39 protein-coding genes, 4 tRNA genes, 1 rRNA gene and 1 pseudogene are annotated in these 45,402 nt (G+C 42.9%); 39 read left to right on the top strand and 6 right to left on the bottom strand.

Features of this window, described 5'->3' with window-relative positions; all coding sequences use genetic code 11:
* The 20 genes and pseudogenes from G625_RS21280 to G625_RS0109790 form a co-directional block, all read left to right on the top strand.
* Positions 1-905: pseudogene (locus G625_RS21280) on the top strand (Rpn family recombination-promoting nuclease/putative transposase); the annotation flags it as partial.
* A 371-nt stretch (positions 906-1,276) separates the two neighbouring features.
* Positions 1,277-2,251 (top strand): hypothetical protein, encoded by a 975-nt coding sequence (locus G625_RS19280; RefSeq protein WP_049895836.1) that lies wholly within the window; start codon positions 1,277-1,279, stop codon positions 2,249-2,251.
* 81 nt (positions 2,252-2,332) lie between these two features.
* Complete coding sequence (locus tag G625_RS22420; protein ID WP_156885090.1) at positions 2,333-2,497, top strand: hypothetical protein; 165 nt, start codon at positions 2,333-2,335, stop codon at positions 2,495-2,497.
* Positions 2,498-2,592: 95 nt separating this feature from the next.
* The gene (locus G625_RS19275; protein ID WP_049895835.1) at positions 2,593-3,321 is read left to right on the top strand and encodes an IS1634 family transposase; all 729 of its coding nucleotides are present in this window, start codon (positions 2,593-2,595) and stop codon (positions 3,319-3,321) included.
* 5 nt (positions 3,322-3,326) lie between these two features.
* A complete protein-coding gene (locus G625_RS22415) occupies positions 3,327-3,491 on the top strand; it encodes a hypothetical protein (protein ID WP_156885089.1) in 165 nt (54 codons plus the stop codon).
* A gap of 221 nt (positions 3,492-3,712) precedes the next feature.
* Positions 3,713-4,972 carry an ATP-binding protein gene (locus G625_RS0109860; RefSeq protein WP_029200998.1) on the top strand — a complete coding sequence of 420 codons (1,260 nt, stop codon included), beginning with the start codon at positions 3,713-3,715 and terminating at the stop codon, positions 4,970-4,972.
* Between the two features lie 194 nt (positions 4,973-5,166).
* On the top strand, positions 5,167-5,364 hold the full coding sequence (locus G625_RS0109855; RefSeq protein ID WP_029200997.1) for a hypothetical protein: 198 nt from the start codon (positions 5,167-5,169) through the stop codon (positions 5,362-5,364).
* 197 nt (positions 5,365-5,561) lie between these two features.
* A complete protein-coding gene (locus G625_RS0109850) occupies positions 5,562-5,867 on the top strand; it encodes a type II toxin-antitoxin system RelB/DinJ family antitoxin (protein ID WP_029200996.1) in 306 nt (101 codons plus the stop codon).
* A 120-nt stretch (positions 5,868-5,987) separates the two neighbouring features.
* Positions 5,988-6,698, top strand: a complete 711-nt coding sequence (locus G625_RS0109845; protein ID WP_044932205.1) for a LytR/AlgR family response regulator transcription factor — start codon at positions 5,988-5,990, stop codon at positions 6,696-6,698.
* Positions 6,699-6,785: 87 nt separating this feature from the next.
* Positions 6,786-8,078 carry an ATP-binding protein gene (locus tag G625_RS0109840; RefSeq protein ID WP_029200994.1) on the top strand — a complete coding sequence of 431 codons (1,293 nt, stop codon included), beginning with the start codon at positions 6,786-6,788 and terminating at the stop codon, positions 8,076-8,078.
* Positions 8,079-8,281: 203 nt separating this feature from the next.
* The gene (locus G625_RS0109835) at positions 8,282-10,279 is read left to right on the top strand and encodes a glycoside hydrolase family 2 protein (RefSeq protein WP_029200993.1); all 1,998 of its coding nucleotides are present in this window, start codon (positions 8,282-8,284) and stop codon (positions 10,277-10,279) included.
* A gap of 34 nt (positions 10,280-10,313) precedes the next feature.
* Positions 10,314-11,843 (top strand): MFS transporter, encoded by a 1,530-nt coding sequence (locus G625_RS0109830; protein WP_029200992.1) that lies wholly within the window; start codon positions 10,314-10,316, stop codon positions 11,841-11,843.
* Between the two features lie 14 nt (positions 11,844-11,857).
* Positions 11,858-15,061 carry a glycoside hydrolase family 3 C-terminal domain-containing protein gene (locus G625_RS0109825; RefSeq protein ID WP_029200991.1) on the top strand — a complete coding sequence of 1,068 codons (3,204 nt, stop codon included), beginning with the start codon at positions 11,858-11,860 and terminating at the stop codon, positions 15,059-15,061.
* 2 nt (positions 15,062-15,063) lie between these two features.
* Positions 15,064-15,507: a hypothetical protein gene (locus tag G625_RS0109820; RefSeq protein WP_029200990.1), complete on the top strand. Its 444-nt coding sequence runs from the start codon at positions 15,064-15,066 to the stop codon at positions 15,505-15,507.
* A gap of 305 nt (positions 15,508-15,812) precedes the next feature.
* Positions 15,813-16,700, top strand: coding sequence for a ribokinase (gene rbsK, locus G625_RS0109815; RefSeq protein ID WP_029200989.1), 888 nt, complete (start codon positions 15,813-15,815; stop codon positions 16,698-16,700).
* 1 nt (position 16,701) lies between these two features.
* The gene (gene rbsD, locus G625_RS0109810; protein ID WP_029200988.1) at positions 16,702-17,118 is read left to right on the top strand and encodes a D-ribose pyranase; all 417 of its coding nucleotides are present in this window, start codon (positions 16,702-16,704) and stop codon (positions 17,116-17,118) included.
* A gap of 15 nt (positions 17,119-17,133) precedes the next feature.
* A complete protein-coding gene (locus G625_RS0109805; protein WP_029200987.1) occupies positions 17,134-18,627 on the top strand; it encodes a sugar ABC transporter ATP-binding protein in 1,494 nt (497 codons plus the stop codon).
* Positions 18,617-19,552, top strand: coding sequence for an ABC transporter permease (locus G625_RS0109800; RefSeq protein ID WP_029200986.1), 936 nt, complete (start codon positions 18,617-18,619; stop codon positions 19,550-19,552). Before G625_RS0109805 ends, G625_RS0109800 begins: the two co-directional genes overlap by 11 nt.
* A 49-nt stretch (positions 19,553-19,601) precedes the next feature.
* Positions 19,602-20,603, top strand: a complete 1,002-nt coding sequence (locus G625_RS0109795; RefSeq protein ID WP_029200985.1) for a D-ribose ABC transporter substrate-binding protein — start codon at positions 19,602-19,604, stop codon at positions 20,601-20,603.
* A gap of 88 nt (positions 20,604-20,691) precedes the next feature.
* Positions 20,692-21,669, top strand: a complete 978-nt coding sequence (locus G625_RS0109790; protein ID WP_029200984.1) for a LacI family DNA-binding transcriptional regulator — start codon at positions 20,692-20,694, stop codon at positions 21,667-21,669.
* Positions 21,670-21,878: 209 nt separating this feature from the next.
* Here the strand turns inward: G625_RS0109790 and G625_RS0109785 are convergent, their stop codons facing one another.
* A complete protein-coding gene (locus tag G625_RS0109785) occupies positions 21,879-22,694 on the bottom strand; it encodes a hypothetical protein (protein ID WP_029200983.1) in 816 nt (271 codons plus the stop codon).
* A gap of 237 nt (positions 22,695-22,931) precedes the next feature.
* Here G625_RS0109785 and G625_RS0109780 point away from each other — a divergent pair, with 237 nt between their 5' ends.
* From G625_RS0109780 to G625_RS0109740, 9 genes are all read left to right on the top strand, one after another.
* Entirely contained in the window at positions 22,932-24,326 is a 1,395-nt protein-coding gene (locus G625_RS0109780) for an alanine/glycine:cation symporter family protein (RefSeq protein WP_330365032.1), read from the top strand.
* Positions 24,327-24,520: 194 nt separating this feature from the next.
* Positions 24,521-25,801, top strand: coding sequence for a hypothetical protein (locus tag G625_RS21275; protein WP_029200981.1), 1,281 nt, complete (start codon positions 24,521-24,523; stop codon positions 25,799-25,801).
* Between the two features lie 112 nt (positions 25,802-25,913).
* A complete protein-coding gene (locus G625_RS0109770; RefSeq protein WP_029200980.1) occupies positions 25,914-26,873 on the top strand; it encodes an efflux RND transporter periplasmic adaptor subunit in 960 nt (319 codons plus the stop codon).
* A gap of 19 nt (positions 26,874-26,892) precedes the next feature.
* Complete coding sequence (locus tag G625_RS0109765; RefSeq protein WP_031554128.1) at positions 26,893-27,507, top strand: HD domain-containing protein; 615 nt, start codon at positions 26,893-26,895, stop codon at positions 27,505-27,507.
* Positions 27,508-27,634: 127 nt separating this feature from the next.
* A complete protein-coding gene (gene feoB, locus G625_RS0109760; protein ID WP_029200978.1) occupies positions 27,635-29,998 on the top strand; it encodes a ferrous iron transport protein B in 2,364 nt (787 codons plus the stop codon).
* A 15-nt stretch (positions 29,999-30,013) separates the two neighbouring features.
* Positions 30,014-30,808, top strand: a complete 795-nt coding sequence (locus G625_RS19265) for a DNA/RNA non-specific endonuclease (protein ID WP_049895834.1) — start codon at positions 30,014-30,016, stop codon at positions 30,806-30,808.
* Between the two features lie 227 nt (positions 30,809-31,035).
* A tRNA-Gly gene (locus G625_RS0109750) sits at positions 31,036-31,106 on the top strand.
* Positions 31,107-31,111: 5 nt separating this feature from the next.
* Positions 31,112-31,184, top strand: a tRNA-Phe gene (locus G625_RS0109745).
* Between the two features lie 103 nt (positions 31,185-31,287).
* A tRNA-Gly gene (locus G625_RS0109740) sits at positions 31,288-31,359 on the top strand.
* Between the two features lie 98 nt (positions 31,360-31,457).
* Here G625_RS0109740 and G625_RS21270 read toward each other — a convergent pair.
* The gene (locus tag G625_RS21270; protein WP_242826626.1) at positions 31,458-31,916 is read right to left on the bottom strand and encodes a histidine phosphatase family protein; all 459 of its coding nucleotides are present in this window, start codon (positions 31,914-31,916) and stop codon (positions 31,458-31,460) included.
* On the opposite strand from G625_RS21270, the gene G625_RS22410 reads away from it, so the two are divergent.
* The 4 genes from G625_RS22410 to G625_RS0109715 all read left to right on the top strand — a co-directional run bounded on the left by G625_RS22410 (position 31,915) and on the right by G625_RS0109715 (position 33,562).
* Positions 31,915-32,067: a hypothetical protein gene (locus tag G625_RS22410; protein WP_156885087.1), complete on the top strand. Its 153-nt coding sequence runs from the start codon at positions 31,915-31,917 to the stop codon at positions 32,065-32,067. The two genes, G625_RS21270 and G625_RS22410, sit on opposite strands and share 2 nt — an antisense overlap.
* A 289-nt stretch (positions 32,068-32,356) precedes the next feature.
* Entirely contained in the window at positions 32,357-32,794 is a 438-nt protein-coding gene (locus G625_RS0109725; RefSeq protein ID WP_029200976.1) for a flavodoxin, read from the top strand.
* Positions 32,795-32,847: 53 nt separating this feature from the next.
* A complete protein-coding gene (locus G625_RS0109720; RefSeq protein WP_029200975.1) occupies positions 32,848-33,153 on the top strand; it encodes a hypothetical protein in 306 nt (101 codons plus the stop codon).
* Between the two features lie 16 nt (positions 33,154-33,169).
* Positions 33,170-33,562 (top strand): (deoxy)nucleoside triphosphate pyrophosphohydrolase, encoded by a 393-nt coding sequence (locus tag G625_RS0109715; RefSeq protein ID WP_029200974.1) that lies wholly within the window; start codon positions 33,170-33,172, stop codon positions 33,560-33,562.
* A gap of 166 nt (positions 33,563-33,728) precedes the next feature.
* Here the strand turns inward: G625_RS0109715 and preA are convergent, their stop codons facing one another.
* Positions 33,729-35,243 carry an NAD-dependent dihydropyrimidine dehydrogenase subunit PreA gene (gene preA, locus G625_RS0109710; protein WP_044932202.1) on the bottom strand — a complete coding sequence of 505 codons (1,515 nt, stop codon included), beginning with the start codon at positions 35,241-35,243 and terminating at the stop codon, positions 33,729-33,731.
* A gap of 330 nt (positions 35,244-35,573) precedes the next feature.
* Between preA and G625_RS23170 the strand changes: the two genes are divergently transcribed.
* Entirely contained in the window at positions 35,574-35,699 is a 126-nt protein-coding gene (locus G625_RS23170) for a hypothetical protein (protein ID WP_256377640.1), read from the top strand.
* Positions 35,699-37,093, top strand: coding sequence for a Y-family DNA polymerase (locus tag G625_RS0109700; protein ID WP_029200972.1), 1,395 nt, complete (start codon positions 35,699-35,701; stop codon positions 37,091-37,093). Before G625_RS23170 ends, G625_RS0109700 begins: the two co-directional genes overlap by 1 nt.
* Positions 37,094-37,178: 85 nt before the next feature.
* On the opposite strand, the gene G625_RS0109695 is transcribed toward G625_RS0109700, so the two are convergent.
* Positions 37,179-38,093: a DMT family transporter gene (locus G625_RS0109695; protein WP_029200971.1), complete on the bottom strand. Its 915-nt coding sequence runs from the start codon at positions 38,091-38,093 to the stop codon at positions 37,179-37,181.
* Between the two features lie 451 nt (positions 38,094-38,544).
* Here G625_RS0109695 and G625_RS0109690 point away from each other — a divergent pair, with 451 nt between their 5' ends.
* Both G625_RS0109690 and alr read left to right on the top strand, forming a co-directional pair.
* A complete protein-coding gene (locus G625_RS0109690) occupies positions 38,545-39,402 on the top strand; it encodes a zinc ribbon domain-containing protein (RefSeq protein WP_029200970.1) in 858 nt (285 codons plus the stop codon).
* A gap of 364 nt (positions 39,403-39,766) precedes the next feature.
* Complete coding sequence (gene alr / locus G625_RS0109685; protein WP_029200969.1) at positions 39,767-40,939, top strand: alanine racemase; 1,173 nt, start codon at positions 39,767-39,769, stop codon at positions 40,937-40,939.
* A gap of 355 nt (positions 40,940-41,294) precedes the next feature.
* Here the strand turns inward: alr and G625_RS0109680 are convergent.
* Both G625_RS0109680 and G625_RS0109675 read right to left on the bottom strand, forming a co-directional pair.
* Positions 41,295-41,366 (bottom strand) — tRNA-Gly (locus G625_RS0109680).
* Positions 41,367-41,436: 70 nt separating this feature from the next.
* A complete protein-coding gene (locus G625_RS0109675) occupies positions 41,437-42,894 on the bottom strand; it encodes a nicotinate phosphoribosyltransferase (protein WP_029200968.1) in 1,458 nt (485 codons plus the stop codon).
* Positions 42,895-43,335: 441 nt separating this feature from the next.
* On the opposite strand from G625_RS0109675, the gene G625_RS0109670 reads away from it, so the two are divergent.
* Positions 43,336-44,538: a pyridoxal phosphate-dependent aminotransferase gene (locus tag G625_RS0109670; RefSeq protein WP_029200967.1), complete on the top strand. Its 1,203-nt coding sequence runs from the start codon at positions 43,336-43,338 to the stop codon at positions 44,536-44,538.
* 537 nt (positions 44,539-45,075) lie between these two features.
* Positions 45,076-45,402 (top strand): 16S ribosomal RNA (locus G625_RS0109665); the annotation flags it as partial.

Genomic DNA, 45,402 nt, shown 5'->3' with positions numbered 1-45,402 from the left:
CTGTGTTTAATGGATATTTTTTCAACAACGATAAGGTCATAGATCCGGCAGAACTGGAGCAGGCGGATACAGCGTATACAGAGTCTGTAAGAACGGAGATCAAGATTGACAAGGTAAATAAGTACAGGGATAATGTTAGAAAGACATCAGGAGGTCTTTTTGTAATTTTAGGAATAGAAGACCAGGCCAAGATACATTATTCTATGCCGGTAAGAAAGATGTTGTATGATGCATTGGGGTACAGTGCGGAGATAGCATCGAAGGGAAACGCTCAAGATAAGAAATCATGGACAGTAGATGAACGTCTCTCGGGTGTTTCAAAGGGCACAAAGGTAACGCCTATAATTACGGTCGTGTTTTACACAGGTGAGGAAGTTTGGGATGGACCAAGGTCGGTGCATGATATGATGGATATAGATACGAGAGTAAGGCAGTTTGTGCCGGATTATCCGTTGTATGTGATAGATATGGGACATGACCGGAATCTGTCGTTTTCCAATGGTCCTTTAGAGGAACTGAGGGCAGCATTGTCAGCAATTTATGCCGACACAGCGGATAGAGATGAGAGGGAAATAGAATGTAACATTATGGCCCTTGCTGGTATATTATCTGGAGATAATAAGCTTTATGAAGCGGCACAGGGAGAAGGGAGACAGAAGATGTGTAAGGTTCTTGAAAAACGTGATGAGAAGATTTATATGCAGTTCAAGTCTCAGTTTGAAGAGATGGATGCAGAGTTGGCAGAAAACAGAGCTGAGCTGGCAGAAAACAGAGCTGCGCTGGAAGAGAAGGATGCCGCATTAGAAGAGAAGAATGCCGCATTAGAAGAGAAGAATGCTGCATTAGAAAAGAAGGATGCCGAGATAGCGGCTTTAAAGGCAAAGCTTGCCGAGCTTGGACATTGAGTGATGACACATATGCGCTTTTTTTAAAAATCTTGAACCGTGTATCGGGAATTTTTTAAGCACATTGGAACCGTGTATCGGGAATTATTTATAAACTTCAAAGGATGAACCGTGTACCAATGTGGTACAGTTTAGGTCAAATTAAGATTCATTCAAATTGACATTGAATCACTTTAGACAATATGCAGATTTTTCTAACTATGCTATGATTCACAAGTCAGCTAATCATACCTCTTCATTACTCAACTTTCCGGAGGTGTTATGGGAAACTACATCACCTTCATAATCACAAAAACAAAGTCCCAATTTATCAAAATATCATTAAAAGAATCCGGGTATAGTGTTATACTCAAGTTTAGAAAAGGAACCTAATGGAAAACGCAAAACTAAATATCAACTTTCAGTACAAGGACAGGCTATTCCGCCTGTTATTCGGGCGTGAAGAAAATAAGGCAGATGTGCTTGAACTTTACAATGCTTTAAACGGCTCGGATTACAAGGATGCATCTGAACTGGAGCTGTTCACTATCGAAGATGTCATTTACATTAAAATGAAAAATTACGTGGCCTTCATTCTCGACAGTTACCTGTCCCTGTGGGAACAGCAAAGCACAGACAACCCTAATATGCCTGTGCGGGGATTAATGTATTTCGGCAAGCTTTACAGTAAATACATAAAATCAAGGAAACTGAACTTATATGGTATAAAGCAGATAATGCTTCCGACCCCGAGGTATGTGGTGTTGTATAATGGTACTAAAGATGCCCCACCCATAAAGACATTAAGACTATCTGGTGCTTTTATTAATCCTGACAAGTCCGGAGATTTTGAGTGGACTGCTACTGTATATAATCTGAATGAAAAAAATAATGCTTGGTATAGAGCTGCCTCCCAAGGCTCTCAAAAGCCTTCTGGGATGCAAGCGGTCATTGATGATTCACAGAATAAGGGTAGTCTTATCCGGGACGAAGTGAAGATCATTAACTTGCGGAGCAAATGTAAGGTTCTTGATGAGTATATGACCCTTGTAGAGAGAATAAGGGACTCTCTTTCGGAAGCTAATGATATTGCAAAAGCTGTTGATGCAGCTGTGATTTCTTGCATTAAGGATGGAATTCTGGCGGAATTCCTTACAAAACACAGAGCGGAGGTGTTGGACGTGTGTATAACAGAATTTGATGAAAAAACCTTTGTTGATGGAATTAAAACAGAAGCAGCTGATGAAATGGTTACTGTCTCAAAGCGATTAAAAAATGGCGATACAGCCAAGTCATTAATAAGCAAAGGATTTGATCCTGATATAGTTAAAAAAGCGGAAGATTTACTGGTTGCTTTATGTCAATAAGTTGCTGTTGCCATGCTTTCGTGCATTAAGGGCGGATTTCTGGTAGAATTCCTCTCTTCACACAGAGCGGAGGTGTTGGATGTGTGTATAACAGAATTTGATGAAAAAACCTTTGTTGATGGAATCAGGGAAGAAGGGCGTATCGAAGGTCGAGAAGAGGGTATGGAAAAAATGCAAAGGGACTTAGTGTCAAGGATGCTTAAGAACGGTAAATGTGAATTTCCTGAAGGATTAACTCACGGCTAAAAAAATATCGAAAAAACCACGGATTTACGCCGAAAAACCTGGATTTTGGCAATCTTGCTATAAAGAAGGTAGCTGAGGATTATCACCTCGACGATATGCTGGCCGATATCATAGGGGACGATGCCGGCCTTTTTCTGGATCTTGCCGCGTATAGCATAATAGCTGAGAACAAGAAAAGCGCTGAAAGAGAAAACTTCGAGGATAAAATCGATAAACTGGCGGCATTCCTGAAGAAGCATGAGCATGAGAAGATACCTCTCGGAAAGGAACTTGAGAAATACTTTGATCTCATATACAGCAAGAAGGGTGAACCAGATGAAAAGTTCATGTTCGCCAAAGAGAAATATGAAGAGATAAACAAGGTGATTGACCTTTGTGGATACTTCGTCATTATCACATCCGAGAAAATGACTGCAAAGGAAGCCTTGGAATTGTATAAAGGCAGAGATGTTTCGGAGAAGCTTTTCCGTCAGTATAAGTCCTACATGGGAGATAAGAGCTTCAGGGTACACTCTGCGGAATCTATACATGCAAAGATTTTCATAGAGTTTGTGGCGCTAATCATCAGAAACAAGCTTTATAGGATGCTGAAGGACTACAAGATAGAAACTGAAAGCAAGCAGAATTATTTCTCGGTTCCGGCTGCAATCAGAGAACTCAGCAAGGTGGAAATGATAAGGCAGGCTGATGGTAACTATAGGCTTGACCATGCGGTAACAGCCACATGTAAAACCCTGTTCAAGGCGTTTGGGATCAACGATGCAAAGATCAAATCCGGTGTAAGAGAGATCACCGCATGTTTAAAGTATTCTGAGAAGGCGTAAAGAAAATGAGACGAGGAAGGGAACCGGCGTCATCAATAGACGAACAGGTTGAGAAACAGAAACAGATTGTTCTTAAGGATAAAGAAAAGATTGACAAGGACATAGCAATCCTTGATGATCTCATGAAAAAAAGGAGGAGCTCCGGAACAAGAAGCTCCTCGACGCTATAACTAAGAGTAATAAGAGCTTTGAGGAAATAATGGCCTTCTTAACGGAAAATACGGATGGGGAAAGCGAGGAGAGTTAAAAGGTCAGGAAATTCACAACATGACTAATGCGGAATTGGATTCCGAATTAGTCACATTCAACTTGTTGATATATCCGGAGCATGATATAATTTGACTAATCAGGAATCACATTCCGGATTAGTCAATTTGGAGGGCTAGATTCAATGCAATATATCACAAGAGCTATTGAGGATGTGGTAGCACATTCTGCCAGTACTTTTAAGTGCGTATTGATCACAGGGGCTAGGCAGACAGGCAAATCCACGTTGATTAAGCATTTATATCCTGAAATAAAGCAGATATCGTTTGATGACCCATTCGCGGAAGAACAGGCAAAGAATAATCCGGAGATGTTCATGTCATTAAACACTCCACCTATATTTTTGGACGAGATTCAGTATGTGCCCTCATTGTTTAGATATATTAAGCAATCCAGTGATAATAATGATTCAAAAGGTTTATTTTATCTTTCGGGATCTCAGCCTTTCAAACTTATGGAACTGGTATCTGATTCATTGGCTGGCAGAGTGGCTATTATCGAACTTCCTCCATTATCACTTAGAGAGATAATGGAGAGCAGGTTTACTGAACCATTTCTTCCTACTATGGATTATATTAAGAAGAGAAATACAGATGCTGTAAAGCCTGATAATATCTGGAGTATTATCCATAGAGGCGGATATCCTGAGATGCAGGATCCGGATATGGATTGGGCCATGTTTTTTTCCAGTTATGTCAAGACATATTTAGAGCGGGATGTCAGAGAGCTGGCTGCAGTCCAGGATTTGGACGCATTTCGCAGATTTATGGTAGCTTGTGCGGCCAGAACAGGACAGATGCTTAATTACTCAAATATAGCTGATGAGGTCGGTAAGGATGCGAAAACTATAAAGAATTGGGTCTCTGTTCTGGAAGCTTCGGGAATTGTATATATACTTGAACCATATGCTAACAGCGCATTAAAAAGAGCAATAAAAACTCCTAAACTCTATTTCAGAGATACCGGATTGGCGGCATATCTTACAAGATGGCTCACCCCTGAAACATTAGCGACAGGCGCAATGAGTGGAGAATTTTTTGAAACATTTGTGATTTCAGAGATATTAAAAAGCTATTCTAACAGAGGATTAGATTATCGGTACTTTGTTTCATATTACAGAGGGAAAGATAAGAAGAAAGTCAAAAAGAACGGTGATGAATCATACGAGGAAGCAGAGATTGATTTTATCGTAGAGCAAGATGGTATCCTATATCCTATTGAGATCAAGCAAAGCAGCAATGTTTCTGCTGATATGACATCGGCCTTTCAGGTGTTGGATAAGATTCCTGAAAAGAAAAGAGGAACAGGAGCAGTTGTATGTATGTGCTCTATGCCAGGTGCTTTAAGAGATAATGTACTGCAAATCCCATATTGGTACATATAATATTTCTCCGATTTGAAATATGATTTTTCTCCGATTCGGAACTTGTGGGGGACGGAGTTAATGAACCATAAAATGGTCCATTAACTCCGTCCCCCCGGGTTCATTCCAAAGAGAATAACTTGACCATCAAGTGTCCCTTTGACATGATAAGGGACAGCTTAAGGGACACCTTAAGAGAAAGATGAGGGACAGCTATGGCACTGCCGATCAATGTGGGACTTATGTTTTTCAATGAGAGTCCCGATGATTTCTTCCCTTATGCCCAGATAGAGGTGGTTATCAAGCCAGATACGATTCGAACGATAGTGAAGGAACTGCTTGAAAATGGAGAGGCTGAATACAGTTATCCGGAGAAAACAAACAATCCGAACCAGAAGATCAGGCTGAAATAAATGCTTTGGATGAAAGAAAACGAGGAGAGTTAAAAGGTCAGGAAATTCACATATAGATATAAAAAATTCTCCGGAAGAATTGCTGTGGAAATTAGATCGTGCAAAAAACAATTAGAATCCACATTCAGTGAAGTATAAAGGTATCTCGCATTGTAACGCAAACTGCGTTACAATGAATAAAAGGAGTTGATATACATATGGAGAAAACAGCAACACTTAATTTACGAGTTAATCCTGCAACGAAAAAATCAGCTGAAGATGTGCTTTCACGTCTGGGAATTCCTATGTCTACAGCTATTGATATGTATTTAAGACAGATTACGCTTACAGGTGGAATTCCTTTTAAGGTTTCATTACCTCAGGCACCAGATGTTATTAATGCAGATCTTATGACGACTGCAGAGATTCATGCAAAATTGCAGGAGGGCTTTGAGGATATTGAAGCTGGACGAGTACAGGATGCAAAGGCAGCATTTGCAGCTTTTAGAGAGAACCACAGATGAGAGAATATCCTGTAAAAATTACTGAGAAAGCATTGCGTGATATGGATGGGATATATGAGTATATCGCAGTAAATCTGCAATCACCGGAAAATGCTATGAGACAGTATGGATGGAGTGTTTATGAAACAGTACAGAGTGGAAATCGTAGAAGATGACCTGGAATATTCGCAATTCCTTACCCGGTGCCTGGATAAATATGGTGCGGAAAAAGAAATTGCTTTTTCCATCAAGTCATACAGCAAAGCAGAGAGCTTTCTTGAGGATTACAAGAAGGCCTGTGACATTGTGTTCATGGACGTAGAACTTGGAAAAGGCTTTTTGAATGGAATGGAAGCAGCCAAAAAGCTACGTGTACTGGATCCTACTGTTCTTTTGCTCTTTGTTACCAACATGCCTCAGTACGCTCCTGAAGGCTACAGCGTGGATGCGCTTGATTACTGTCTTAAACCCATAAATTATAATGATCTCAGCGTAAAGCTGGACAAAGCAATGAGGGTGCTGTCTCAGAGAGACGGGATTCCTGTCAGGATCAAGGACAAGAATGGAACGAGGATCGTGTCATCAGGTGATATCATGTACATTGAAGTTATGGGGCACGACCTTATGTTCCACACTGCAGGTGATGTCATAACCTCTTATGGGGGCCTTGGCGAGAGGGAAAAGGAGCTTTCAGGAGTGAATTTCGCCAGATGCAGCGCCTCAGCACTTGTCAATCTCTCATATGTAAGAGGGTTGTATGGCGATGAGATAGAAGTCGGTACCGACAGGATCAAGATAGGAAGGTCAAAAAAGAAAGCTTTTATGGAGCAGCTTAATACCTATCTTGGATGATATCGGTACCGGCATTCGGAGGAAAAGGTGTGAAATGACTTTTCATCATCATTTGTGCGCCGGCCGGTTTTGGGAATGGAGTCTGTCGTGTTAAATGCGGAAATGCTTAGTAAATTCGAATCAATAGGATACATCATAGAAGTTCTGATGGCGGAACTTCTATTTTTGCATGCTTATAAAAAGAGAAATCTCTTTTGGGTCAGGTTTCCCGCAGCTGCCGTTATCGCCGGGATCATAGCTTCAGGTATCACCTACCCTGCAGCAAGTATCGCCATATACAGATTTATGTTTTTCTTTTTCATCATAGCTTTGACTGTAGGGGTGATGCTTTTTTGTTACAAAGGGAATTTATTTTCCATTGTTTCTTCCTGTATAGCGGGAGTTGCAACGCAGCACATAGCCTTCAAACTGATGACGATCATAAGTCTTATCCCTTCTATGAGTGCTCTTTTGGAAATCAGTGTGATCTACAGGATAATAGTGGAGATACTGACCCTGACAGTGGTTTATACCATAGTATATTTAATGGTCGCAAGATCCCAGGTTCCTGACAGGGGGAGCATAAGGCTCAATGTTTTATCCGTCATCGTTGTTCTTATGTGTATCGGAGTTAACAGACTGGTGGCCGATGCAAAGGACTTAAGCAATGAGGTCATCGTGGCCAGCAGCATTTATGCAATCCTGTGCTGCAGTTTTGCTCTTTCCATCCAGTTCTATCTGCATAAATGGCAGCAGGAAAAGGCTGAATCGATGGTCATAAAGGGACTTTTGTCGGCGTCTGAGAAACAGTATGAGCAGTGGAAAGAGATGGTTGAGTTCAACAATATCCAGATGCATGATCTTAAGCACCTGCTTAATCATATAGAGCATTTAGCGGGTAAAGAAAAGACTGATATCCCGGATCTTTCACCTATAAGGGAGTCTATAGAAGGCTTTGCGCCTATCGTAAGAACCGGCAATGATGTGATCGATGTACTTCTTCGCAATATGGGAGCTCTTTGCAGACAGCAGGGTGTCAGGCTTAACTGCGTAAGCTTTACTGATAAGCTTGATAAGTTTGACAGTATGTCCCTTTATTTTCTGTTTGGCAATGCTATAGACAATGCAAGGACCGGAGCTGCCTCTGTGTCAGACAAGGAGAAAAGACTTGTGGATGTCAGTCTGAAACAGTTTGGTGATTCGGTTATCATACACATCTGGAATTATTTTGAAGGGGATATCACTTTTGAAGATAAGCTTCCTGTCAGTAAGGATCTTGAAAACGGACATGGATTTGGGATAAAGAGTATAAAAGTGATAGTCGATAAATTCGGAGGAGCCTTTAAAACACAGGTAGAAGGTGATGTATTTCATCTGAATATTATACTTCCACTCACATAAAACATCTATATAACTTAATATCAGACCTTTGAGAAAGATGCATCTTTGTGCATCTTTTTCTTTTGTACATAAATAAGTTCAGAGACATGTAAATTATGTTGTGAAAAGTGTCGATTATTCCATCTCGGTTGAATGGGATGTTGTGAAATTGTTATGATGTGGACGCTGACAGGAAACTGCAGAAAACGATAAGGAGATAGTTCATGCGAAGATTTTTTTCCCTTAATAAGGACTGGCATTTTCAGATAGAAGGCAAATATGATGAAAAGGTTGACGTTCCTCATACCTGGAATGCAGTTGATGGTCAGGATGGCGGAAATGATTATCTGAGAGCATTGGCGACCTATGAAAAGACCTTTGATGCGCCTGTTTTTGATAAGGACAAAGAGTGCGTTTATATACAGTTTGATGGAGTTAATTCAGAAAGTACTGTTTATCTGAATGGAGAAGAGGTGATCCGCCATGAGGGTGGGTACTCAACATTCAGAAAGGACATAACAGATTATCTGAAAGACAAGGATAACCACCTTAAAGTTTTGGTGGATAACAGGCCAAATACAAGGGTCTATCCGCAGAAAGCAGACTTTACATTTTATGGAGGAATTTACAGGGACGTAAATCTGCTGGTGGTCAGCAGGAGCCATTTTGATCTTGATCATTATGGAACAAGAGGGATCCGGATCAAGGCAAAGCCTGTTGAAGGCTACAAAAAAGCTATAGGTAAGGCTTTTCTGTACGTAAACAGTGGCAGTGCTGATGTGAGCATTGAGGTTCTTGATGCTGATGAAAAAGTGATCCATGAAGCAAAGATCTGCCATGAAGACAGAAGGAGTCAGCAGGAAAAGAGTTCCGGTGATGGCAGTTTTTGTTTAGAACATGAATTTATCATCGGTGATGTTCATCTGTGGGAAGGCATAAAGAACCCCTATCTATATCATCTGAAGGCCACCCTGATTGAAGCCGGAGAAGCGGTAGATGAGATAGAAACAAGATTTGGTGTAAGAGATTTTCATTATCATCCAAAGACAGGTTTCTACCTGAATGGAAAAAGCTATGCGCTTCACGGCGTATCAAGACATCAGGACAGAAAAGGCCTTGGAAATGCCATAACAAATGAAATGCACAAAGAGGATATAGACCTTATCTGCGAGATGGGTGCCAATACCATAAGACTTGCTCACTATCAGCACAGTCAGTATTTCTATGATCTTTGTGATGAGAGAGGAATGATAGTCTGGGCAGAGATCCCTTACATCTCCGAGCACATGCCTGATGGAAGGGATAACACCATCAGCCAGATGAAAGAACTTATCATACAGAACTACAATCATCCATCTATCGTCTGCTGGGGAATATCCAATGAGATCACGATCTCAACAAAAAATAAAAAGGACATGATGGAAAACCACAGAATACTTAATGATCTGTGCCATGAAATGGATGATACGAGATTTACCACACTTGCCTGCTATGCGGCGTGCAGTCCCTTCAATAAGGTGGCACATATCACAGATACAGTCAGCTGGAATCTGTATCTCGGCTGGTATGTTCCGGGACTGTTCTTAAATGATCTATGGATGAGATTCTTCCATCTGGTTTATCCGAACAGATGCCTGGGTTATTCAGAATACGGATGTGAGGGAATGCCCAACCTTCATTCTGAAAATCCTCACAGAGGTGACCACACTGAGGAATACCAGGCTGTCTACCATGAGTACATGCTGAAGTGCTTTGAAAGAAATCCGTTTATGTGGGCGACACATGTCTGGAACATGTTTGATTTTGCGGCAGATGCCAGAAATCAGGGCGGTGAACCCGGAATGAATCATAAGGGTCTTGTTACTTTTGACAGAAAGACAAAAAAAGACAGCTTTTATCTCTACAAAGCATGGTGGAGCGAGGATCCTTTCGTGCATATAGCTTCAAAGAGATTTGTTCAGAGAACAAAGAACAGGATCAGGCTCAAGGTTTATTCAAATCAGAATGAGATAACTCTTTTTGCAGATGGAAAAAAGCTTGAGACAAAGCATGGACAGCATGTGTTTGAGTTTGAAGTAAGTCTCGGTGAGATAGGAAAAGAAACTGATATCACTGCCGTAAGCGGAGCTTTCAAAGACTGCGCAAAATTTGTGAGAGTTGCAGCTCCAAATCCGGAGTATTGCCTTAAGGATCCGGGAGATAAAGGGGCTAACTGGACCTGATTCGGAATACAGATGTGAAAATAGGAGTATGAAAATGGGAAATACTGTTACACAGGAAAGGGGCAATAAAGCAAAGCCCTATCAGCTGGTGCTTTTTCCTCTTAACAATGGAGCTACCAATGTCTACTATGTCCTGGTTTTGTCCTACATTGCGACCTTTGGCTCTAATGTTCTGAACCTTGGGATCTTGTTTGCATCGATCATGGTTACGGGAATGAGAGTGTTTGATGCTTTCACAGACCCGATCATCGGTGCGCTGATGGACAGGACCAACGGCAAATTTGGTAAATTCAGACCATTTATGGTCATCGGAAATATCATAATGGCACTCAGCATCATAACGATGTATATGATAACGCCAAATATTCCTGAGAGTATGATGGCTTTCAGATATATAGCTTTCGTGGGTCTTTATGCCATATGGGTTATCGGATATACATTTCAGACTTCCTGCACCAGAGCAGGACAGACGGTTCTGACTTCCGACCCTTCACAGAGACCGCTTTTTACAATCTTTAATACAGTCGGATCTCTTGCGGGAATGGGAGTTATGCAGTTCCTTGCACCGATCATAAGAGCAAATGTTGCAGACTATTCAAGTGCGAGCTTTTACAGGGTGCTGACACCCATCGGGATCACAGTGTCGATGGTGCTCACAGCACTTGCGATCATCGGGATCTGGGAAAAAGATCAGCCGCAATACTTCGGAATCGGTGGAGCAAAACAGGAGAAGGTCAAACTTTCGGAATACGTCGAGATCCTTAAGAACAATGACCCTATGAAGAGGCTTATGATCGCCGGCGCCGGATGTAAGCTGGCTCTGTCCATAGCAACCAATACCACTGTTTTGTGCATGCTATATGGCTGCATGATGGGAAATTACGATGGTCTCTATCTTCCGATGATGATAGTCGGCTACGTGTTCTCAGTACCGTTCTTCGTTTTGACAGTCAGAACCAGCCAAAAGAAGGGGCAGAAAGCATCGCTTCTAAGGTATGTATCGGTGGCACTTATGTGCTACGTAGGAGTATTGGTCCTCCTCCTTTTTTGGAAAGAGGGTGTGCCATCAAGGAATCTTTCGTTCTTGTCTGATGGCCGCGTTTCAATAAATCTTTATACCGTTTTATTCATCTTGCTTTTTGGTATCGGTTATGGCGCTTATTACTCAACGGCTGATATGCCGATTCCTATGGTGGCAGACTGTTCGGATTATGAAACTTACAGATCGGGAAAGTACATACCCGGAATCATGGGAACGCTTTTTTCACTGGTAGATAAGCTTGTTTCATCACTTTCCGCAACAGTCGTAGGTATAGCTGTAAGTATTATCGGAATACAGAATCTTCCAACTGCAGAGACGCCTTATTCATCAGGCATGAATGCGGTTGTTATCATGCTTTTTTGTATAGTTCCCATGTTGGCCTGGGCTGTAACCCTGATCGCAATGAAGGGGTACGCTCTTACGGGGGAAAAGATGCGGCAGATCCAGGAAGTCAATCTGAAGCGTAAGGAAGCTATCGCAAATGGCATGAGCATGGAAGAGGCAATGAAAACTATAAATTGATAAGGAGAAAGAAATTGAAAAAGACAGGTATTTTCAGAGGACTGGCAGCTCTTATGTCATTTTTACTGTCAATCTCAGTAATAGTTGGTAACACACTGGAATCTTTTTCAACAACTATCGATACGGCTCTTGGTACCCAGAGTGAGATGATGGTTACAGATGACAAAGATGCAGTGTACGACAGGTTCACACCACCTGCTGAACTTTTGAATGAGGATGGAACAGGTAATTCACACGCACTTATCCAGGCTGCGATGGATCTTAACAGAGAGCAGGCAGCAGAAGGAACGGTACTTCTTAAGAATAACGGAGTACTCCCACTTGCATCAGGCGCAAATGTGACATTATTCGGGATCAGATCCCAGGTTCCTATCCTTGGTTCAAGCTTTGGTGTCAAGGCATTTGGCGGATTTATAAATCTTGATGAGGCGCTTCAGAACAATGTAACTGATTTTGCGCATCACATCACAACATCTCTTTCCCAGAACTGGGCAACAGGCCAGATTGAGAGAGGATACACAACAGGGGACTGGAGCGGAGATGAGTTTGAGTTTGATGGAGCAGGATACAAGGTTAATCCTACCATGACTTCCATCTACACAAAGCTCAATGAGACATATCTTCACACAGAAAATGCCGGACCTTCTGAAGAGTATGATCCGGGTGAGCCTTCCGTAAAAGAGATTGAAGGTGTTAATGCAGACTTCAGGAACAGTTTTGCTCAATACGGAGATGCTTCGATCGTTGTTATCGGAAGACCAAGCGCCGAGAGTGAAGACTATCTTCCAGGCGGAATAGTTGCCGGTCTTGGTGCAGAAGAGCCTATTGCTCTTACAACCAACGAGAAGGATGCCATCGCTCTCGCAAAAGAGTGCAGTGATAAGGTCATCATCCTTGTGAACAGTGCATCTGCTGTAGAGATCGGTGAGCTTAAGAACGATCCTGAAATTGATGCGATCCTCTGGATAGGAGCACCGGGAAGCTATGGCCTTCTGGGAGTAGCGGATATCCTCTGCGGAAAGGTATCACCTTCAGGCGGACTTGCAGATATCTTCCCTACCTACAACATGTCTGCTCCTGCAATGCAGAATATGGGTAACTTCTCATATAAGAACGCAGCAGATGTTATCACACGAGAGAACAGCAGCAATTACATCATAGAGGCTGAGGGCATCTATGTCGGATATCGCTACTATGAGACAAGATACTATGATGCAGTTCTCGGACAGGGAAATGCAACAGGAACAGCAGGAACTTATGCTTCTGGATCAGGCTGGGATTATGATGCAGAAGTAGCCTATGGATTTGGATATGGACTTTCATATACTGCCTTTGATATGGAATTTGAGGGAGAGCCTGTATTTAATGTTTCAAAGAAAGATGATGTAACTACTGCAACAGCTACCTTCAATGTGAAAGTCACCAATACAGGAAATGTACCGGGTAAAAAGAGCGTACAGATCTATGGTCAGGCTCCTTATGAGCGGGGCGGAATCGAAAAGAGCGCCATCGTTCTTCTTAACTACGGCAAGACCGGACTTCTTCAGCCGGGAGAGTCTGAGGTTGTATCTGTAGATGTTGATCTTCAGTACATTGCTACATATGACAGCTCTTACGATAACGGAGACGGAACTTACGGATCATATATCGTGGATCCCGGAACATATTACTTCGCATTTGGTAACGGTGCTCACGACGCACTCAACAACATCATAGCTTCACAGGGCGTAGCAGTTGAGAACCTTGTTGGAGAGGCTAATGCAGACTATGCATTCAAAACAGAGATCACTGAGGATACACTTTCAAGAACAGCCTTTGCTTACAGTAAAACGGGCACAAAGATTTCTAATCAGCTTGACTATGCAGACTGGAATCATTTCCAGGAGGGTGAAGTTACTTACTTAAGCCGTGCAGACTGGAATGGAACTTATCCCAAGACATACTCAGATATGACTCTTACAAGTCAGGAGATGATCGATTATCTCAATGGTAAGTACTATACAATTGCGACTGATGATGATACTTCCGGAATCGAATGGGGCAAGAAGAGTGATCTCATGTTTTATGAGATGGCAGGCCTTGACTTTGATGACGAAAAATGGGATGAACTCCTTTCCGAGATGACTCTTGAGGAGGCTCAGTACCTTGCAACCTTTGGCGGCCCAAGTATCCCGGGTGCCGAATCTATCGGAACTGTAGAAACTTATATGACAGAGAATGCTGGTAACGGTATCGCGGTTAACCTTAATGCCTCCAAGGATACAGAAGCCCCATGGAACATCAGTCCGGAAGATCCAAACGGCAACTGGCATCCTGAAGTATTCGGCAGCAGCCCTCTTACAGCAGCTTCCTTTAATCCGGACCTTGCTAAGAAGCTTGGTGAGTTTATAGGTATAGAGTCACTCTTTACAGGTATTCCTATCCTCTGGGGACCGGGACTTAATACACATCGTCATGCTTACAACGGACGTAACGGTGAGTACTATTCAGAAGATCCGATCCTTTCAGGATACACAGCAATGGAATTTGCTATCGGAGCTCTTGAATATGGTCTGATCGCAGCACCTAAGCATTATGCATTTAATGATCAGGAAACAAACAGAGCAGGTGTTGCTCCGTTTATGACAGAGCAGCGTGCAAGAGAAGTAGAACTCAGGGCATACCAGATTGCTTTTGAAGCAACCAAGTATGATACAGAGGATAATGATGCGGGAATGAGAGGTCTTATGATCTCCTTCTCCAAGATTGGTCCGGTTGAGTGTACTGTAAGTACCGGTCTGATGACAGAGATCCTTAAGAATGAATGGGGATTCAAGGGTTATGCAGTGACAGATATCTATGATGACTTTGATCTTTACGGATCAGTTCTTACATCGGGAACAACCTGCTATGACACAAGAGGTATGTCGGGATTCTACGCAGATACAACTCTTACCAGCCCAAGATTTGCTAACCAGGCAGATGGCTCAGCTATCAGCGCAGCAGTATTTGCGGGCGATGCCAATGCTCAGCAGGCTGTTAAAGAGTCTGCACATAACGTACTGTATGCGATTGCATCAAGTAACCTTATGAACAGATATAATGAAACAACTCATGTTGTTAAGTTGAACACATGGTGGAGAACAGCTTATCATTCTGCGATCGCTGTAACAGGTATTTTAACGGCAGTATTTGCAATCCTGTTCGTACTCTCCAAGAGAAAGGAAAAGGAGGCTTGAGTATGTCAGAATTTATGAAAAAACAGAGTGTGGGAGCATACTTCAATGTAATTGCTGCAATTCTCGGAATAGTTGGTATCATTGCTGCCTGCGTATGCAGCAGTATGACTGTGACTTACGCGCTGGGAAACCTGGGAATTATCATCGTGCAGGGTGTTTTGGGAATCGTCCTTGCCTGTGCAGCCGTTGTGCTTCCCAATATTTTCGGAAATCACGATATCTGCAGTACTATCGCGGTTTGTGTTTCCATCGCGATGTTTACAGCAGCTTTCGGACAGGTTCTCTCAGAGAGGATCCTTCTGATCGCAGGACTCTTTAGCTACGACTCGGTAAATACTGTAGGCTGGCAGGTGTTTTATGTGACAGTTGTTTCAATCGCAGCCTTTATCATAGGGGCGCTTTTGATGATCATCGGAGCATTTACACGTTCAGTTAAAGAAAGATAAACGGCAAAAAACATGCGTTTATAGATGAGAGATAAAGAGGCGATAGTTTTGTGAAATATATACAAAACTATCGCCTCTATTATATTAAAAATATAAAATTCAACAAAGACATATTGACATGACAGTCATTGATTGATAGCATATTGCTATAACGTGAAACGCGTTTCAGAAACCCGTTTCAAATAAGTTTTTTAATGAATGAGTTGCCTGACGGAAACACCGAAACACCGGCAGGTATCCCCGGGTCAGGTAAGAAGACCTTCCGGTTGCCTGTTCCCGAAGTGAAGTAGAAAGGAAGTGTTGTTTTGAAAATAGCTGTAGTCGGAAGCATTAACATGGATCAGACAGTTATTGCAGAGCGCATCCCGCTGAAGGGAGAGACTCTCAAGGGTTCGGAGCTTCATTATATTCCGGGCGGAAAGGGTGCCAATCAGGCGGTAGCCATGGCAAGACTTGGCGCAGAGGTTTCCATGTTTGGCTGTGTGGGTAATGACGATAACGGAAGACAACTGATCGAAAACCTCAAGTCTAACGGAGTAAATACAGATAATATAAAAACAGTTGAAGGGGTTCCTACAGGAATAGCTCTTATCACGTTAGGGGACAATGACAACACCATAGTTGTCGTGGCCGGGGCAAACGCCTGTGCAGGCAAGGCCTATATTGATTCCATAAGAGAAGAGCTTGTGAAATTTGATATGGTGGTTCTCCAGCATGAGATCCCGCTTGAAGCTGTTCATTATGTTGTAGATATCTGTTCAAAGGAGAATATTCCTACAGTACTTAATCCTGCTCCTGCAGCAGAGGTTCCCAAGGAAATAGTAGATAAGGTAACCTACCTTACCCCTAACGAGCATGAAGCGGTACTGATCTTTGGAAATGAAAAATCAGAAGAGGAGCTTTTGAGGGAGTATCCTGAGAAGCTTATCATTACAAAGGGAAGCAAGGGCGTTGTGACCTGCCTTAAGTCAGGTGAAATTCTCAGTGTTCCCTGCAGAAAGAGCAAGGTGGTTGATACCACCGGAGCAGGCGATACCTTAAACGGCGCTTTCGCTGTAAGGATTGCAGATAAAGCTTCAATGAAGGAAGCCTTAACCTATGCAAACACCGCAGCAGGTCTCTCCATCGAGAAGATGGGTGCCCAGGGTGGAATGCCTACAGCAAAGGAAGTTGAAGCTGAATTGGAGGTTTAAGATGAAAAAGAATGGAATATTAAACAGCGATATATCCCGGGTTCTTTCATATATGGGACATACAGATCAGATCTGCATCGGAGACTGCGGTCTTCCGATTCCTGACAGCGTAGAGAGGATCGATCTTGCAGTTAAGTTCGGGATGCCGAGATTTATGGAGGTGCTTAATGAAGTTGGTGCTGACATGAAGATCGAAAAGGTGATCCTTGCGGAAGAGATCAAAACCATGAACCCTGAAGTGCACAAGGAAGTGCTTAATTTTTTGGAGAAAAATGAAACGGGTTTCAAAATCGAGATTGAATATGTTCCCCATACAAAATTAAAAGAGCTTACAAATAACAGTAAAGCAGTGATTCGTACCGGAGAAACAACTCCTTACGCAAACATCATCCTTCAGTCAGGCTGTATATTTGGTTGATAACAGGAGCAGATAATGAATATAAAAATGAGTGGCATCAATAAAGCCTTCGGCGGAAATCCGGTCTTAAGGGATGCGGGATTTGAGCTTGGCGATGGAGAAATCCACGCGCTTATGGGTGAAAACGGTGCCGGAAAATCAACATTAATGAAGATTTTAACCGGTGTTTACACTAAGGACGCCGGAGAAATATATGTAGACGGTCAGGAAGTTTGTTACAAAAATCCTCAGGAGGCAGAAAAGGCAGGAATCGTCTTCATACATCAGGAGCTGAATGTTCTCTTCGATATGACGGTTGAGGAAAACATGTTCCTCGGTAAAGAGATCACTAAGAAGTTCGGTGTTTGCGACAAGCAGGCGATGAGGGCGGAAGTAAAGAAGATACTTGATACTCTCGGAGTTAATATCAGCCCCGCAGCAAGTATGGATACTCTTTCCATCGGTCAGCAGCAGATGATTGAAATCGCAAAAGCCCTTATGGTGGATGCACGGGTCATCATCATGGATGAGCCTACGGCAGCACTTACCCAGAAGGAGACAGAGGTTCTTTTCGGGGTTGTGAGAAGCCTTAAGGAAAAAGGCGTATCCATCGTTTATATCTCTCACAGAATGGAAGAGATTTTCGAGCTTTGCGACAGGATCACAATCCTTCGTGACGGTCAGTACATCGGCACCAGAGAAATCAGCAAGACTGATATGACTGAAGTTGTCAAGATGATGATCGGCCGTGAAATCGGTGAGAGATATCCGGAAAGAGATGTGAAGATCGGAGACATTGCCTTCGAGGTTAAAAATCTTAACTGTCCCGGAGTTTTCTCTGATATAAGTTTCCAGGTCAGAGCCGGAGAGGTTCTCGGTGTTGCCGGTCTCATGGGTGCCGGACGAACAGAGATCATGCAGTCCATATTCGGAAATATGCCAAATGTCACCGGACAGATTTTTGTGGAAGGAAAAGAAGTTCACAATAAGAATCCGGAGCAGGCTATGAAGAACGGCATCGGTTTCATCACTGAGGACAGAAAGACAGAAGGTCTGATGCTTGAAGAAAGCATTATGAAAAATATAGCCATAACCAATCTTGGCAGGATTTCAAAAAACGGAGTTCTGAATAAGAAGAGTGAAATGGATATGGTTAAGGCTGGTATTGAAGAGCTTCATATCAAGTGCACAGGACCGGAGCACTACTGCAATAAGCTGAGCGGTGGTAATCAGCAGAAGGTGGTATTTGCAAAATGGATTTTCACAGATCCTAAAGTTCTTATCCTGGACGAGCCTACAAGAGGCGTGGATATAGGTGCAAAAAAGGAAATCTATTCAATAATTAATAACCTTGCCGCACAGGGCGTTGCGATCATTATGGTTTCTTCGGAGCTTCCGGAGGTTCTGGGAATGTCCGACAGGATAATGGTTATTTCAGAAGGAAAAATAGGCGGATTTATCGACAGGCAGGATGCAAACCAGGAAAATGTCATGATTCTCGCTACAGGAGGCCAAAACGATGGAAAGTAATAAATTAATAAATAAAATTCAGGATCTGGGGGCACTGATAGCTCTTATAGGTCTGGTCCTGGTTATCAGTATCATAAGCCCTCAGTTCAGAACTATCGATAACTTCTTATCCCTGGTTCGACAGTCATCCATTAACGGATTTATAGCATTCGGTATGACCTGCGTTATCCTTACCGGCGGTATCGATCTTTCGGTAGGTTCAACACTTGCTCTTTCAACGGCATTCTGTGCTTCCTTCATCAAAGGGGGAATGCCGGTGGGAATTGCCATGATACTTGCACTTCTCATCGGTGTAGGCTGCGGACTTGTCAGCGGAACACTGGTTACAAAGGGAAGATTACAGCCCTTCATAGCTACACTTATCACCATGACAGTGTACAGAGGTATCACCATGATCTTCATGGATGGAAAGCCGATTTCGGGACTTGGAGACAGTTTCCTTTTGAAGTTCGTAGGAAAGGGAAGCCTTTTCGGAATCCCGTTCCCTGTAATCTTATTCGTCCTTGTATTCCTGCTTTTCTTCTTTGTGCTTCAGAAGACAGTATTCGGAAGAAGAGTCTATGCCACAGGCAGTAATGCTGAATCAGCAAAGCTTTCCGGCGTAAACATTAACAAAACCAAGCTTATCACCTATGCAATCTCAGGCGGTATGGCAGCACTTTCAGGTCTCATTCTTTTATCAAGACTTGCATCTGCACAGCCTACACTTGGTAACGGTTACGAGCTTGACGCCATCGCATCGGTTGCCCTTGGCGGAACAAGTATGAACGGTGGACGCGGAAGAATCTGGGGAACCTTCGTAGGTGTACTCATCATTGCGGTACTTAACAATGGTCTCAACATCATGGGAGTTTCTTCATATTATCAGTCAGTTGTAAAGGGAATTGTCATTCTCATTGCGGTTCTTTCAGACAGAAAGCGTTAATGGGAATTGAGAATAAAATAAACATTTAAGCAATAACGGAGGAGAAAAAATGAAGCTTAAAAATTTATTCACAGTTGCAGTAGCGGGTATTATGGCAATGTCAGTTGTAGGCTGCGGTTCAGCAGTATCAGTTGACGGAGAGAAGAAGGCAGAGGCTACAACAGAGGCTGCCAAGGCAGAAGCTGCAACAGAGGCAGCTAAGGCAGAAACAGAGGCAGCAGCTGAGGCAACAGCAGCAGGCTCAGGCACAATCGGTTTATCACTTTCAACTCTTAACAATCCTTTCTTCGTAACCTTACAGGAAGGTGCTCAGGCAAAGGCTGCTGAGCTTGGAATGGAACTTATCGTTGTTGATGCAGGTGATGATTCTGCTAAGCAGGCAAGTGATATCGAGGATCTTATCTCAAAGAATATTTCAGTTCTTATCGTTAACCCTGTTGATTCTGATGCAGTAGCACCTTCAGTTGAAGACGCTATCGCTAAGGATATCAAGGTTGTTGCAGTAGACAGAATGGTAAATGGCGTTGACGTTGATTGTTCTATCGCATCAGATAACGTAGCAGGTGCTCAGATGGCAGCTGACTATATCGTAGAGCTTGTTGGTGAAGGTGCAAAGGTTGCTGAGCTTCAGGGTGTAAACGGTGCTTCTGCTACTATCGACAGAGGTGAGGGTTTCCACAAGGTAGCTGATGAGAAGCTTGACGTTGTAGCAAGCCAGACAGCAAACTTCAACAGAGCTGAGGGTATGTCAGTTATGGAGAATATCCTTCAGGCTAATCCTGATGTTCAGGCTGTATTCGCTCACAATGACGAGATGGCTCTCGGTGCAGTTGAGGCTGTCAGCGGCAAGGATATCGTAATTGCAGGTTTCGATGCCACAGATGATGCTATCGCAGCAGTTAAGGAAGGAACAATGGCTTGCACAGTTGCTCAGAAGCCTGACCTTATGGGTGCAACAGCTGTTGAGACAGCTCAGAAGCTTATGAACGGTGAGACAGTTGAGAAGTCAATGCCTGTAGAAGTTAAGCTTGTTACTAAGGAAAACGCATAAAAGTATGATAGAATCGTGGAGAGAGTAGCACAAAACGATTCGGTGTCAGCTTTTGACACTCACATGAAGACATACGGAGAAGGACAAGATGGCTACGATACGTGAGGTTGCAAAACTGGCAGGAGTTTCTCCTGCCACAGTTTCCAGAGTTATGAATGGAACTGCAAATGTTGATGATGATAAAAAGAACAGAGTATTGGAGGCCATTGAAAAAACAGGTTTTCAGCCAAACCAGCTGGCAAGGGCTCTGTTCAAGAATTCCTCACGGCTTGTGGGACTTATCGTTCCCAATATCGATAACCCGTTCTTCAGTGAACTGTCCCGTAAGATAGAGGAAGAAGCTTTTAAGCGCGGTTATCACATAGTGCTTTGCAGCTCAGGTAATAACAGTGAAAAGGAACTAAGCAATATCAGTATGCTGAGCCGCATGAAAGCGGACGGAATCATCCTTATCACAAACGGTGAGCATACAGGACAGATGATAAAAGATACCGATCTTCCGGTGGTAGTTGTGGACCGGCATATGACGGATGGAGGCGAGATCGCCTATATAGAATCCGATCATTATACCGGTGGAGTTCTGGCCACGGAACACCTATATGAATGCGGCTGCCGGAAGATAATCTGTCTCCGGGGACCGCAGGAATATGCCAGTGGCAGGCTAAGATTTAAAGGTTATCAGGATGTCTGCAGAAAGTATGGGCTGGAGGAGATGTATATCGATACGGCTTATACCTTCGAAGCGGGTTTGAAATCAGCAGAGCTCCTGTTGGAAAAGTATCCTGAGGCAGACGGAATCTTCGCCGCCAACGATATAGTGGCTATATCTACCTATAAAGTTCTGAAGAACCATAAGATCAAGGTTCCGAAGGATGTGAAGCTTGTGGGCTTTGATGATATCAGGTTCAGTTCCCTGATGACACCGGAGCTTACCACCATAAGACAGCCCATATCAAAAATGGGAGAGCTTGCGGTAGAGATCATCTGTAATTACGCAGAAGGAAAGCCCTATGATACTGCATGTATCCTGGGAGTGGAGCTGATTAAAAGGGAAACCACAAAATAGGATATGCAATTAGTTGGAGACTTCATCTGATTTTTTTAAAAGTATAAAAAAGGCATCTAATCTGAACAGTCAGGTTAGATGCCTTTTGGCATTTCGATGGGGTTTCAACTACGTTTTTCATCGGAGACGATTATCGCCGACGAGAACCGGTTCCCGCGGAACTATTGTGTCGAAATATGTAGAAAAAGATTTCTGTATATTTTTGTGTATCAGCCAACACCACCTGAACCTTCGTAATCCCATGTTTTAAGGATTCTTCCGCCGTTGCGTCTTTTGAATACAAGCTTTCCTGAAGATGTCCAGGCAGTGCTTCTCCATTGGAGGGTGATGGTATCTTTGCCGTTATAGGTCATGTCATACCACTTGTCTGATATGGTACTTCTGCCACCCCATTCGTAGCCGTCTGCGGTTGCCATATTTAATGTATCACCATTTGGATTAGCAGAATCATAGAGGTCGTAAGGTGTTCCGGAACTCATGTATAATCCAAAATTCAAGGTTGCAAGATAGTCATCACTGGGGTTGACGTCTACCCATAGATCAACTCTCTTATCACTGTTGTAGCCGGACTGATCGCGGTTATCATAGTATCCATCGATAGAGTAGTATTCGCAGATGTCATCTGAACTGCCTTGTCTGCCTTTGGAAGGATCATATTTCCCGGTTGCATCGACATAATATCCGTCAGGAGTCCAGGTACTTGTAAGCATTATACCATCGGAACCGACATAATAGTCTCCGACCCACTGATCATGCGCCATGGCACCGCTTCCCGTAAAGTAACGCCAGCCACTGCCGGGATCATACCAGTAGTTTTCTTTCATCCAGCCATGCTTATCAAAATAATATTTCTTTCCATCGATTGTGTAAATACCGTCCTTCGGATATGAACCGTTAGTGTATTTATACCACCATCCGTAATCGCCCCATTCCCAAACACCTGAGTGTGCCAATGCAGTAAGGCTGAACATCATCACGAGAAAGCATGTCAGCCCAAGTGTCGTCAATGTCTTTTTTAACTTCATCAGTAACCTCCTTTTGAAAAAAATCACGCAACATATACCTTGTGGGTAGAATTATCTACCAAATATAGATATATAAAAATATATTTCTATTATACCAAAAAACTGATAAAAATGTTGTTAAAAATCAGTAATGACACAAGAAATCCATCGGGGACGGTTTTCGGCGATGGATTTAGTGCTAGGTTTATGCATGAAATTATGGTAAACTTATGACTTAGTACTTTAAAGCAGAGGTGTGTGAAAGTGGAACTTATAAGTAAAATTTCAAGTGAGCTAAATAGTATTGTCTGGGGAGTACCAACCCTTATCCTTTTGGTAGGTACCGGAATATATTTCACGGTCAGACTGGGATTCCTCCAGTTTACAAAATTTGGATATGTAATGAAGAACACTCTCGGCAGACTTTTTGAAAAACGGTCCAGTGAGAGTGGTACACTTACTCCCATCCAGGCCCTGACTACGGCCCTTGCGGGAACGGTGGGTACCGGAAATATCGCAGGTGTTGCCGGCGCCATAGCTATGGGTGGTCCGGGAGCCATCTTCTGGATGTGGGTTGCAGCAATTTTCGGAATGTGTACAAAATATGCCGAAATAGTACTTTCTGTTCATTATCGTGAGAAGAACGAAGCAGGAGACTATGTAGGCGGCCCTATGTATTATATAAAGAACGGTCTCGGAGAAAAGTGGAAGTGGTTAGGCATCCTGTTCTCCGCTTTCGGAGCTATAGCGTCTCTGGGTATAGGTAATATGACCCAGATCAACACCATCGCTACATCCATAGGATCTGTGGTCAAGTCATTCGATTCTGAAATCTCAGGTGATAACCTGCAGAGAATATACATGGTCATCGGAATAATCGGAGCGATCCTTACCGTACTGGTTCTTTTCGGCGGAATGAAGAGAATAGGTAATGTTACCGAAAAGCTGGTTCCTATCATGGCTTTGGTTTACATTATTGTTTCTGTAATCGTTGTTATCACTCATATCGGAAGTCTTGGCGAAGTTTTTTCAAAGATAGTTACAGGAGCATTTGCTCCTGCGGCTATAAGCGGAGGGCTCCTGGGTGTTACTATTCAGCAGGCAGCAAAGGCAGGCTTCGGACGAGGCATCTTCTCCAATGAGGCCGGTCTCGGTACAGCGGCTATAGCACATGCGGCGTCAGATGTTGATCATCCGGTTCATCAGGCTATTTACGGTATTTTTGAAGTATTCATGGACACAATTGTTATCTGTACACTTACAGCGGTTGCCATCCTTATCTCCGGCTGTGCAGACAACTTTTATGGAAAGTCCGCCGGTACAGATCTGACTATCATGGCCTTCAGTACAACATTTGGTGAAAGATGGGCATCTATCATTATCGCTTCATGCATCACCTTATTTGCCTTTTCAACGCTCCTTTCATGGAGCCTTTACGGTTCAAGATGCCTTGAGTTCCTGTTCGGCACAAAGGCTATCATCGTATATCAGGCAATCTATGTTATTTTCATAGTTGTGGGCTCCACAGTTCAGCTCAGCCTTGTATGGGAGATTGCAGATACCACCAACGGACTTATGGCGGTTCCGAACCTTATTGCGATTTTGATAATGTCTCCAAAGGTCATTTCTCTTACTAAAGAGCATTTTAAGTGACCCCGTAACAAAATTTCGATTTTGAAATGATAAATAACATTGCCGGGCAAGGCAGGTGGAAGGAATTCCGCCTGCCTTGCTTGTTTTTATTTATTTATGCTGATTTTTTAGCCGAAGTATCTGATATACGGATTCGAATCCGGTCGTATGCCTGATCATGTATAAGGCATCGAATGCTTTGCGGGGGATGCATTATGAAGATTAAAAAATCAGTATACATAGCTCTTATAATGTCTATATTATTGTTCTGTGCCTGTGGCTCTGACAAAAAAACTAAAACCTCTACAAAAAAGCCGAAGGAAGTCATAACAAAAGTTGAGACCGGTGCTGCTGATGAAGAAGAAAATGAGGCTTTGATAGGGGAAGAGGCGCTTAAAAATGCTCTCAGACAGAGACTGGAAAGGTGTTTAGGCATAGAGGGCTCTTCGGGGGCGTCTCTTAAGACTTTACATCAGTCAGTACAGCTTCTCAGGTTAACAAGAGAGGGTGAATATTCGTTAAACATCATTACTCCTGTTGTCAGGGAGTTTTATGATTCCTTAAGTGACGATGACCGGAGAGATTTTTTGAAGACCTGGGATGGTATCGATTATTACACAGATACAATTCTGAACGATTTTTTTTCCATAAGCGGAATGCTTGAGGATGCCGGCGATCTGGAAATAGGGAAAGAAATATCCTACGATGACACCATGAAGGATAAGTGGGCGATTGTGCGCCAGGGAATAACAGGTGTTTTGCCGGAAGCCGTGCCGGAAACAGAAGAAAGCAGTAAAACGGATGAAAGCACTGCTCCCGATGGCAGTAAGATTTCGCTTGAAACTGATGCCGATGGTAATGTTATATTGCAGGAGACCGATGAAAGTGAAGAGGTAACAACTACCGGGACTGATGCAGGCGAAAAATCTGTAAAGTCTGAAAAACAAAGAGACACAGAAGATGAAGATGAGACGGAGAATGATAACAGAGCCGGAAATAATATCAGGTATACACAGGCAGTCGTTGTTGAAGAGGAGATAGAGACAGAAAAAGAGACAGAAGAAGAAACAGAAGAGAAAACAGAAGAGGAAACAGAGGAAGAAACGGAAGAAGAGATATATGAGGAGGAGACAGAGCCTACAGTCAATTATCCCACACTTGGTGATTATTCAGAAACTACTGAGCCGGAATTTAGTCCAACCACTGGATATACCTCTACCGATACTTATACCAATACATATGCAAACACCGGAACGGATACATTCACAAATGTGGTTATCGTATCTGTGGATGAGAAGCTGGATCCCGCCGAGCTTGGTGGTCTTTCCTCGAAATATGATCTACGGCTGCTCTATGATTATCAGAATTTTGATATGTATGCATTTTCCTGTGACAGTGCCTCCAATCAGGATCAGATGGATTTCCTGATGGCAATGCTTAAATCCGAGAATCACATCACCGCCGTTTCGCAGGACAGCAGGGCCGAACTTCATTGATAAAGGAAATGTCTTCGCATGAAGCATTCATTTTGAATTGGGAGGAGATATATTGTATTCTTATAGATAAGGAAATGACATAAGTTTATTTTTCGCAGGAGGGGTTTTCATTATGTGGAAGAAAGGCAAGGTCATAAAAGGCCTCTGGGTCATTTTGATAGTGATAGGCCTTTGTTCTTACTTTGTGTATAAAAAAGGTGTTAATGCCAAAGATATAGCTATCGCTGTTCACGGCAGGCTTGCTTCAAATATTGAGACAGAGACATTGGCAGAATTTCAGGTGGAATCCTATAAAGGAGTCATAGGGACCATGGACAGCTTCGACTTCATATCCCGCGTTAACGGGAAAGTTTACGGACTCTATGTAAAGTCCGGCGATGCTGTTAAACGAGGGGATCCCTTAATGCTTATCGATAACCGGGAAGAAGCCAAGAAGTTAAAGAAAGCCTGGGATGAAGCCATCGGAAACATTGAGCCTGTAAAAGAAAAAACCCTTGCGGCAGCGGAGGAACTGAAAAGGATAACGCCTTTGTACAATAAGGGCGAAATGACCCCGGAGGACTACAAGACTCAGGCGGAAGCATTGAACCGATGCACGGAGAAGCTTGCCGAAATCATAAAAAAATCCGATATGGCTAAGATAAAGTATGACATAGCTGTGGAAAACAGTTATATCACAGCTCCGGCGGATGGGGTTATCACAGATCTTCGCCTTGAAAAAAAGGAAGACATTTCCAGTGGGACAAGGCTTTGCGGGATAACGGAAACAGAGATAAAATATATAGAGTTCACAGTGAAGGAGGATTTATTTCCTGATATTTTTCTCGGTGAACCGGTGACAGTGACCGCAGATGAAGTTGATCACAGAGGCAGTATAACCGAAATCGATCGTACAGTGGATGCATCGGGACATCACAGGGTAAGGGCGATCATATATGATCCCCGGGAACTCAGCGATGATCAGAGAGCGGAAGTTCGATTCGGTTATAATGAAACAACAGAAGGTACAGATGAAGTCCCACAGGATAGTGTTAAGCTTAATGAAGCTGAAAGCCTGAGTGTGGCCGGGTAACCATTTAGGAGAAACCATTATGGATCATATTTTTTCCGGAAAACGATATCAGGATGCATTACAGTTTGCATCCCATGCCCACAGAAAACAAATGCGCAAAGGTTCGGATGTGCCTTATATCATTCACCCAATCGAGTGTTCTATGATCGTAGCTTCTATCACAGAGGATGAGGATGTTATCATAGCGGCACTGCTTCATGATGTAATAGAGGATACGGATTATGGCTATGAGGATATAAAAATCCGTTACGGGAAAAGAGTTGCGGACCTGGTTCAAAATGAAACTGAGAACAAAAGAAATGATCAGCCCCGTGAGAGTACCTGGGTCATAAGGAAGAAGGAAACCATCGATCACATCGAACAGGCAGAATATGAGACGAAGCTTATTTGTCTCGGAGACAAGCTTTCCAATATACGTGCCTCCGTCAGGGATTATGAAAGTGACCGTGACTCTTTCTGGGATCGTTTCAATCAGTCTGATCCGGTATTTCAGGGGTGGTACTACCAGACCCTGAGGGATATTCTGGCAAAGGACTTTTCAGACAGCGACGCCTGGAAAGAATATGATGAACTCTGCAGTAAGTTGTTTGGAAACCTGGACCTCAGGGAGATAGAAAAGAAGATATCCGATTAACCTGCAAAGGGAAACGCTTAACCGGCGTTTCTCTTTTTTGCTTTTAGAGAATCTCCGTAATATCATCTCGACTTTCATGCCGGTTTAGTGCAATAATATGCTTATCGATTTTCAGGAGGAATTCAGCTTGACTTTAAAAGAATTGGAAAAAGGAAAAACAGCCACTATCGAAAGCATAGGCGGGGAAGGTGCCTTACGTCAGCATTTTCTTGACATGGGACTTATACCCGGAGTGGATGTGACACTTATAAAATTTGCTCCGATGGGAGATCCCATGGAGCTTAGGATAGCCGGCTATGAGCTGACTATCAGACTTGCGGATGCAGAAAAGATCGTTATCAGGGATGTGCGAAGCGGGAGCGGTCAGGAAGCGGATGAGAAGCCGGATTCATTTAAGGATATCCCACACCCGTCTCTTGGTGAGGTAGCCGATAAACATGAATACTATGTTGAACATAAGGGTAAAGAAGCAAGAACCGGAAAGCTGACATTCGCACTTGTGGGTAATCAGAACTGCGGAAAGACGACATTGTTTAACCAGCTCACGGGAGCAAATCAGCACGTGGGCAATTTTCCCGGAGTTACAGTAGACAGAAAGAGCGGCCCCATAAAGGGGTATCCCGACACGGAAGTCGTGGACCTTCCCGGAATCTATTCCCTTTCGCCCTATACAAGTGAGGAAGTGGTCTCCAGGCAGTTTGTTCTGGAGGAAAAGCCTTCAGCCATCATCAATATCGTTGATGCCACAAACATTGAGCGGAACATGTACCTGACCATGCAGCTTATGGAATTGGATATACCTATGGTCATCGCCCTCAATATGATGGATGAAGTGGCGGGAAACGGAGGCACTGTTAATGTCAACCTCCTGGAGCAGCTCATGCAGGTGCCGGTCATCCCCATCTCTGCCGCAAAAAATCAGGGAATCAAAGAACTTATAGAGCATTCTGTACATATAGCAAGATATAATGAAAAACCCGGCAGGAAGGACTTCTGCGGGAAGGATGATCATGGCGGTGCCGTGCATCGTGCCATTCATGCCGTTATGAGCATGATAGAGGATCATTCGGAAAAAGCAGAGATACCGGTCCGTTTTGCTGCAAGCAAGATGATAGAGGGAGACAAGCTGGTTAAGGATGCTCTGGGGCTGCATGAACATGATGCAGCAGCTCTTGAAAATATCGTTTCACAGATGGAAGAGGAACGTGGTCTCGACAGGGCAGCAGCCATTGCAGACATGCGTTTCACCTTCATTCACAGAATCTGCAGGCAGACGGTGGTCAAACCTCATGAAAGTAAGGAACACACCAGAAGCCGGAAGCTGGATGAATTTTTTACCGGAAGGTGGACTGCCATACCGGCATTCATAATTATAATGGGTCTGGTCTTTTTCCTGACTTTTAACGTGATAGGAGCCTTCTTCCAGGGAATTCTGGAGGTGCTTATAGGAAACCTTACAGAGATAGTGGATTCAGCTCTGACTTCTGCCAATGTCTCCGCCCCTATTCACTCACTTGTTATTGACGCTATATTTGAGGGTGTAGGCTCGGTGCTTAGCTTTCTTCCTATCATTGTGGTGCTTTACTTCTTTTTGTCTATGCTTGAAGACAGCGGCTATATGGCGAGAGTCGCGTTCTTTATGGATAAGCTTTTGCGAAAACTGGGACTATCCGGCAGAAGTATCGTCCCGATGCTGATAGGCTTCGGCTGCAGTGTTCCTGCCATCATGGCTGCGAGAACCCTGCCCTCCGACAGAGACCGAAAGATGACGAGACTTCTGATACCTTTTATGAGCTGCAGTGCAAAGATGCCAATCTATGCTTTCTTTGCGGCGGCATTTTTTCCGAAATATGCGGCTGTCGTGACTATAGCTCTTTATCTTATCGGTATAGTCATGTCTATAGTTGTGGCTCTGATCGGAAAGAAAACACTGTTTTCCGGAGAAGCGGTTCCTTTTGTTATGGAGCTTCCCAACTACAGACTTCCGGGACTTAAAAATGTCGTAATGCTTATGTGGGATAAGGCAAAGGATTTCCTTCAGAGAGCCTTTACGGTTATCTTTCTCGGAACCATCGCCGTATGGTTTTTAAAGAATTTTGATCCCGGATTTAACCTTGTAACGGATTCCGAAAAGAGCATACTTGCGGTACTTGCCGGAGGCATCGCGCCATTATTCGCGCCTCTCGGGTTCGGAAACTGGAAGATAGTGACATCCCTAATCTCAGGCTTCCTTGCGAAGGAGAGTGTGGTCTCCATGCTTACTGTGCTTTATGGTGGGACTTCCGGACTAAGGGCGGAATTAAGCGGCCTGACAGCCTTTGTATTTCTTGTTTTTTGTCTTCTTTATACTCCATGTGTTGCGGCTATTGCGTCTGTAAAACAGGAGTCCGGAGGAAGAGCAGCAATTATTACAGTTTTTTTCCAATGCTTCGTTGCATGGATGGTGGCTTTCCTGGTGAGGATTTTGGGACTTGCCTTAGGATTTGTCTAAGTCTGATGTGGTGTTATGGTGTATAACGACAATAGAAAGAATAAATACAGAAACGATAAATACATAAAAAAATCAGGGAAGACAGGTTTTATCACCTGGCTGGTGATAGCCATTGCGGTTATATATACCACATTTTTGCAATCCCATCCGGGAAATGTTAAGCCCGAGACAGTTAAACCTGAGATAGTTAAATCCCAAACTGTCAAGACTGAAACTGTCAATGATATACCTGAATATTCCGGAGAAACCTACGCTGTCATAAATGGTAATGTTCCCTTCTTTACGGCTGAGGATATGACCACAGAGGCTTTTGAAACCTACAGTGATTTTGATTCCCTGGGACGTTGCGGTGTGGCCTATGCCAATGCCTGCCGTGAGCTGATGCCCAGAAAGAAGCGTGGAGACATATCTCATATAAAGCCTACTGGATGGGTACAGAGGAAATATCCTGGGATAGTGGATTCGAATCCTCCGTATCTTTATAACAGAAGTCATTTGATCGCTTATTCACTGACTGCGGAAAATGACAATGAGAGAAATCTCATTACCGGCACAAGATATATGAACTATGACGGTATGCGTCCCTTTGAAGAGATGGTAGTGGAATATATTGACGAGACCGATAACCATGTTCTCTACAGAGTGACTCCCATGTTTACGGGAGACAATCTGCTTGCTGACGGAGTGTTGATGGAGGCATTATCCGTAGAAGACGGCGGGAAGGGCATATGCTTTTGCGTGTACTGCTACAATGTTCAGCCCGGAATAGAGATCAACTACAGAACGGGAGAAAACCGTAAGATAAAGTAGTAATGATATTGAAAATGCAAGGGATGTGTGCGATATGACAGGGCACCAATCCATTGCATTTTCTGCGTTTTGGCTTCGGTTAGTAATTTCTGTTTTTGTTATTTGTGATGAGAGATGATATTTTCGGGAATAAATAAAAATAAAAAGTAACTTTTATGTTGACATTGCCGCATAAGTCTTGTATCATAACACTCGCGTCACTGATAAGGTGTTCGTGAAAAGCAATTGCGGGTGTAGTTCAATGGTAGAATGTCAGCCTTCCAAGCTGAACATGTGGGTTCGATTCCCATCACCCGCTTAGCTGCCCAGATAGCTCAGTTGGTAGAGCAGAGGACTGAAAATCCTCGTGTCACTGGTTCGATTCCGGTTCTGGGCATCCAAGATGATAAAGACAGCGATAACATTCACACTGAAACTGATCATCTTTTGTATAGTGTTTCGTTCTTCACAGAAATGAAAGTTGAACGGACATTAATAATGCGCGAGTAGTAGAGTGGTACTACGTCGCCTTGCCAAGGCGAAGATCGCGGGTTCGATCCCCGTCTCGCGCTCGATTTTTTGATAAGGAATCGTTGAGAAATCAACGATTCCTTTTCTTTCGGTTCGATTAATAGTTCTAAGATAGATGCTAACACGTCGTCCTAAAAAATCAGTCTAAGCGGTCTCCGTTTCCATATACTTCTGCAAAGCGGGCGGAAAAGGATGAGGAGCGACCTCCTGCATAAAGATGTGAAATGTCTCCAAAGGAAGCTTCAGGGACGGAGCTTTCTTTGAAAACATTGGCATCTAACCAATGAACAGCGTCATAAAAAAGTGGTTCCACTGTCCAGTCCTGAGGCAGCCAGTCCCATGAAATCTTCTTTTGGTCTTTTACGTCCGGCCTGTTGATCAATGCTTCATTGAATTCTCTTAACCATGGAAGTGTAACTGCTGCTTTTCCAAATTTTTTCAAAGTAAGGGAAGCCGTATCCTGAGCACGACCCATTGGCGATACATAAAACTCTTTGATGTCTTCTGTTTTATATAGACGTTTTGCAAGAAGCGATGCTTCTGTCCATCCGGTTTCCGTAAGTGAATCATGTTCGTAGTCCGGATCTCCATGGCGAATGATTAAGACAACAGATAAGAAATGCCTCGCTGCAGAGGGGCAGAAATCAATGTGGATTTCAGGAAACGTGGCAAGGTTCAGGGAAGGAGATAACCCTAAATTGCGTCATGACGCAAAAAATGGTAATAGAGAAATGATGAGGGATATGTAATAATGGGAATGAAGTAAAGATCCGTTGCTACAATGAGTCCTTAAGTGAAAAATATCAAAAGATGATTTCTTTAAAGAAGGTTTATATTCCTGTGGTTTCGGATGATTAAAAAGATTTGGTATTACGTTGAAAAAAATAACCCACGGTCCGTGGGTTATTTTTACAATAATCAATCGTGATCAGGAATTTCTACTGTAGGAGCGCACCGGGCGCTGAATGATTGCAGGATGAATCAGAAGGTCTATGAGAGGTTGAGTGAATTATAGTAAAGAATACAAAGGAGACGTTTATGAGTACATTAGTAACATATTTCAGTGCCGAAGGCACAACAGCAAAAGTTGCAAAGGAATACGCAGAAAAGATAGGGGCAGATTTATTTGAAATCGTTCCGGAAGTACCTTATTCTACATTAGATATACGATGGGTAAATCCATTAGCAAGATGCAACCGCGAACAGATTGGTGGTAAAGATGTTCCGGTCAGTGGAAAGATTGATGACTTTGGGAAATATGACACGGTTTATATCGGATTTCCTATCTGGTACGGACAGGCTCCGAGAGTGGTTCATACCTTCTGTAAGGGCTACGACTGGACCGGCAAAGACATTCACATCTTTGCTACATCCGGTGGAAGCGGTATAGGAAAGACTGCAGAGAAGCTCCAGCCATCTGTTGCCGGAGGGAATATCATCGATGCAAAACGTATAAGCAGTGCTTCGGAGATTTGAAGGTTGACCGTATATAGATGGGATTTAGTTCAAAGAGATTGGTAAATTAATACATGGATAATCGTAAAGAATGGGCACTATGTCGGGAAGAATTGGTCAGTGTCATAGTAAGCCTTGGCTTTCCTGCTGAATTTGGCAATCAGATAGCAAAACAGCTTGGCAGTCCCAAAGCCATGCAGAGGATGTGTGGTTATCTGAATAATGTGAAACCGCATAGTGCGGAACTTATAGCTGATGAGATGCTTTCCATATGTACCGAAATCGAAAGATGGAAAGAAAAGAAGGCATGTGAAGAAGCTAACGCAAATTACAATAGGATGCTGTGGGATGGGGTGTTTGACGACGAATCGGAGGATTAAAGGAACTGAAAATCATATGAAAACAGTCAAAGTTGTAGCCGCAGTAATAAGAAATGACAATAAAATATTTGCCACCCAGCGAGGCTACGGGGAGTTCAAGGATGGTTGGGAGTTTCCCGGTGGAAAGATCGAAGTGGGAGAAACACCGGAGGAAGCATTAGCTCGGGAGATCAAGGAGGAGCTGGATACGGATATTTCTGTAGATGAGTATATAGATACTATAGAATTTGACTATCCCACATTTCATCTGTCTATGGATTGCTTTTGGTGCAGCATTAAGGAAGGACATCTCACACTGAAGGAACATGAGGCTGCGAAATGGCTGGACATTAAAACCATAGACAGTGTGGAGTGGCTGCCGGCGGATATTACTTTGATAGATAAGATCAAGGAACGGATTAAGTTGTAGAGGATTATGAATGAGTGATTTTTTACAGATAAAGATTTATTTTTAAGGCTTAGCGGGATGACTTGTTCATGCCGTGAAATGATTAAAAAGCTGCTGACTCAGGCGTCTGTGTCAGCAGCTTTTTTCATAATCATGCTTGTTAATATCCACAAGTCTCAGCATTGTGTTAACTATTAGTGCCTTTTTTCGGTCTGTGAATCCTTTTCCTGCTTGACCCTATGGCTTCTTCCGGGCATACAAGAATACAGAGATGACATCCTACACATCTGCTTCCATCCAGAGAGATCTTTCTGTCATCGCTGATCTTTATAGCCTGATGTCCACCGTCAGCGCACGCAATCACACATCTTCCGCATCCTATACATCTGTCCTTATCAAATCTCGGGAATACTATAGTGTCACGTTCAAGAATATCTGTGGTTTCACTGACAGTATCCAGCGACAGCCCTCTAAGCTCATTGACATTATTAAGAGCATTTTTCGCAAGATAGTAGGTAAGCCCCGATTTAAGGTCATCAATAATACGATATCCATACTGCATTACTGCCGTTGTGACCTGTACACTTCCCGCACCTAAGAGGATAAACTCCAGGGCATCTGACCAGTCTTCGATTCCGCCCATGCCGCTTATATGCATACCTTTAAGCTTCGGATTCTTTCCAAGCTCCGCCATAAAGCGAAGCGCAATTGGCTTTACAGCGTTTCCGCTATAGCCTCCTAAAGCAGATTTTCCATGAACCGAAGGATAGGCAACATAGGTATATAGGTTTACTCCGGTTATACTCTTTATGGTATTTATGGCGGAAAGGCCATCTGCACCGCCACGAAGAGCTGCTTCGGCTGCCGGGCTCATGGTTGCGACATTCGGCGTGAGTTTTGCAAGAATAGGAATAGTGGCACCGCGCCTTGCAGCCTTTGTAAAACGCTCCACCAGTTCCGGAACCTGTCCTATATCTGAACCAAGGCCTTCTTCGGACATATTAGGGCATGAGAAATTAAGCTCTATGGCGTCAGCACCGTTTTCTTCACAGAGTCGGGAAAGGTTTTCCCATTCCTCATCATTTCTGCCCATTATAGAAGCGAGAATGAATTTTGAGGGATACTTTTTCTTCAGGTGTGTGAATATCTCCATGTTTTCTTCCACACTATGGTCAGAAAGCTGCTCTATATTTTTAAAACCTATTATGTCCCCACCGGACCCTTTTATGGCAGAAAACCTGGGTGATGCTTCATGAATGTCGAAGTTACATATGGTTTTAAAGGATGCTCCTGCCCATCCGGCTTCAAAGGCTCTTGAGCACATATCATATGAGCTTGCAACAACGGATGAAGACAGAAGGAAAGGGTTTTCAAGCGGTATACCGCAGATATCTGTTCTTAGGCGGATTTCATCCTTAGGAAGTGATACCTCAAGAGACGGTCTGACCTCGTCATATAACCGTGTGATTGCATCCTTGACAGGAACTTCCCCTGAACGAACACACGCTCTTTCGCAAGGAGCATCACAGCTTATACAGGGATTTTTTTCCGGAAGACTTGCCGCAGCAACATTCTCGTTATTGAACCATATGCTTCTGAGGAGCTTATCAGGCTTAAGCTTAGGACATGCAATGCTGCAGGGGGCATCGTAACATAGTGCACATTTCATTATGTCTTTTCGATACAATATTCTTTCAATCATAGTTAACCTCGGTAAATTTCAGCTATTACTAACTTCACATTCAAAAGATTCTTATTATTAATAATCGTCAAAATGCAGTCTTTATATAAAAGCTGACAACAGACAAGAAATGCCTCGCTTGAGAGGGGCAGAGATCAATATATAGAGATATGCAGGAGGTAGCAGAATGAGTGGGGCTAGTAAACAATTAGGAGGAATCTATTCACTATAGAAAATATCGCCACCTGAAATTAAAAATCAATGCAGTATTGAAATGAGAACGTGTGTATGGTATAATGCATCTACATTGATGAGTATCCCCAAGTCTTTGAACGCTGAGAGAGGTTATACATGAGAAATATAGGTGATGTAATAGCACGTAACCGAAGAAAAAAGAAACTGTCCCAGATAGATTTGGCTAAGCTTCTTGGCGAATATGGTATCTCCATTAAAAATGCGGGTATGCTTGCGGAGTAATGAGTATCTACATCGCCATAGATATGAAAAGCTTTTATGCATCTGTAGAATGTGTCGCAAGGGGACTGGATCCTCTGAAGGCAAAGCTGCTGGTGGCGGATGCCACAAGATCGGATCAGACCATCTGTCTTGCAGTATCTCCGGCTTTAAAAGCTATCGGTGTTCCGGGCAGACCCAGACTTTTTGAGGCGAAGCAGGCTATCAGAAAATACGAGCAGACGTATCGCACAAAAGTTTCTTATATCACTGCTACTCCGCGTATGGCCGAGTACGAAAAAACCTCAGCCAAAATCTATGGGATATTTTTAAAATACGCATCCTCTGAGGATATTCACATATACAGTATAGATGAGTGTTTTATCGATTGTACGCCATATCTCCATTTCTACGAAACTGAAGCCATAAGGTCCGGACAGCATCCTGCACATATCATGGCTATAACCATGATAAGGGATGTCCTTAAAAATACGGGAATCACAGCCACAGTGGGAATAGGAACAAATTTATATCTTGCCAAAATAGCTATGGATATCGTGGCAAAGAAATCCCCTGCAGACAAAGACGGAGTCCGCATCGCCGGACTTACGGAGGAAAGCTATAGGTATCTCCTCTGGGAACACAAGCCATTGACGGATTTCTGGCAGATCGGTCGTGGTAAAGCAGCAAGGCTCGAAAAAAATCACATGTACACCATGGGAGACATTGCCGAGCGTTCACAGTGTGATGAAGAGTGGTTTTATAAGGTTTTCGGAATAGATGCTGAGATACTCATAGATCACGCCTGGGGTGTAGAACCTGTGACCATGTATGATATTAAACACTATAAAAGTGACAATCATTCTCTTTCCAATGGTCAGGTTCTTCCGAGACCCTACAAATATGATGAAGCATGTATAGTTTTCAAGGAAATGATAGATATCTTATGCTGTGATATGTATAAGAAAAAACTTGTCTCTTCAAGGTTTACGTGGTGGATCAGTTATGATTATAAGAGTCTTGAATATTTCCCAGGTTATGACGGAAGACTTGCCATTGACTGGTACGGGAGACTTCATCCCGCCCATTCAACCGGAACCGTAAGATTTAAATCAGCCACCAATACCGCCAATATCGTTATCGAAGGGATCATGAAGGATGTAGATAAAAAAAGTGACCACAGGATACTTTTAAGGAGGCTTGGAATATGCGCCTGTGATGTTAAATCTGATAACGGAGTATATCAATTGGATCTCTTTACAGACTACGATGCTCTGAATAGAGATAGACAACTTCACGCAGCGCTTCTGGAGGTGCGAAACAGATATGGAGCCAATGCCATGCTGAAAGGAATTAATTTTTTGGAAGGTGCAACCACAAAGATGAGGAATGAACAGATCGGAGGCCACAGAGCATAACGGAAAGCCATATCCTTTATAGATAAATCCTACGCACATAAAAGTCCTCATCGGAATTAATCCGATGGGGACTTTTAATGTGGTTCTATCCTTCATGTTCAGTGATTTTGCCTGCCGGCAACTGGGCAAGCACTACGGCTATAAAAACAATAATGCATCCGAGCATTTCCCTGAGAGTCATGGTCTCATGGAGTATGAGCCATCCGAAGAAAACCGCAAATACAGATTCCATGCTCATAATGAGAGGAGCAATGGCAGGATTCGTTATTCGCTGCCCCAGAATCTGGAGCGTATAAGCAACACCGCTGGAAAGGATACCGGAGTACAGTATTGTAAGTCTGGCTTCCCAAATAGCAGCAAAAGAAGGCGTTTCGAAAATTATAGTCAGGAGCATAGACATTAACCCAACAACGGCAAACTGCACGCAGGATATCATTACACCATCTGTGTAGCCTGTTGAAAAGTGGTCAATGACCAGAATATGAGCCGAAAATGTAAAAGCACCAAGCAGGCAGAGAATATCCCCTTTTCCTATGGAAAAACCTTCCTTTATGCATAAAAAGTAAAATCCCGTGATTGCAGTGAAAACACAGAACCATATGAGTTTTGTGACTTTTTTTCCGAGGAAAAGACCTATAACCGGAACTATAACTATGTAAAGTGCAGTTATAAAGCCTGCCTTTCCCGCTGTGGTTCTGCTTAGACCGACTTGTTGGAGATTACTTGCAATTGACAGCACTAAACCGCAGAATATACCGCCTATCATTGAATTTTTGTTTAGTGTCATTTCCTGTTCTTTTGATAAAGGATTATATCTTGTGCGCCTTTTTCGGAAAAATATTGTAACCGGGATAAGTACCAAAAGACCTATAAAGCTTCTTGACATGTTGTATGTAAAAGGACCTACAAATTCCATGCCTGCACTTTGTGCAACAAAAGCCGAACCCCAGATAAGTGAGGCGGTCAAAAGCATCAGATTTCCCTTTATTTGTTCAGTCATAGTTGGTCTCCGTTTTTTGGTCAGATTTTAGTTGAAGCTTGGTTTTTCGTAAAGCCGAAAGCAACCCGATTCCTAGTATCATATCACGAAAAATTATAGCCTTAAACCAGGAATGGTTTTAATTGCGGTGGTTATATTCCTGAAAATTTGGTAAAATGTTTCATATATAGAACGATATAAAAAATATCTTTTAATAGAATCTGAACAGAATTTTGTCTGCATCGGTGCATTGTATTAAAAGATACAAATAAAAATATTATCAGATCTTAACATGTCAGGATTTATATCGAACAAAGTGTGTTTACACTTTAGGGGACAAGCAGATCTGCAGCGATAGGGAAGAGATAAACGGCGAAAAACATGCATTTATTGTAGAGCCGGTCAGATGTGCATCTATGTGTCAGATATTAAGACTCAAAATCAGCGTTAGAAGATGAGAGGGGGATGAATTATGTTTTGCGAGAATTGTGGGAACGAAATTAAAGACGATGCCAGATTTTGCCCGGTTTGCGGCGCACGGGTTAATTCCACGGCAGCACCGGTAGGGTCTGCACCGGCAGTCGCAGAAGGATATCGGGCTTCTTCGACGCCTCAGGAAATGAATAGAGGATATCAGGCTGCCCCAATGCCTAAGGAAATGAACAGAGGATATCAGGAAATCGTAAGCAGGGAAGATATCCAAGGACAAAGGGTTACGGAAAACATTTATCTCTGTCCTGATGGAGCTTATCGCTGGGTTTATGAGTTTGATATGATCAAAAATCCGACGATACTTATAACTGTATGGAAAGTGCTGTTAATGTCTTTCGCCATAGTGATCTTCATAATGCTGTTTTTTACTATCATAGAAGACGGCCTTGATGATATTCCTGATCTCATTGGATTTTTTGGAGGATTCGTTCTCATTATGCTTTTTATTGCAGCACTTAGTGCTGTGGCATATTTCATAGTTGCGATGTCATACGGTCTTAAATACATGGTTCTTTTTACCATGGATGAAAATCAGATAGAACACAGACAGATGAAGAATCAGTTTGATAAGGCCAAGGCTATGGGATGGCTTTCTGCAGCTGCAGGACTTGCCACCGGAAGCATTGGCAGAGCCGCACCGGGTATTCTTGCCGCAACCAAGACTTCTTCAACCTCGGTTTTTGGTAATGTAAAGAAGGTCAAATCAGACAGAAGGCATAATGTGATTTATGTTAATGAGACATTGGAACATAACCAGATTTACGTGGATGATGCTGATTTTGATTTTGTACGGAACTATATCATAGAGCGCTGCAGAAACGCAAAGAAGGTAAGCTGATGAATCCGGTCATACTGAAACAGTAAGATGCTTCTTTGGTGGACTTAAAGTTTGTTTTTTATATATTAATTTGAGTTACATAGAAGTTATGAGTTTGCAGAGTTGTAATAAATCATTGGACTTTTATCTAGAAACTTTTATAATTGATATTGTTTTAAAAGCAGATCGGGAATCACACCCGGTCTGTTTTTTGGAAGAATCGTCGATCCTGATTTTGTATTCTGAGTGAATCTGTAATGTATAATGACGGTTCTCATACAGAAATCAAAACAGAAACTATAACAGAGAGGAGTTTCAGACAAACTCACTAATACCCACAGGCAAACCTGTTGGGTTTCCCTCTTCGAATACGAAAGGAATTTTTATGACATCTACATTGAGAAGAACCTGGGCCGAGATCAATCTCGACAATCTTGCATTTAACTATAAAAAAATAAGAGAATACATAGGAGAGAACGTTAAGTTTCTCGGAGTTGTAAAGGCAGACGCTTACGGACACGGATCCGTTCAGGTGGCGTCAAAGCTTCAGAGTCTCGGAGCAGATTATCTTGCGGTCAGCAGCATTGACGAAGCTATGGAGCTTAGGGTTAATGATGTCACCATGCCTATCCTCATTCTCGGACATACTCCTAAGGAGCAGGTTGATAGGCTGATCTCCTATGACATCACCCAGGCGGTAACCTGTGAAGCAAAAGCTATCGAATACAATGAAGAGGCATTAAGACTTGGCAAAACCCTGAAGATACATATAAAGGTGGATACGGGAATGTCCCGACTCGGATATATTTGTGAAGGCGATTATTTCCAGCATGGTGTGGATGGTATCGTTGATGCCTGTAAGCTTCCCGGGCTTGAGCCGGAAGGCATTTTCACACATTTTGCTGTATCCGATGAAGCAGGCGAAGAGTACGTAGAATACACTAAGCATCAGTTTAAACTTTTTACTGATATCATTGATGCAGTGGAAAAGAAGACCGGAATGAAGTTCAAGATCCGCCACTGCGCAAACACCGGTGCAACAGTTGACTATCCGGAAACATATCTAGATATGGTACGCCCGGGACTGTTGCTTTATGGATATGGTGATTACGCGAAGAGACTTGGATTAAAGCCTATCATGACCATGAAAACCACCGTCAGCACTATCAAAATATATCCGGCGGGAACCAAGATAAGCTATGGCGGATTGTTCACAACAACAAAGGACAGAACCCGTATAGGCGTTGTCCCTTACGGCTATGCTGATGGATTCTTCCGATCACTTTCCAACAAATACAGTGTTATGACCTCTGACGGACCTGCTGAGGTTCGCGGTCGTATCTGTATGGATATGTGCATGATCGATCTGACAGACAAGCCTAATGTGGGAGTCGGAAGTGAAATTGAAATTTTCGGAGAAAACAATCCTATAGAGAGGATGGCTGAGTTGGCCGGCACTATTCCTTACGAAATCGTTTGTGCCGTAAGTAAGCGTGTCCACAGAGTATATATCTCTGATGGTAATGTTGTCTTCAGGGAACTCATGCTCAGGATGTAAGCTTTAATTAGAAATAAGTAATGGGCCGATCGTTAATTGGAAGAAGCCCGGAAACCTAAGCTGTAAAAACGTTAAGCTGTATAGGTTATGTATATAGGCACTTGTTTTGCCTATGAATCATGGTTGTTAAGATCAGAACAGGAGAAGAAGGCGCTCTTGCTCTCGCAGATGTAGAATAAATAGAAAAGCCCCTCGAGGATATCCTCGAGGGGCTTTTAAAAGCGCGAGACGGGGGGCGCTACGTGCCCTTTGGCACGTGCTTAGCGCCGACCGAGCCGGTAGGCGAGACTAACCGAAGGTTCGATCCCTGACGAACGCGAAAACAGCCTAGAGGTTAACCTCTAGGCTGTTGAGAAGCGCGAGACGGGGATCGAACCCGCGATCTTCGCCTTGGCAAGGCGACGTAGTACCACTCTACTACTCGCGCACTTCGTCGGTTCTTTCTGACCAACAAAGCAGATTATACTCGCGGTAGAAGCGAGTGTCAACATCAAATTTTAATTATTGTCATCCTTTGACAGCATCTCCATCTTCATTTCGTAGTACTTAGGAGTCATGTCCAGGAAATGGATGTGAGGATTCTCAAAACGCTGTTCCTCTTCCCAAATCTCGTTGGAAAGCTGATGTTTTACATAAGCAGCTATTTCCTTTGCGGGAACTTCGGGTTCGGTCCTCTTTCCGTTTTCCATAACAAGCTTCTGCATTTTCTTTGCTGTACAGTTTTCGAATCTGCGAATCTTCCAGGGCTTTAACGGATCTACAAATCTGTAGGGCTTGGAAAGATCTACAACCTCATCCTTTTTGGCTATCATATCTGCGAAGGCACGTCCTTCTTCGTTGTAGATACGATAAACTTCCTTAAGTCCGGGATTGGTAATCTTGTCTACACTTTCCGAAACCTTGATACGTGGCTGCATTATCCCGTCTTCCTCAACGGCACAAAGCTTATAGACTGCTCCGAAAACGGGTTCGGAACGGGAAGTGATCAAACGCTCACCTACACCGAAGGCATCTACCTGACCACCCTGGGCGAGAATAGAAGTCATGGTATTTTCATCGAGGCTGTTGGAAATAACGATCTTTGCATCAGGGAATCCGGCTTCATTGAGCATCTTTCTGATCTCTTTTGAAAGATATGCAAGGTCTCCGCTGTCGATACGTATTCCAAAACTCTTTGATTTAATGTTCTGTTCTCTCATTTCCCTGAAGACAGTGATTGCATTGGGAATACCTGAATCTAAAACATCATAGGTATCAACCAGAAGTATGCAGTTGTCCGGGTAGATCTTTGCGAATTTTCTGAATGCAGTTAATTCATCACCGAAATACATAACCCAGCTGTGAGCCATGGTGCCGCCAACAGGGATATCAAAATATTGTCCTGCGGAAACTGTTGCTGTGCTGTTTACACCGCCGATAACAGCAGCTCTTGCACCGTAAATTGCTGCATCATTATTGTGCGCACGTCTTGCACCGAAATCAGATACGGCTCTTCCGTTTGCAGCTTTAACTATACGACGTGCTTTTGTTGCAATCAGACTCTGATGATTGATCTGGGTCAAAAGTTCGGTTTCGATAAGCTGAGCTTCAACAAGATCAGCCACAACAGTAATTATCGGTTCATTAGGGTAAATGATGCTTCCCTCAGGAAAGGCATAAACATTACCATGGAAGTGAAAGTCCGATAACCAGTCCAGAAATCTGCCATCAAAAAGATTGAGGCTTCTCAGGTAAGCTATATCCTCGGCCTCAAAATGCATATCCTCAAGATATTGAAGAACCTGCTCCAAACCTGCAAAAACAGAAAAACCACCCTGATCGGGATTTCTTCTGTAAAAAACATCAAATGCTACTTTTGTATCATTTCTTTCTTCCAGAAAATAACCATTTGCCATGGTGAGTTCATATAAATCCATCATCATGGAAACATTACGCCTGTCATTTATTCGATTCATACTAATCTCCATTCCGTTGCATTCATCCGGCATCATAAATAGTGATGAAATATCACACATCCGGAAAATATTGTCTTTAAATTAATACAACATTAACGCCTATTTTAATCATTTGTGACCCTGAGGGCAACATAAATCGGTAAAAGAAATAAGATATTACAAATGAAGATAGGTGTATTTGATTTATATCAAGCGGGTGGACAAAAAATCTTCTCCATTTTCTATGCGTAAATGGATGTACCTATATAAAAGTTAAAAATATAGGAATTATATTGATGATGAAGAATGTGTGATTTTTAAAGGGAAATAGTAATAAATGCAGTAATGACAGATATAAAATAAATATCTACTTGTACACGTTTTTTGAGATGCATCTTTCTTTAGTTTTGTTAAACGTAATGTTATAATTTTAAATAATATCTGAAAGTGAGGTTCTGAACCATGGTTATATCAAAGAATATGGAACGTCTGGTAGCTGGAAGTTCTACGATTAGAAAGCTTTTTGAAGAAGGCCTGCAGATGGCTGCAGAGGTAGGCGCGGATAATGTTTACGACTTCAGTCTAGGAAATCCCGCATCGCCTGTGCCTCATGAAGTTCGAGATGCCATCGAAGATATCCTGGATAACACCGATGGAAACATTGTCCATGGATACATGAAGAATGCAGGTTTCAATGATGTTCGAAAAGCTGTTGCCGACAGCCTTAACAGGAAAAACGGAACTAACTATGATGCAGAAGATATAATCATGACCTGCGGTGCCGCAGGCGGCATGAACTGTGTATTCAGAAGCCTCCTGGGAACTGATGACGAGGTGATAACATTTGCACCGTTCTTTGGTGAATACAGAAGCTATGTATGTAATTTCGGAGGCAACCTTGTTGTGGTTCCTGCGGATACGGAAACATTCCAGCTTAACCTGGCGGCACTCAGACCACTTATTAATGAAAAAACCAAGTGCATCATTATAAATAATCCGAACAATCCGTCAGGTGTTGTATATACCGAAGAAACCCTGAGAAAGCTTAATGATATAATCGTAGAAGCAGAGAAGGAAATTGGACACCCGATATACGTTATTGCAGATGAACCATATCGTGAGCTTGTGTACGGCGGACAGAATGTCCCGTATATACCTAATATCATTAAGAACAGTATTTTCCTCTATTCCTTCAGTAAGACTCTTTCTCTTCCGGGAGAAAGAATCGGATACATGGCGGTTTCAAAAAATATTGACTATTATGACGAGGTGATCTCGGCACTGGTCGTAGCCAATCGCTGTCTCGGCTATATTAACGCACCGTCTCTTTTTCAGCTGGTAGTTGCAAGATGTCTGGATATCCCGGCAAATCTTGAATTCTATGATAAGAATCGAACTCTTCTATATGAAGAGCTTACAAATATGGGCTTTGAAGTTGTAAGACCTGACGGAGCATTCTATATGCTTATCAAGTCGCCTACAGCTGAAGAAGATGATTTTGTTGCCATGGGCAAGAAATATCACATCATTATGGTTCCGGCAAAGTCATTCGGCTGCCCTGGATATGTCAGACTCGCTTACTGCGTATCGTACGACATGATAAAGAGGTCTATTCCGGCATTTAAAAAGCTGGCAGCTGAATTGTTCCAAGGCAATAACGTCTAACCTTTATTTACCCAACTAATATCGACCTTATAACTGTACCGGGTTATAGGGTCATTTTTTATGTAATTCCGAGTATTGTCAGACCTTATAAGTGACCGAAATCCAGCTGGGAGTTAATGAAATAGGTTGGGATCGTGAGACGTATCCGAGGGTAAAGAAGGTAGCCCGGGGGGCATGAATAATGCAATTGATTATTGATCGCTTATGGATGTACAAATATAGGTACAAAATTTTTTCAAAAAAGTGTTTGACAACTGCTTTGATAGTTGATATATTATGTGAGCACTCAAGAGAAATGGAACATCAGTTCTGAGAAATGAGGGCGAAAAGAACCTTGAAAATCAAAGATCGATTAATACACAGACCCTGAAGATTCTAAAAAGAAGATTCAGAGCGGATGATCTTTAAAAGATCTGAAGCGCGACCAAAAAGGTCTAAAGCGAATAATACAATCGCAGTAAAGAAAAACGGACAAAACAGAAGCCAAGCTTAGTTTAGAACGGGAAGAGAACTTAAAGAGCGTAAGCTCTTAACATTTAATTCGAGAGTTCGATCCTGGCTCAGGATGAACGCTGGCGGCGTGCCTAACACATGCAAGTCGAACGAGCGAGAGATGAAACCTAGTGATTCTCGAGCGAGTGGCGGACGGGTGAGTAACGCGTGGGTAACCTGCCTTACAGAGGGGGATAACAGTTTGAAAAGACTGCTAATACCGCATAAGCACACAGTACCGCATGGTACAGGGTGAAAAGATTTATCACTGTAAGATGGACCCGCGTCTGATTAGCCAGTTGGCAGGGTAACGGCCTACCAAAGCGACGATCAGTAGCCGACCTGAGAGGGTGATCGGCCACATTGGGACTG

Source organism: Oribacterium sp. NK2B42 (assembly GCF_000424445.1).
Taxonomy (GTDB): Bacteria; Bacillota; Clostridia; order Lachnospirales; family Lachnospiraceae; genus Oribacterium.
Note: the sequence above shows the minus strand (reverse complement) of the source record. Positions and strands in the feature narration are given on the sequence as shown.

Bases quoted from the DNA above. Each gene is read 5' to 3' on its own strand.
- G625_RS19280 (WP_049895836.1), top strand. From the start codon at position 1,277: ATGGAAAACGCAAAACTAAATATCAACTTTCAGTACAAGGACAGGCTA.
- G625_RS19275 (WP_049895835.1), top strand. From the start codon at position 2,593: ATGCTGGCCGATATCATAGGGGACGATGCCGGCCTTTTTCTGGATCTT.
- G625_RS22415 (WP_156885089.1), top strand. From the start codon at position 3,327: ATGAGACGAGGAAGGGAACCGGCGTCATCAATAGACGAACAGGTTGAG.
- G625_RS0109860 (WP_029200998.1), top strand. From the start codon at position 3,713: ATGCAATATATCACAAGAGCTATTGAGGATGTGGTAGCACATTCTGCC.
- G625_RS0109855 (WP_029200997.1), top strand. From the start codon at position 5,167: ATGGCACTGCCGATCAATGTGGGACTTATGTTTTTCAATGAGAGTCCC.
- G625_RS0109850 (WP_029200996.1), top strand. From the start codon at position 5,562: ATGGAGAAAACAGCAACACTTAATTTACGAGTTAATCCTGCAACGAAA.
- G625_RS0109845 (WP_044932205.1), top strand. From the start codon at position 5,988: ATGAAACAGTACAGAGTGGAAATCGTAGAAGATGACCTGGAATATTCG.
- G625_RS0109835 (WP_029200993.1), top strand. From the start codon at position 8,282: ATGCGAAGATTTTTTTCCCTTAATAAGGACTGGCATTTTCAGATAGAA.
- G625_RS0109830 (WP_029200992.1), top strand. From the start codon at position 10,314: ATGGGAAATACTGTTACACAGGAAAGGGGCAATAAAGCAAAGCCCTAT.
- G625_RS0109820 (WP_029200990.1), top strand. From the start codon at position 15,064: ATGTCAGAATTTATGAAAAAACAGAGTGTGGGAGCATACTTCAATGTA.
- rbsD (WP_029200988.1), top strand. From the start codon at position 16,702: ATGAAAAAGAATGGAATATTAAACAGCGATATATCCCGGGTTCTTTCA.
- G625_RS0109805 (WP_029200987.1), top strand. From the start codon at position 17,134: ATGAATATAAAAATGAGTGGCATCAATAAAGCCTTCGGCGGAAATCCG.
- G625_RS0109800 (WP_029200986.1), top strand. From the start codon at position 18,617: ATGGAAAGTAATAAATTAATAAATAAAATTCAGGATCTGGGGGCACTG.
- G625_RS0109795 (WP_029200985.1), top strand. From the start codon at position 19,602: ATGAAGCTTAAAAATTTATTCACAGTTGCAGTAGCGGGTATTATGGCA.
- G625_RS0109790 (WP_029200984.1), top strand. From the start codon at position 20,692: ATGGCTACGATACGTGAGGTTGCAAAACTGGCAGGAGTTTCTCCTGCC.
- G625_RS0109785 (WP_029200983.1), bottom strand. From the start codon at position 22,694: ATGAAGTTAAAAAAGACATTGACGACACTTGGGCTGACATGCTTTCTC.
- G625_RS21275 (WP_029200981.1), top strand. From the start codon at position 24,521: ATGAAGATTAAAAAATCAGTATACATAGCTCTTATAATGTCTATATTA.
- G625_RS0109770 (WP_029200980.1), top strand. From the start codon at position 25,914: ATGTGGAAGAAAGGCAAGGTCATAAAAGGCCTCTGGGTCATTTTGATA.
- G625_RS0109765 (WP_031554128.1), top strand. From the start codon at position 26,893: ATGGATCATATTTTTTCCGGAAAACGATATCAGGATGCATTACAGTTT.
- G625_RS19265 (WP_049895834.1), top strand. From the start codon at position 30,014: ATGGTGTATAACGACAATAGAAAGAATAAATACAGAAACGATAAATAC.
- G625_RS22410 (WP_156885087.1), top strand. From the start codon at position 31,915: ATGATTAAGACAACAGATAAGAAATGCCTCGCTGCAGAGGGGCAGAAA.
- G625_RS0109725 (WP_029200976.1), top strand. From the start codon at position 32,357: ATGAGTACATTAGTAACATATTTCAGTGCCGAAGGCACAACAGCAAAA.
- G625_RS0109720 (WP_029200975.1), top strand. From the start codon at position 32,848: ATGGATAATCGTAAAGAATGGGCACTATGTCGGGAAGAATTGGTCAGT.
- G625_RS0109715 (WP_029200974.1), top strand. From the start codon at position 33,170: ATGAAAACAGTCAAAGTTGTAGCCGCAGTAATAAGAAATGACAATAAA.
- preA (WP_044932202.1), bottom strand. From the start codon at position 35,243: ATGATTGAAAGAATATTGTATCGAAAAGACATAATGAAATGTGCACTA.
- G625_RS23170 (WP_256377640.1), top strand. From the start codon at position 35,574: ATGAGAAATATAGGTGATGTAATAGCACGTAACCGAAGAAAAAAGAAA.
- G625_RS0109700 (WP_029200972.1), top strand. From the start codon at position 35,699: ATGAGTATCTACATCGCCATAGATATGAAAAGCTTTTATGCATCTGTA.
- G625_RS0109695 (WP_029200971.1), bottom strand. From the start codon at position 38,093: ATGACTGAACAAATAAAGGGAAATCTGATGCTTTTGACCGCCTCACTT.
- G625_RS0109690 (WP_029200970.1), top strand. From the start codon at position 38,545: ATGTTTTGCGAGAATTGTGGGAACGAAATTAAAGACGATGCCAGATTT.
- alr (WP_029200969.1), top strand. From the start codon at position 39,767: ATGACATCTACATTGAGAAGAACCTGGGCCGAGATCAATCTCGACAAT.
- G625_RS0109675 (WP_029200968.1), bottom strand. From the start codon at position 42,894: ATGAATCGAATAAATGACAGGCGTAATGTTTCCATGATGATGGATTTA.
- G625_RS0109670 (WP_029200967.1), top strand. From the start codon at position 43,336: ATGGTTATATCAAAGAATATGGAACGTCTGGTAGCTGGAAGTTCTACG.